50 protein-coding genes and 2 pseudogenes (1 of these 52 cut by a window edge) are annotated in these 57671 nt (G+C 60.0%); 8 read left to right on the top strand and 44 right to left on the bottom strand.

From position 1 onward, the window contains the following. Positions 1-669: the final stretch of a sigma-54-dependent transcriptional regulator gene (locus BG841_RS09495; RefSeq protein WP_070057432.1), read on the top strand. It extends 705 nt beyond the left edge of the window; the window shows 669 of its 1374 coding nt (coding positions 706-1374); its start codon lies beyond the left edge, outside the window; the stop codon is at positions 667-669. Positions 670-801: 132 nt separating this feature from the next. Next, a complete protein-coding gene (locus BG841_RS09490; protein WP_070057431.1) occupies positions 802-1365 on the top strand; it encodes a GspH/FimT family pseudopilin in 564 nt (187 codons plus the stop codon). A gap of 20 nt (positions 1366-1385) precedes the next feature. Here BG841_RS09490 and BG841_RS09485 read toward each other — a convergent pair whose 3' ends face one another. From BG841_RS09485 to murJ, 19 genes and pseudogenes are all read right to left on the bottom strand, one after another. Next, positions 1386-1823, bottom strand: coding sequence for a type IV pilin protein (locus BG841_RS09485; RefSeq protein WP_322853368.1), 438 nt, complete (start codon positions 1821-1823; stop codon positions 1386-1388). A gap of 56 nt (positions 1824-1879) precedes the next feature. Further along, a complete protein-coding gene (locus tag BG841_RS09480) occupies positions 1880-5488 on the bottom strand; it encodes a pilus assembly protein (RefSeq protein ID WP_158007603.1) in 3609 nt (1202 codons plus the stop codon). A gap of 43 nt (positions 5489-5531) precedes the next feature. Continuing rightward, entirely contained in the window at positions 5532-6005 is a 474-nt protein-coding gene (locus tag BG841_RS09475) for a pilus assembly PilX family protein (protein WP_070058770.1), read from the bottom strand. Between the two features lie 5 nt (positions 6006-6010). Further along, positions 6011-7120, bottom strand: a complete 1110-nt coding sequence (locus BG841_RS09470) for a PilW family protein (RefSeq protein ID WP_083260233.1) — start codon at positions 7118-7120, stop codon at positions 6011-6013. Between the two features lie 2 nt (positions 7121-7122). After that, entirely contained in the window at positions 7123-7584 is a 462-nt protein-coding gene (gene pilV, locus BG841_RS09465; protein WP_070057429.1) for a type IV pilus modification protein PilV, read from the bottom strand. 10 nt (positions 7585-7594) lie between these two features. Next, positions 7595-8098 carry a GspH/FimT family pseudopilin gene (locus BG841_RS09460; protein ID WP_158007627.1) on the bottom strand — a complete coding sequence of 168 codons (504 nt, stop codon included), beginning with the start codon at positions 8096-8098 and terminating at the stop codon, positions 7595-7597. 330 nt (positions 8099-8428) lie between these two features. Continuing rightward, positions 8429-8914, bottom strand: a complete 486-nt coding sequence (locus tag BG841_RS09455) for a type IV pilin protein (RefSeq protein WP_158007602.1) — start codon at positions 8912-8914, stop codon at positions 8429-8431. A 17-nt stretch (positions 8915-8931) separates the two neighbouring features. Next, positions 8932-12489, bottom strand: coding sequence for a pilus assembly protein (locus tag BG841_RS09450; RefSeq protein ID WP_141737076.1), 3558 nt, complete (start codon positions 12487-12489; stop codon positions 8932-8934). Next, positions 12461-13027 carry a pilus assembly PilX family protein gene (locus BG841_RS09445; protein WP_083260230.1) on the bottom strand — a complete coding sequence of 189 codons (567 nt, stop codon included), beginning with the start codon at positions 13025-13027 and terminating at the stop codon, positions 12461-12463. The genes BG841_RS09450 and BG841_RS09445 overlap by 29 nt, the downstream gene beginning before the upstream one ends. Further along, the gene (locus tag BG841_RS17705; RefSeq protein ID WP_074454328.1) at positions 13017-13529 is read right to left on the bottom strand and encodes a PilW family protein; all 513 of its coding nucleotides are present in this window, start codon (positions 13527-13529) and stop codon (positions 13017-13019) included. The genes BG841_RS09445 and BG841_RS17705 overlap by 11 nt, the downstream gene beginning before the upstream one ends. A gap of 535 nt (positions 13530-14064) precedes the next feature. Beyond that, positions 14065-14145 (bottom strand): annotated as a pseudogene (locus tag BG841_RS17700) (prepilin-type N-terminal cleavage/methylation domain-containing protein); the annotation flags it as partial. Continuing rightward, the gene (gene pilV, locus BG841_RS09435) at positions 14142-14588 is read right to left on the bottom strand and encodes a type IV pilus modification protein PilV (protein WP_141737074.1); all 447 of its coding nucleotides are present in this window, start codon (positions 14586-14588) and stop codon (positions 14142-14144) included. The pseudogene BG841_RS17700 and the gene pilV (BG841_RS09435), both read right to left, overlap by 4 nt. After that, positions 14579-15076, bottom strand: coding sequence for a GspH/FimT family pseudopilin (locus BG841_RS09430; RefSeq protein ID WP_070057423.1), 498 nt, complete (start codon positions 15074-15076; stop codon positions 14579-14581). Before BG841_RS09430 ends, pilV (BG841_RS09435) begins: the two co-directional genes overlap by 10 nt. Before the next feature lie 170 nt (positions 15077-15246). After that, on the bottom strand, positions 15247-16197 hold the full coding sequence (gene ispH / locus BG841_RS09425; RefSeq protein WP_070057422.1) for a 4-hydroxy-3-methylbut-2-enyl diphosphate reductase: 951 nt from the start codon (positions 16195-16197) through the stop codon (positions 15247-15249). A 24-nt stretch (positions 16198-16221) separates the two neighbouring features. Then, positions 16222-16674: an FKBP-type peptidyl-prolyl cis-trans isomerase gene (gene fkpB, locus BG841_RS09420; protein ID WP_070057421.1), complete on the bottom strand. Its 453-nt coding sequence runs from the start codon at positions 16672-16674 to the stop codon at positions 16222-16224. A 9-nt stretch (positions 16675-16683) separates the two neighbouring features. Next, positions 16684-17199: a signal peptidase II gene (lspA, locus tag BG841_RS09415; RefSeq protein ID WP_070057420.1), complete on the bottom strand. Its 516-nt coding sequence runs from the start codon at positions 17197-17199 to the stop codon at positions 16684-16686. Further along, on the bottom strand, positions 17199-20018 hold the full coding sequence (ileS, locus tag BG841_RS09410) for an isoleucine--tRNA ligase (RefSeq protein ID WP_070057419.1): 2820 nt from the start codon (positions 20016-20018) through the stop codon (positions 17199-17201). The genes lspA and ileS overlap by 1 nt, the downstream gene beginning before the upstream one ends. An 87-nt stretch (positions 20019-20105) precedes the next feature. Then, positions 20106-21056, bottom strand: coding sequence for a bifunctional riboflavin kinase/FAD synthetase (gene ribF / locus BG841_RS09405; RefSeq protein WP_070057418.1), 951 nt, complete (start codon positions 21054-21056; stop codon positions 20106-20108). A gap of 59 nt (positions 21057-21115) precedes the next feature. After that, positions 21116-22705 (bottom strand): murein biosynthesis integral membrane protein MurJ, encoded by a 1590-nt coding sequence (murJ, locus tag BG841_RS09400; protein ID WP_074454326.1) that lies wholly within the window; start codon positions 22703-22705, stop codon positions 21116-21118. A 254-nt stretch (positions 22706-22959) separates the two neighbouring features. On the opposite strand from murJ, the gene rpsT reads away from it, so the two are divergent. Next, positions 22960-23229: a 30S ribosomal protein S20 gene (gene rpsT, locus BG841_RS09395; protein ID WP_070057417.1), complete on the top strand. Its 270-nt coding sequence runs from the start codon at positions 22960-22962 to the stop codon at positions 23227-23229. 69 nt (positions 23230-23298) lie between these two features. Here rpsT and proB read toward each other — a convergent pair whose 3' ends face one another. The 4 genes from proB to rplU form a co-directional block, all read right to left on the bottom strand. After that, positions 23299-24423, bottom strand: coding sequence for a glutamate 5-kinase (gene proB / locus BG841_RS09390; protein ID WP_070057416.1), 1125 nt, complete (start codon positions 24421-24423; stop codon positions 23299-23301). Between the two features lie 11 nt (positions 24424-24434). Then, entirely contained in the window at positions 24435-25634 is a 1200-nt protein-coding gene (cgtA, locus tag BG841_RS09385) for an Obg family GTPase CgtA (protein WP_070057415.1), read from the bottom strand. A gap of 151 nt (positions 25635-25785) precedes the next feature. Further along, a complete protein-coding gene (rpmA, locus tag BG841_RS09380; RefSeq protein WP_070057414.1) occupies positions 25786-26046 on the bottom strand; it encodes a 50S ribosomal protein L27 in 261 nt (86 codons plus the stop codon). Positions 26047-26078: 32 nt separating this feature from the next. Then, positions 26079-26390 carry a 50S ribosomal protein L21 gene (gene rplU / locus BG841_RS09375; protein ID WP_070057413.1) on the bottom strand — a complete coding sequence of 104 codons (312 nt, stop codon included), beginning with the start codon at positions 26388-26390 and terminating at the stop codon, positions 26079-26081. A gap of 227 nt (positions 26391-26617) precedes the next feature. Between rplU and BG841_RS09370 the strand changes: the two genes are divergently transcribed. Beyond that, positions 26618-27586, top strand: a complete 969-nt coding sequence (locus BG841_RS09370; RefSeq protein WP_070057412.1) for a polyprenyl synthetase family protein — start codon at positions 26618-26620, stop codon at positions 27584-27586. A gap of 14 nt (positions 27587-27600) precedes the next feature. Here BG841_RS09370 and BG841_RS09365 read toward each other — a convergent pair whose 3' ends face one another. Next, the gene (locus BG841_RS09365) at positions 27601-28257 is read right to left on the bottom strand and encodes a DUF2057 family protein (RefSeq protein ID WP_070057411.1); all 657 of its coding nucleotides are present in this window, start codon (positions 28255-28257) and stop codon (positions 27601-27603) included. Between the two features lie 188 nt (positions 28258-28445). On the opposite strand from BG841_RS09365, the gene BG841_RS09360 reads away from it, so the two are divergent. After that, complete coding sequence (locus tag BG841_RS09360) at positions 28446-28661, top strand: DUF6316 family protein (protein WP_070057410.1); 216 nt, start codon at positions 28446-28448, stop codon at positions 28659-28661. Here BG841_RS09360 and BG841_RS09355 read toward each other — a convergent pair. From BG841_RS09355 to glyA, 8 genes are all read right to left on the bottom strand, one after another. Next, positions 28658-29197 carry a phosphatidylglycerophosphatase A gene (locus BG841_RS09355; protein ID WP_070057409.1) on the bottom strand — a complete coding sequence of 180 codons (540 nt, stop codon included), beginning with the start codon at positions 29195-29197 and terminating at the stop codon, positions 28658-28660. The genes BG841_RS09360 and BG841_RS09355 overlap by 4 nt on opposite strands. Further along, entirely contained in the window at positions 29194-30144 is a 951-nt protein-coding gene (thiL, locus tag BG841_RS09350) for a thiamine-phosphate kinase (protein ID WP_070057408.1), read from the bottom strand. Before thiL ends, BG841_RS09355 begins: the two co-directional genes overlap by 4 nt. A gap of 14 nt (positions 30145-30158) precedes the next feature. Beyond that, positions 30159-30641, bottom strand: a complete 483-nt coding sequence (gene nusB, locus BG841_RS09345) for a transcription antitermination factor NusB (RefSeq protein WP_070057407.1) — start codon at positions 30639-30641, stop codon at positions 30159-30161. Next, a complete protein-coding gene (gene ribE / locus BG841_RS09340; protein WP_070057406.1) occupies positions 30641-31117 on the bottom strand; it encodes a 6,7-dimethyl-8-ribityllumazine synthase in 477 nt (158 codons plus the stop codon). Before ribE ends, nusB begins: the two co-directional genes overlap by 1 nt. A gap of 58 nt (positions 31118-31175) precedes the next feature. After that, entirely contained in the window at positions 31176-32291 is a 1116-nt protein-coding gene (gene ribBA / locus BG841_RS09335; protein ID WP_070058766.1) for a bifunctional 3,4-dihydroxy-2-butanone-4-phosphate synthase/GTP cyclohydrolase II, read from the bottom strand. A gap of 70 nt (positions 32292-32361) precedes the next feature. Then, positions 32362-33477: a bifunctional diaminohydroxyphosphoribosylaminopyrimidine deaminase/5-amino-6-(5-phosphoribosylamino)uracil reductase RibD gene (ribD, locus tag BG841_RS09330; protein WP_070057405.1), complete on the bottom strand. Its 1116-nt coding sequence runs from the start codon at positions 33475-33477 to the stop codon at positions 32362-32364. Continuing rightward, a complete protein-coding gene (nrdR, locus tag BG841_RS09325) occupies positions 33474-33959 on the bottom strand; it encodes a transcriptional regulator NrdR (RefSeq protein WP_070057404.1) in 486 nt (161 codons plus the stop codon). The genes ribD and nrdR overlap by 4 nt, the downstream gene beginning before the upstream one ends. Before the next feature lie 60 nt (positions 33960-34019). After that, the gene (glyA, locus tag BG841_RS09320; RefSeq protein ID WP_070057403.1) at positions 34020-35276 is read right to left on the bottom strand and encodes a serine hydroxymethyltransferase; all 1257 of its coding nucleotides are present in this window, start codon (positions 35274-35276) and stop codon (positions 34020-34022) included. Positions 35277-35579: 303 nt separating this feature from the next. On the opposite strand from glyA, the gene ettA reads away from it, so the two are divergent. Further along, complete coding sequence (gene ettA, locus BG841_RS09315; protein ID WP_070057402.1) at positions 35580-37241, top strand: energy-dependent translational throttle protein EttA; 1662 nt, start codon at positions 35580-35582, stop codon at positions 37239-37241. Positions 37242-37519: 278 nt separating this feature from the next. Beyond that, positions 37520-38896: a DNA repair protein RadA gene (gene radA / locus BG841_RS09310; protein ID WP_070057401.1), complete on the top strand. Its 1377-nt coding sequence runs from the start codon at positions 37520-37522 to the stop codon at positions 38894-38896. A gap of 12 nt (positions 38897-38908) precedes the next feature. Here the strand turns inward: radA and BG841_RS09305 are convergent, their stop codons facing one another. From BG841_RS09305 to BG841_RS09250, 12 genes and pseudogenes are all read right to left on the bottom strand, one after another. Next, positions 38909-39280, bottom strand: a complete 372-nt coding sequence (locus BG841_RS09305) for a PilZ domain-containing protein (protein ID WP_070057400.1) — start codon at positions 39278-39280, stop codon at positions 38909-38911. Positions 39281-39440: 160 nt separating this feature from the next. Next, positions 39441-40505 (bottom strand): uroporphyrinogen decarboxylase, encoded by a 1065-nt coding sequence (hemE, locus tag BG841_RS09300; RefSeq protein ID WP_070057399.1) that lies wholly within the window; start codon positions 40503-40505, stop codon positions 39441-39443. A 72-nt stretch (positions 40506-40577) separates the two neighbouring features. Beyond that, positions 40578-41995: pseudogene (locus BG841_RS09295) on the bottom strand (FAD-dependent oxidoreductase). 28 nt (positions 41996-42023) lie between these two features. Next, positions 42024-46472 (bottom strand): glutamate synthase large subunit, encoded by a 4449-nt coding sequence (gene gltB, locus BG841_RS09290; protein WP_070057398.1) that lies wholly within the window; start codon positions 46470-46472, stop codon positions 42024-42026. A gap of 176 nt (positions 46473-46648) precedes the next feature. After that, positions 46649-48235, bottom strand: coding sequence for an AAA family ATPase (locus tag BG841_RS17050; protein ID WP_070057397.1), 1587 nt, complete (start codon positions 48233-48235; stop codon positions 46649-46651). Between the two features lie 27 nt (positions 48236-48262). Continuing rightward, a complete protein-coding gene (aroB, locus tag BG841_RS09280; protein WP_070057396.1) occupies positions 48263-49354 on the bottom strand; it encodes a 3-dehydroquinate synthase in 1092 nt (363 codons plus the stop codon). Then, the gene (gene aroK, locus BG841_RS09275; protein WP_070057395.1) at positions 49347-49913 is read right to left on the bottom strand and encodes a shikimate kinase AroK; all 567 of its coding nucleotides are present in this window, start codon (positions 49911-49913) and stop codon (positions 49347-49349) included. Before aroK ends, aroB begins: the two co-directional genes overlap by 8 nt. Positions 49914-50037: 124 nt before the next feature. After that, complete coding sequence (gene pilQ / locus BG841_RS09270) at positions 50038-52107, bottom strand: type IV pilus secretin PilQ (protein WP_228141635.1); 2070 nt, start codon at positions 52105-52107, stop codon at positions 50038-50040. Between the two features lie 63 nt (positions 52108-52170). After that, positions 52171-52713 (bottom strand): pilus assembly protein PilP, encoded by a 543-nt coding sequence (locus tag BG841_RS09265; protein ID WP_070057394.1) that lies wholly within the window; start codon positions 52711-52713, stop codon positions 52171-52173. Between the two features lie 2 nt (positions 52714-52715). Beyond that, the gene (locus tag BG841_RS09260; protein ID WP_070057393.1) at positions 52716-53327 is read right to left on the bottom strand and encodes a type 4a pilus biogenesis protein PilO; all 612 of its coding nucleotides are present in this window, start codon (positions 53325-53327) and stop codon (positions 52716-52718) included. Then, positions 53324-53896, bottom strand: coding sequence for a PilN domain-containing protein (locus BG841_RS09255; RefSeq protein WP_070057392.1), 573 nt, complete (start codon positions 53894-53896; stop codon positions 53324-53326). The genes BG841_RS09260 and BG841_RS09255 overlap by 4 nt, the downstream gene beginning before the upstream one ends. Continuing rightward, the gene (locus BG841_RS09250; protein WP_070057391.1) at positions 53896-54960 is read right to left on the bottom strand and encodes a pilus assembly protein PilM; all 1065 of its coding nucleotides are present in this window, start codon (positions 54958-54960) and stop codon (positions 53896-53898) included. Before BG841_RS09250 ends, BG841_RS09255 begins: the two co-directional genes overlap by 1 nt. 181 nt (positions 54961-55141) lie before the next feature. Between BG841_RS09250 and BG841_RS09245 the strand changes: the two genes are divergently transcribed. Beyond that, a complete protein-coding gene (locus BG841_RS09245) occupies positions 55142-57625 on the top strand; it encodes a penicillin-binding protein 1A (RefSeq protein ID WP_070057390.1) in 2484 nt (827 codons plus the stop codon). The last annotated feature ends 46 nt before the right edge of the window (positions 57626-57671 follow it).

The following is a 57671-nucleotide window of genomic DNA, read 5'->3' as shown; positions in this document are numbered from 1 at the left end:
CTGGATGAAATTGCCGACCTGCCGGTGGCCATGCAAGTGAAACTGTTGCGGGGAATACAGGAGAAGGCCGTACGTCCGGTGGGTGATTCGCAGGAGTACCCGGTAGACGTACGTATCCTCAGTGCCACCCACAAAGACCTGTCAGCGCTGGTGGCAGCGGGTGAGTTCCGCCAGGACCTGTACTACCGGGTCAATGTGATCGGCGTACATGTACCGCCGCTGAGGGAACGCACCGATGACATCCCCCTGCTGGCCGAGCACATCCTTGGCCGGATCGCTGCGGAGTACGAGTGTCCTGCAGCCACGCTTTCGGCCGAGGCCATTGACCGACTGAGCCGCTACCACTTTCCGGGCAATATCCGTGAGCTGGAAAACATTCTGGAGCGGGCGTTTACCCTGTGCGACAGCGCTGTCATCAGTGCCGACGATTTGCACCTCAACCATCAGGGCCCGCCAACCGACGCCCCGGCCGGCAACCTCACCGAGGGCCCGGCACAGGCGATTCCGGTCGGTGCAATGGATCTGGAAAACTTTCTGGAAGGCATCGAACGACAAGCCATTGAGCAAGCCCTGGAGGCCACCCGCTGGAATAAAACCGCGGCAGCAAAGCGGCTGGGGATCAGCTTCCGGGCGCTGCGGTACCGGTTAAAGAAACTGGAGATGGAATAGACCACAGCGCGCACTGCGCAAGGAGGAACTCAGCCGGCGAAGGATTTTTGCAGCCGGTTTTTAACTGGATTCAAGCAGTAACATTCACTGCCAGGACAGGAAGTCCGGGCTACCTCACTTCAGGGATTGAAGATGACAACCTTTCGCTTGACCAAGGGGCTGACCCTTATTGAGCTTTGTGTTGCCTTGCTCGTCATGGCCACAATTGCCCTTTCCGTAGCCTCTGTAGCCCCCTCGATGATCCACACCCAGCGAGCCGATGCAGCGATAAAGGAATTACGCCAGCTATTCAGGTTTGCGCGAACCGAAGCCATCACCCGCACCACCATCGTGACCATTTGCCCCCTGGATGCGGCCAACCAGTGCTCCAACGACTGGCACCGGCCCATTTCGGTGTTCCGTGACCCGGACAATAGTCGTGCGCTCTCTCAGGGAGAGGTCATTATCAAACAGCTTGACCGCGCCGCCGGCGGTGTCCTCCGGGCGGCGCCGGCCCAGCGCCGCTACTTCCAGTTTGATGCCCTCGGCGGCTCCAAAGGGACCCTCGGCAACCTGACCTACTGCCCCACTTCCGGTGACCCGCGGTTTATACGCCGGCTCATTGTCAGTTTCCCGGGCAGAACACGGTTGGCGCAGGATACCGATCTGGACGGCCAGGTGGAGGATGCCCAGGGCAAGCCCATCACTTGTGACTGATGGCCCGCCCGGGCGTGCTGCTAGCGCCAGCAATCAGCATCGCCTGATTCGCTGCTCCTGGCGCCGGCCTGGTCAATTCTCAGCCAGCCGCACGCCTCCGTGCTTTGCCCGCCCACCGGCGTGGCCTGCAGGACAAAGGTTTCCCGGGCTACGGCGCCCTCGAACCCGTACTGGTAAAATTGCGGGCCGCCCTGCCTCGGTTGCGCGGTAAACGGCAGCGCCGGGGCGGTGCCGTCCGCGTCGCGGTAGTCGTACCCGTTGGTGTAGCGCCGCTCCATAAACTGAGCCAGTTCCAGCAGATCCCCCTGGGCGGTGGTTCGCCGGGTGGATTCCACATAACGCTGATAACTGGGCACCGCGATGGTCGCGATAATGCCGATGATGGCGACCGCAATCATAAGCTCGATGAGCGTGAAACCGTGATTCGTTGTGGGTGTTTTTCTGGTGATTCGCATCATTATAAGAACCCTTGAGATCGTGGAGGCCCCGGGTGGGCACCTCCACGCATCAGCGGTTAACGAAACTCTTCCCAATTCTGGCGGCCGAAATTGTACCCCTCAGCTTCACCGCACGCGGGCCCCTGACAGGGTGGATCGCCGTCTTCGTCATCGTCGTCATCTGCATCCGGGTCCGGATCCACCGGATCGACCGGGCCCGTATAATCCTCCGGCAAATCGACGATCACGGACTCGATATACAGATCCGTTTTGTTATCGAGCACAACCCTGAGTTCCTCTCCGGACACCACACCTTTGATGCCATTCACCACTTCGGAGCCATGGGCGTCTGCGGTGGTATATTTGCCGTCACGGTTCAGATCAAACACCGCATTGTCGGTCTGCCCGCCGGTCAGCAGATCAATGTCCATCAGATACCCATCCCGGCCACCGCCACAATCGTTGTTGTCGGGGATCAGGGTACTGAAACGTACCCGCTTTACGGGGTAACCCGACGGGAATGACGGTCTGCTGACAACCCGCTCACCGGCTATCTTGCCAAGGTCCAGGTACCAACCCCGGTCGCCTGTCTTCAGACTGTTCGCCGAAACAACCCTGACATCCACGGTCTCGGTGGTCATGACGCCGTTGCGATCAACCTTGTAATCCGTGGCGGCCTGGTCGGTGATGGTTTGCTTGAGCAACTGTCCCCGGGTGAGGTTATTGGCGGCTCCGTTGTCGAAAATACCGTAGAGACTCTGGGTCTGGTTATCGCCGCTGTCGGTCACCCGGAAGTAGGATCCGGTACCAACCACGACCACAAGATCGCCCGGACCGCCCCCGGGGTTGTGGGCAAGCGCCGGAGCCGAGGTGATGGGTTGCCGGGAGTTATCCGTCAGCTCGGCGGTGAACAGGTTGGTGACAGCTTTACCCCCGCCCAGGTTGCTGGCCGCCAGGCTAGCCCGCCATAAATTACCCTGCAGGTCGCCCGCGTAAGCGGCCTTGGCGATGCCGGTGTGCGGGTCTACCAGAATGACGGGCGGCGCCATGCCGTTCGGGTTGGTGGCCGTTCCTTCGCCGGTTTCGAGGCGGGCGATCAGGGAGCCGTCTTTCAGGTCGACAACAAACAGGACCGACTGGTCGGAGGCGCTGTTATAGCCGTTGCCAAACACGGCCACCCAGGTGCCCGAATCCAGACGGGTAATTTGCGCAGCCGTCACCCCCTGCCCCAGTTCAGGGTCGGTAAACTCCCACAGCACGTCACTCCCGGCGAAGTTGGCTGGATCGCTGACATCCAGGGCGAAAACGGTTTTGCCACCGGCGCCCATAGTGCCCACCAGAATCGACTTCCACTGGCCATCGAGATAGGCATCCCCGATGGTGGGTGTGCCGTCAACAAAATACCGGTGGTGGTAGTTGGGCTCCATCAGCGCATTGATGGGTGCAAAATCCTTACCGGACTCCGGTTCGATCAGCTCACCGGGCAAATAGGCAAACAATTCCTCGCCGGTGAGCGAGTGGAAACCGTGTAAATAGCCATCATTGGCGCCGACATAAATCACATCGGGCCGGCTCTGGTACTCGGTACTCGCCCGATAGGCTGCATAGGATTTACCTTCCGCACCCGGCAAGCGGCGATGCCCGAAGTTGGTCTTGCCGGCAAACTGGGGGTTCGAGCCGATGATGTCGCCCAGCAATCGCAGCCGGCTGGTGCCGCCGGTGGATGGCACATACAGACGATCGCGGAAGGACGCGTGGGCAGAGTTGCTGCCACGCAGCCAATCAATGCGGGCCTGCCCCAGATTGTCGGTGGAATTGTCGGTCGCAGTATTCAGCGCCGCCTGCTGTTGCGCCGACAAGCTCCCCAAGGCCTTAAACTCAACCCCTGCCGCGCCGTTGTGGGTGAACAAGGCACGGCCGGCGGCTCCTTTATTTTCGAGACCGTATTCGGCATCCCAGATCAGCCGTCCCCGCGCCCCGCCGGCCAGGATTTCCGCCGCCTGCAGGGCACCACTCCAGTCGGTACTGCGGAAGCCCGCGGAGTAGCTCAGGGCGTCTTTCCTCAGCACCGCAGAACTGGCTGCGGCGGAAGTGGACGACTCCTCTACCCGCGAGACGATGTCGGTCAGCACACCGGTCAACTCCTGGGCAAAGGTATCCGGATCGGCGGCGTTGAAAAAGCCCCCCCGGCCATTGACGGCGGCATGCAGCAGGTCGTCGACTTTGGCGGGGTCGCTGTTCTCGGGATCTGGCCAGTTGATGGTGTCACCGGTGGCAATGGCGCTGAACGCAGTGGCCGGATCAATGCTGCCGGTCACCCCCAGCCCGACGCCAAAGGTCACCATATGCTGCCAGAACGCCGGGTTGATGTTGCCAGCTTTGCTGCTGACGGGGACTTCGTTGGCCAGGTCCGGCCGCAAATCCCGCGCCCAGAAATGCATGGCCACGTCGGCCAGGGTATTGCTGTGGGTATCCTTGAACGGGGACTCCGGCTGGTATTTATATTCACCGATCGCCGCGCCGCTCTTGCCATCCACGTTGCCGACTGTGTTTGCCAGGGACCCGCTCCAGTACCCATCGGTCATCAGGATGGTGAACGACTGGCGGCACTCAAGGTGGTCGGCGGTTTTAGTGCCCCCGGGTTCCGCCGCCCAGGGGCCGGCGTCGTCCTTGCGTTCAAAATACCTGCCCGCCTGATAGAGCGCTTCGCGCAGGGGGGTGCCCTGAGCGGGCACACCATCGGTATACAAGCGGTCGAAAAAACTCTCCCGATCAGCGTCTTTGAACAGGCGCACGCCATTGACGATGACCGAGGTGCTCACGCCGTCAATTTTTTCAGACCCTTTATTGAGGCGACCGTAACCGACGCGCATGCCCTCGCCCTGCTTCGAAAAGGCGTTGCCAATGCCCGCCCTCGACGCCAGAGTGCGCGACCGGTAGTAGGTAAACCAGTTGGCAAAGTTCTGCTTTTCTTCCGCGACCGTGCGGGTAACCCCGTCGTGCTGGAATTCCGACACCTCGTATTCGTCATCGTCATCCAGATCGTCATTCACATAACCTTTATTGCCCCGAATCTGATAACGGGTGTAACTGTCTTCGTCCCACGGATCGTCATCCGGATCTTTGAGCACGTAATAGGTGATGGGCCAAAAATCGCGCTTCGTATTATCGTTATTACCGCTGTTATTCTTCCAGGCACTATGACTGTGCTTGACCGTCAGATTCAGCGTTGCGGACCCGGTACGCCCGGGAAAGTAATACGCCGCTTCAGGATCGGCCTGGGGCCACTGTGAGCGATCCCCCTTGAACCAGGGCTGGTAGGTTTTGGTGGGGTCGTAAAAAAACGGGTTGTTGGCGGCAGAGCGGAAATAGCGGTTGTATTCATTGCCATCCTCAAACGTGAAGATACGATTTGAATAAATACTACTTCCATACATATTACTGACGGGCGGGAACAGATAGCGGGTCCCGTGCACGTCATCGCTTTCAGGCACCTCAAATTGCATGGAGCCCGAATCGTCAATGATGAACATGATATTCGGCGCCACCGAGCCGCCAAGAAACGGCGGTACATCGGCAATCTGCACCGACGCCGCGAGGGCCGAGTTGAGGGTCAGCACACCGAACACACAGGACAGTAACCCGGTGCGCAGGCGCCGCATGAATGAGCTTCGGTCAGGTGTCATTAGTCTTCTCCCTGCCAACGTAAACCCGAGGTCTCTGTGCACATCACAGGGGTTCCGGCATAAACGTTGATTGCAAAATTGATACGGAGGTGGCTGTGCCTCCCTGTCCATGTGATGTCACCGCAAATCGGTCGAAGCAGGCAGCGCCCGCCTGCAGGCCCGGGCAAAACACCGCCACCCAGCCCACGTGGTAGGCCGGGTCGGCGGATAACTGCCCATCCCCGGATACGACGGTCACCGCCCCGGCACCAGTGCCATCCCAAACCTCCGGATTAGCCAGCCGGTCGTTGGTCAGCGCCGACAGGGCGTTGGGCGCCAGCCAGAGCTCGCCGGTCCGCAGCGCCCGCTCACTGGCCTGGAAGGCAATGTTACGGTCGTGGAGGTTTGCGGCCATGCGCTCCTGCAGCAAGGTGCTTTGCATGCTGCCCACCCCGATCAATGAAATGAGCAGCAACATGATCAACGACACGATGAGCACACTGCCCCTTTGGGTCGAACTTGAGTTATCACGAGTCATGGCGGTCACTCCAGGCGGTTCCTGATACCAATGGTGGAGGTTGCAACCAGTCGCGCCCGGCGGTCGGTTGCTGTGGTCACCTCGGTGCCCAGCAAATTGAACACCCGGGTGAGCGCTTCGCTGTTGGCGCCATCTTCACTGCGCACCATAAAGGCGACCCGGATACTGGCGACATTCTCCCAATTGGTGACGTTGTCTGCGGTGGTATACAGATCCGCGCGTTTAAACGGGCCGGTGGCGACCCCGTACAAAACCTGCATGGACTCCACTCCTTCGACTAATTCCTGCGGACCTTCGGGGCCTGTGTCCAGGCGCCTGCGGAACAGCGACGGCGCACCGGAGGTGCCGATACCGACGTAGTAGGCGGTGGTGCTGTAATCGACCACCTTGGCGCCGGCGTTGTAGGTGAGGGTAAACGTGGCGGGTGAGTTGCCCGGACTGAAACTCGCATCGGCGAGGGTGAGGAAATTGTCTGTGGCATTGTTGGCTTTCTGAAACAGTTCGCCGGCGGCACAATCGTCGGTGACCGCCAAAATAATCCGCCCCGAGGGGATGCCATTGGCGCCATCCACATTGATGCTGTTCGCGGAGCTGCCGGTTACCCCAACGGGCAAGGTCTCGGCACTGTTCACAAGCAGCACGTCGGTGCCGGCCACCACCGCGCCCACCAATTCTGCCGGGAACGCACCCGCGCCGCCCCCGGCGGACCAACCGGAAGCATCCGCAGCCAGAGCAGCGGTGACATTATGCGCATCGCCCAGTCCGGTGCCGTCGGCTTCCCAGCCCAGCACGCCCTCGCCAACAGGCACAACCCGCGTGCCCTGGAGCTTGACGATCAGATCGTCGGCATCCCGCAGGCACGCCAACCCGCCAGCCCCGCGGATGTCCCGTTGCATCATCGAGGTGGCAAAACGGATGTTCTCCTGGCTGTGGGCAATCGCATCGGTTAACCGGTAGGTCTGGCTGGTGCCCAGATAAACCTGGGTAACCCCCAGTGTTAAAATGACGCCCAGCAGCAGTGCGATCATCAATTCGATGAGGGACATACCCGCCATCGGCTGCCCTGCCGGGGCCACGCGGTCAGGTACCTTTTTACAACTTGCTTTGGGTGTCATGATTAAATCACCGTTCTCAGGGTCACCGCGACGCCATCCGCGTCGGCCTTTGTCCAGTCAATGGTCACCGTCACCTCTCCGGTTGCGTTATCTACCTCCACAGTTCCGGTACCTTCCGGCAGCAGACACACCACCAGGTTTGACCATTCCGTGATGTCATTGGCGCTCACCGTTGCCCCACCAGCGGGGGCATAGTCGGTGGCACAGTCGGTGGCATCCGGATCGACCGCGACACCGTCGTAGTCCGCGCGATTGCCCCGGTTGGCCCGGATTCTGTCCATCATGTCTGCCGTCAGCAGAATGGCTTGCGTCCGCTGCTCGGCACCGTTGGTCATCTGGCTTGATTGCACCTGCATGGCGGCCATCCCCAGCAACCCGATTCCCAGCACCAGCACCGCAACCAACACCTCTATCAGTGCAATGCCCGATGCCTGGCGCCTGCCCTGCCAATGAATGCTGTTCATGCCACCCCCTTTAGGTGCAATCGTCCAGAATGACCGTTGCGCGACCGGCCGGTGACACGGACACGCGGCGCATGCGGGTACTGCCGGGCGCGCAATCCAGCGGTTCGAACTCAATGCTGACGTCGGTGCCGGGCGCCGCCTGGTAGCCACGTTCGTCAAAGGTCACGCCGGTGAGAGCACCCTGACTGACACTTACACCATTGGTTGCGGGGAACCGTCTGATGACGGCCGCGTCATCACAGTCGACGCCCCCCAGGGCCGCTGCTATAACGCACCAGCCATTACCAAACCCACCGGGTTCATTCAGGATAGAGACGGGGCCACCCCGCCTGACCGCCTCGCTGCGGGCAAGCTGGAATGCAGAAAGTAAGGAGTTGGTTTCGGTGGTGACCTGATTGTTGCGCATCAGGTTTTGAAAGGACGGTGCCACCAGACCGACAAGAATTGCGGCCACCGCCAGGGTGACGATCAACTCAATCAGGGTAAAACCCGAGATCCGACGTATCATTAACATAGGTTCACTTCCGTTATGAACTAGTTGCAGATTAGTCAACGTTTGTAACGTCATAGGTGGAAAAGCGACGAGCGGTTCGATTCTGCTGACAAGCGGTAGCAGCATGGCTGGAAGTGTGATGCAGCGCTCAGTCAGGGGTGCCCGGCGGCGGGGCCGCGGGCTTCAGGCGGTTGAATATAGAGCTGAGAACAGTTGTGCAAAGATGGCCCCCCAGCCACCGGGCACGGGGGTGGAGGTCAGGTTTCGGCCTATGCGGCTGTCAATGAAAAAGAAAAAAAGGGTTATAGTGACTGGATAGCGGGACCACGGGTGAGTCCCGACGGGAAAGCCCTAATTAGACCAGGTTTGTTCCGCCGCCGTGAGATTTCCAGAATTATCCGCATCCCAGCCCCGCGCACCGTTTGAGCGCAATTGAAGAAACCCGTCACCGGCTTGGGGGCCACCTGCTATGGGTACGGCCCTTAACTCATATGCGTTTGCGGTAAGGTTGAAGATACGCAGGTTGTATACCGGATTACCATCGGTGGGCGATACACTGGCGAACACCGATGCGGCCGGGGCGGTCAAGGTATCACTGATGGCAGCAGCGCCTCCATCGGCGCCAATGTAGGAGTTGTTTTGGGTATAAAATCGCTCCATAGCATTGGCAAACGAGACCAATGCGCCTTGCGCATCGGCACGACGGGTGCTTCTTACCTGCTCCTGATAACTCGGATATGCGATGGCTGCAATGATGCCGATGATCGCCACTACAATCATCAACTCAATCAAGGTAAAGCCGGCACTCCGCTGCGGTAGTCGTATTCTGTTAATCATGCTTGAACCTATGCTCCTCATTCCTCGTATATCTCCCGCCAGCCCGAACGCCCCATTGAACTGCTTCCTCCTAAATTTACTTTGGTCTGATCAATCTTCCCATCAGAGGCCTGTCGATAGAGGTTATTGCCTAAAATGTTAGAGTTGAGAATCATCGCATCACCGTACCTCACACCACCGACAATATGATCATCCGAGTCAACCTTGCCGTCGTTATTCAGATCAAATACGGCCTGTAGCGGGGTGGTACCGTCGAATCGCAACGCCATTGTCCAGCTGGTTCCGCCACTCTGACACGGGTTTTGACTTGGCGTAACCGTATTGAAAAGCACGTACTCACCTCTGACCAGTGGGCTTGCGATCACCCGCTCGCCCTCCTCAGTTGTGAAATCCACAACCCAACCTTTCTTGGCTGACGCAGACTTGTCGGTCCAGTCAACGGCCGCCCCGTCGACCGTTCTCACATCCCGGCCTGATACAGTAAATTCAGTGATCGTGCGAGCGGCCAGTTGCGATCGTGTAACCGTCTCTCCTTCGTCCCACACTCCGTAAAAGCTCTGAGTCGCCTTACTGGCCGGGTCAGTATTGGTCAGATAACGCCCCGTACCGAAAAACACAAAGAGATTCGGTTGACCGCCGTAGGTGTTAAAAATATTTCTTCCCATGACGGGGGCAGTCGTAATCGGCTGGGGGTTCCCCGAATCGTCTTTGGCAACGAACAATGGCTTATTGCTGGCGTGTTTGCCATTGCCGGAACGGTGTACACTTCCCCACGTCTTGGTGGACCCGGTTGACAGGTCCACTGCCCACAGGTTGCCATCCAGATCCCCCGCATACACCCGATCCACAATTCCGTCACGGGCAGCGGTACCGTTTTCGTCCTGGTAATCGACGGCGCGAAGTGGAGACAGGCCGGTCCCGCTGGCTTCCAGTTCAATAAAGTGAAAGTCCGAGCCTTCGCTCCAACCATTTTGTCCGCCTTGGATATCAAGTACAAACAAGCCGGTTTTGCCGTTATCGCTGTTATAACCGTTGGGCACCAAGGCACTCCAGCGATAATCATTGTTGCCCCATTTCACCAGGGATATCATCGGTGGTTCGGTAATGTATCCCAAATCCGGATGGGAAAACTCCCACATCACAAGGTCTTCAGCAGCTGTGGAGCTACCGTCGAAGCTGGATGGGTCGGTGATATTCAAAGCAAACAAACCTCGTCCGCCTGAACGCATACCGCCGATCATTACGGTACGCCAGTCTGGGTTGCTGCCATTTGCATCGCCTATATAGACATCCGAGACAGCGGGAGACAGGTCTACATAAAATCGGTGGTTATAGCCGGGATCACTCAGATAATTGAGTCCCGACTTAGCAGCCTCCGAATAAGCAAAGCTCGGAATATAGGCGACGAGTTCTTCTCCCGTCTCCGCATTAAAACCATGCAGCATACCGTCGTTTGCTCCGGCATAAACCATGGGCGTGCGGCCTGTTTTTGCTTGTTTAAACGTCGAATAACGACCGGTGGACGCAACTCCAAAAGGGTCGCGGTCAGGCCAGCCGCTGGCTGGGACGCCGACGTACACGGGCGAGGAGTTCACGACATCCCCTAGCGGCGTTGAACGCTTCCGGAAAAGGCCGCTTTCCCGGGACCGGTCCCCACGAATATAGGCTAGCCGGTCGGGGCCGAGATTGTCGTTGCCAGGGCCGTTGAGATCGCCTTGCTGCGCGGTGGATAACCGGTTCCACACGAAGAGTACGCCACCGTTATTGTGGGTGACGATAAACCGGTCGTCGGGGCTCTTATTCTTCAATTCGACGGCCGCATCCCATAAAGTGCCACCGATACCCCCGGTAACCGGGTTCAGGGACCTTGCGGCAACCGACCCGCTCCAGTCACCGCTGTTAAAGGACGCTGTATACACCTCACTGCCCTGTTCCAGTGTGGCCGTATTGAAGGTAACATTCGTCGCACTGCCGGTCGAACGAACAATATCCCGGATGGCAGCAGAGATGGCGGCTCTCAGTTCATCAACGCTGTTTGCATTGTAAAACTCACCGCGCCCATTGACCGCAGCATGGAGAAGATCGTCGATCTGGTCCTCACTCCAGTCGTCAACCTTACCGAGTTTGCTCCAGTCCGGCGGCGAGGCATATACATCCTGAACGCTGGAATAACCTTTACCAACGAATTCTTTGCCGGTTGCACCAAAGCCCACCGTATACGTATTCATATGCAGATCGCTGTTGCAGTCTACCGAAGGGTCGTAAGAAGGATCGGATTTTTCCACCCGTTTCTGCTCGAGGTTACTGTATCCCGGATCGTTTTCCTGCTTATAACACGCTTCGGGAAGCCGAACCTTACCGGCGGGGAAGTCGCCGCTCCGAAGTTGCCGCTGGTAATAGTGCATGGCAATGTCCGCCAGGGTGTTCGAGGCAGAGTCAGCATAAGGCGAACCCTGGTTACCATCGGCGTTGCCAATGCCAGAGATGCTCGCGTTATTGAACCCATCGGTAAAAAGCAGGGTAAAGTTTTTTTGGCATTCCGCCTGGATCAGTTTTTTGTTGGTATCAAACTGCTTTCCAGCATGCACCAGCGCTGCCCTGAGCGGTGTGCCACCACCACCAAACCCGGGTCCAAACCGCTTGTAGGTGTCTTCGAGGAACACCGCTTTTTCGGTATCAAGATCGGCCATGGGTACGTCGCGACGATTATGGATCCAAAAAGTGCCAACCCTTATGCCCGACAGCCCCTCTAGCGACTCCGCGATTGCGCCACGCGTTGCATGGTGTAGCCGGCGATAATAAGTGAACCAGTTGGCGAAATTCTGCATCTGATCGGTGTCTTCCGGTATCTCCACCTTTTGCAGGCAGGCATCATCCGGACCAAACCCGACCACCCCGTCGGTGAATTTAAAGCGAGCCGGATAGTTCAGCCAGACGATGTATGCATTACCTGCCCCACACTGATAGGTCTTGTCGTTATATTCGAACGACAGGGTGTTGTGCTCTACTCTGGTAAAATAGGTGGCGGGGTAGAACTCCCTGTCGCCCGTATCCTTGGTGTCCTCGGTCAGATCCAGGGTCCTGCTTTTTGAGGAGGTCGGCTCATACGGAGCTTTCTCAGGGTTGGCATTTGTGAAGGCCATGCTGGACGAGTTCGGCCAGGGTTCGTACACCGAATCCGGGTTGTAATACGCCGCGTTGTAATCCGAAGATCGCAAAAAATAGTACCGGCGAGTAAACGGCACCTGGCCATTGGCGCCGGTGTTTGTCAGCCAACCGCCGTGGTTGCTGTCACTGACATTGCCGCTGTTGAACAAATATCGACTGCTGCCTGAGTAGTAGCGGCTCACTATTTCAAAATCCATACTGCCCGAGTCATCGACCGCATAAACGATGTTCGGTTGCACCGACCCGGCTATAAACAGCGGGGTGTCGGAAAAAGGCACACTGCCATAACCCGCGGTCGGCAGGCAGACGCTGAGTCCGATCAGTGCGTGCCAGATTCGACTGTAAATTCCCTTCATCTTCATGCCTCCTGCCAGCACGTTAAAACTCGCGCCGGTAATATTCTTCAAGGATTCGCTGGCCTTCCCCGGTCGCCCCGGTGCTTCTCGCCACGATCCGGAATGCCTTGGCCACTGTCGCGCCGGTCTCGTGGGTGTAGTTGGTCATATTGACATCGGCAGATTCCTTACCGATTTCTAGCTGAGCATCGCCGACAAACTCAACCAGGTACCTTGGCGCCTCGGGAAACAGAGGGTTACCATTAACCAGGGGTACGGGAACAGCGACCGAGTTTCCGCCTGCCCAGACACCGGCGGCGAACACGCCCGTGCCACGGGGCGCGGTCCCGGTTTCGTAAAAGCCATCCATGGCGTCAAACCCGGAGGGGCTAGCGAGCGCATCGATGGCCCTTTCAGCTTCCCGCAAAGCCAGTTCTGCGCCCTCCATTGCCATATAACCTTCGCGCTGGGCAGAAACCATGCGTTCCTGCATGCTGCTGTTCTGCATACTGGACACCGCCAGCAAACTCAGAATTAGCAGGATCAACAGACTGGTAAGCAAAGCGGCACCCCGCTGATGCTCTGGTGTTCTGCTATGTTTAACTTTCATTCTGCTCAACTTTTAATATCCGGTTGCGAATGGTGGCCGTGGTTGTAAATACGCGATAAAGGTGCCTCGAATCGGCCGCTATTTCCGCAGCCACGTCGAAATTCGGACCGCCCGAGCAGTCTGTCCAGGAGGGGTAACACAACTCCATCGGCGCATCGACAGTATTGTTGGCAGGTGATCGCGCAAGGATCGACATCTGAACCGCGACAACGTCGGCCGCCGCCGCCGCAGTGAGAGCCGTTGGCCCATCGATCTCTATCCACTGTGTGACTTCCCCATTGGATAGACCGGAGTCGATACCAACCCGTAGTTGCAAGTCCCAAACCCCGTCCATGACTTCCTGGGGGGCATCCGCGCCACTTTGCCGGAACAGAGCCCGGCGCCCATTCGCATCGGCGCTCAGGAAAAAAACGGTAGTAGTAAGGATTGTAAATTTGAGCGGCTTGGTCGTATTGTTTCGACATGCAGTTGGCAGGGTTACCTGGAGGACAATTGTTATCAACCGTTACGTCGACTCCCCCCCTCGGATGACTATTACCCGGCTTGACCGAGCCTCCGCTATTGGCACCAATACCCGGGTTGGCCCCCGTCTGCAGGTGGGTCACCTGGAATATATCACCGGCAATACAATCACTGATCAGCAAGATGTCCGAAACTGCAATTCCGGCCACGGTATTCACTTTGAGGTTAGCGGACGAGTTCGGCATAACCTCAGTAATCTGCACGTTTCCAGAACCACCGACACCCCGTAGTATAAGGGCGTCCGTGCCCGCCAATCCGGGTGTCGTACCATCGCTTTGATAGGCATAAAAACCATCAGAAAAGCTGAACAGATCCTCCGCAGCCTGGTAGGCCGGATCGGTATCATCGAGTTTATTCGCCACGGCCCCCCTGGGTATACACCCCCAGTAGTCCGCATTGCGCACCGCCTGATTGAGAATTTCAGTAGTCATCCGGCCTGTTTCCTGGACCCGGTTACTCGCCTCACCCACAATAAATGAACGCTGATTTCCAGCGAAAATCTGCACCAGCCCGGCAGTCAATATCAGGCCCAGAGTCAAGGCCACCATAAGCTCTACGATCGACAGTCCTTTTTGACGGGAAATCGGCGATATCATCTCAGCCTCACATACAAGGTATAACTTTGGGCAAGTGCATCATTGCCCATACCCCGTTCTGTCCAATCCACGGTAATTTCCGCAAATGCAAGATTGGCATTGGTGGTTACATCCACTGCTGTCACGGCAGTAGGCACGTCTTCAAGCAAACGGGTTTGCCAGGCACTCAATTTGGGGTGACAATCTTCACAGGTTGCGGATGATGTCTTCTCGAAAACGGTAAGATCATCTGATTCCGCCCGCATCCTTTCTGACAAGTCGTACGCGTGCATGGTTACAAGGGAGCGGATGCCGGAGTTTCCGCCCTGCTTCAATGACCAGGCCTGCATCCCGGCCACGCCAAGCAGCCCGATGGCAAGAATGATCATCGCCACGAGAATTTCAATCATCGTGAAGCCACTTTCACGACGCGCACTCTGGGTATAAGCTGTTGCTATGCGCATGTCAGGGCCTCCGAGCGAATACGCCCACCCAGGGTAATTGTTATAGAGCTGCCCGGCTCGCCACCGCGTCCATCGCATACCTGAATCGTCACAGCCACGGAGCCGGTGGGCAGGAGTCCATTTCCGGTAAACGAAAAACTGGGCGATGAGGAGGTAATGCTCACCGCCCCGGTCCCCCCAGTGGTCCGGCGTAATTCCTCAGACGCCTGCATGGAACCGTTGGCATTGCGATCCACCCAGACGCTCATACCATTGGTCCAATCAACGCCATCCGTCGGACTCACGATCACTTGACGTCCCGACTTTACCGCTTCACTTCGCGCGTAGTTCAATACACCGACAATATCGTTGGAAGCGCTCACCAGACGGTTGTTGGCGATCATTGTCGAAAACGAAGGGACAGCAAATGCTGCGACCACCCCGACCAGGGCCAAGGTGACCATCAATTCGACCAGGGTAAAACCGAAGATTTGCCTTTTTATGGACATACACTCACTTCCGAAAAAGATAGGGAGACGATAACCAGCACCGCTCATCGGATCTATGCCAAGACGATGAGCGGTTCGCGTCTAAAGACAAGTGGCAGGATCACTTGCGGAAACGTGAAACCCATCACAGACTGAAGCTGGATGAAACACGGTTACAAAGGCGAGGGGCATTAAAGATTTACAGTGTTAATCCGCAGTTCCTTCGGCATTGAAAACACGATGTTTTCTTCCCGGCCGGCGATCTCCTCGGGTTCGTCTCCACCCAGCTCACGCAGGCGGTTGATGACGTCGTTGACCAGCACTTCCGGCGCGGAAGCGCCGGCGGTGACGCCGACGGAGGTTTTGCCGTCGAGCCATTGCGGATCAATCTGCGCGGCTTCGTCGATCAGGTAGGCGGGGGTACCCATGCGCTCGGCCAGCTCCCGCAGCCGGTTGGAGTTGGAGCTGTTGGGGGAACCGACCACCAGCATCAGATCGCAGTCGCCGGCCAGTTGTTTGACGGCGTCCTGGCGATTCTGGGTGGCGTAGCAGATGTCGTCTTTGCGGGGGCCTTCGATTTTGGGGAAACGCGCCCGCAAAGCATCGATGACCCGGGCGGTGTCGTCCATGGACAAGGTAGTCTGGGTTACGTACGCCAGTCGGGACGGGTCTTTGACTTCCAGGGTCTCCACATCGCGCTCGTTTTCCACCAGGTAGATGTCGCCACCGGTACTGTGGTCGTACTGGCCCATGGTACCTTCCACTTCAGGGTGGCCGTGGTGACCGATCAGTACGCATTCGCGGCCATCCCGGCTGAAGCGCATCACTTCCATGTGCACCTTGGTGACCAGCGGACAGGTGGCGTCAAACACCTTCAAGCCCCGACGGGCGGCTTCGTTCTGCACCGCCTGGGAAACGCCGTGGGCGCTGAAAATCACCAGATGGTCGTCGGGCACCTCGGTCAGTTCATCGACAAACACCGCCCCGCGGTTGCGCAGATCATCCACCACGTAGCGGTTGTGCACCACTTCGTGACGCACGTAAATGGGGGCACCGAAGACCTCCAGCGCCCGATTGACGATTTCGATGGCGCGGTCTACACCGGCACAGAATCCACGGGGGTTAGCGAGTCGAATCTGCATAATAGCCTGCCTGTGTTATCGGAATCAGTGGGCTGGCTGCGCCAACTCCACCTGAATGATCTTGACTTCAAATACCAGTGTACGTCCGGCCAGCGGATGATTGAAATCCACTTCCACCTCATCGCCTTCCACCCGGCTGACCACTCCGGGCAGCTCGCTTTGACGGGCGTCGGCAAAGGAAATCACCACCCCGGGTTCCAGCACCATATCCGCACTGAATTCCGAACGCTTGAAGGTTTGCACGTTATTGGGGTTGCTCTGTCCGAAGCCTTTCTCGGGCGGCACCTCAAAGCTGGCCTGGTCCCCGGCCTGCAGCCCCATCAGGTAGGCCTCGAAATTTTCCGGCAGGTTGTCATCGCCTATTTCCAGCACCGCTGGCGCCTTGTCAAAGGTCGAATCAACCACCTGACCGTCGGTAAATTTGAGGGCAAAGTGCAAGGTGACGCGGGTGCCCTGATCAATTGAAAGTCCGCTCATGGGTAACTGTTACTCCTTTCCTGCGGCTGCGGAGGGTTTGCGGAATACGTCCAGAATCATCATTGCCGCCCCGACGGTGATGGCCACATCGGCCAGATTGAACGCGGGAAAATGGTGGTTCTGCCAATAAAAGTGCAAAAAATCGACCACGTAACCGTGCATGACCCGGTCGTACAGGTTTCCGAGGGCACCGCCGAGAATCAGCGCAACGGCGACGGCGGTCCAGGTTTCGTGCCGTTGCAGGGTGCGCAGCCAGGCCACCAGACCGATGCTGACTCCCACGGCCAGTGCGATAAAAAACCAGCGCTGCCAACCCGCCGCCCCGGCGAGGAAACTGAACGCCGCCCCGGTGTTGTGCAGCAGGGTCAGGTTGAACGACGGCATCACCGGTACCGGCTGGGCGTACACCAGGGACGCCGTGGCCAGTGCCTTGGTGGTCAGATCGGCGATCACCACCAGGGCCGTCAGCCAGAGCCAGCGCAGCATGGAGCCACCGGCCTTAACGTCGGTCATGGTGGCGTCCATCAGGCAAAGGCACGGGTCTCGCCCGCGCCTTCCACGTTGCTGATGCAGCGCCCACACAGATCCGGATAGGTCTCCACCGCGCCCACATCGCTGCGATGATGCCAGCAGCGCTCACACTTGGTTTTTTCGGTGGCGGTCACCCTTACTTTCAGGCCCGGGTAACCGGTGCTGGCGGCGTCACCGGCCTCGGCCAGCGGCTTGACCCCGGCCTCCGAGGTGATCAGCACAAAGCGCAGTTCTTCGCCCAACCGGGTCAGGTCTGCGGTCAGCTCGTCGTCGCAATACAGGGTGACTTCGGCGCTGAGGGAACCTTTGATTTCGCCCCGGCCGCGGGCGTCTTCCAGGCACTTGTTGACCGCGTCTTTAACGCTCTGCAAACGCCCCCAATACTCCCGTCCCTTGGCTTCATCGTCGGGCAGCGCGGTCAGGCCGGCGTACCAGGTTTCGTAAAATACGGTGTCGCCACGCTCGCCCGGCAGGTGCTGCCAGATTTCGTCGGCGGTAAAGCTCAGAATGGGCGCGATCCAGCGCACCAGCGCTTCTGCCACGTGGTACAGGGCGGTCTGACAGGAACGCCGCGCCAGGCTGTCGGCCTGAGTGGTGTACTGACGGTCTTTGATGATGTCCAGGTAAAAACCACCCAGAGTGGCTTCACAGAAGCTGTACAGCTTCTGATAGATGCGCAGGAAATCGTAATTCTGGTAATCCTGGTGCAGCTCTTCCTGCAGGCGCAGGGCGCGGTCGACCATCCAGCGATCCAGGGACAGCATGTTTTCCGGCGCCACCTGGTGCTCCGCCGGCTCGAAACCGGTGAGGTTGCTCAGCAGGAACCGGGCGGTGTTGCGGATGCGCCGGTAACCGTCGGCCGCCTGTCGCAGGATGTCTTTGGACACCGTCATCTCGCCGCTGTAATCGGTGGCCGAGACCCACAGGCGCAGAATGTCTGCGCCCAGCTCATTCATCACTTCCTGGGGAGCGATGACATTGCCGAGGGACTTGGACATCTTGCGCCCCTGACCGTCCACGGTAAAGCCGTGGGTCAGTACCTGCCTGTAGGGGGCGACGCCGTTCATGGCAATGGAGGTTTTCAGCGACGACTGGAACCAGCCCCGGTGCTGGTCGGAACCCTCCAGATACATGTCGGCCGGGAACTGACCCAGGTCCGGTCGCGGCCGCAACACCGCCTCGTGGGTGACCCCGGAATCAAACCACACGTCGAGGGTGTCGGTCACCTTGTCGTAGTGAGCGGCATCGGCCCCCAACAATTCGGTGGCATCCAGTTCATACCAGGCGTCGATACCATCGACTTCAATCTGCTGCGCCACCTTTTCGATCAGTGCGCTGGTGTCCGGGTGCAGTTCCTGGGTTTCTTTGTGGATAAACAGGGTAATCGGGACGCCCCAGGTGCGCTGGCGGGAAATACACCAGTCGGGAGACTGCTCGATCATCGCCTCGATGCGATTCTTGCCCCAGCCGGGCACCCAGCGCACCCCCTGGATCGCCTCCAGCGCGTCGGCGCGCAGATTTTTCTGGTCCATACTGATGAACCATTGCGGCGTGGCCCGGTAAATCAGCGGGGTTTTGGTGCGCCAGCAATGGGGGTAACTGTGGCTGAATTTTTCAGAGCGCACCAGCTTGCCCGCGCGGGTCAGCGCGGCACACACCGGCTCATCGGCCTTGTACACATGCACACCGGCAAATTCGCCGGCCGCCGAGGTATAGGTGCCGTCGGCCTGCACCAGACTCAGGGTACCGATGCCGTAGGCCTGTCCCACCTCGAAATCTTCCATCCCGTGGTCGGGGGCGGTATGCACCGCTCCGGTACCCGCGTCGGTCGACACATGCTCACCCAGCACCACCGGCACCTGCTTGTCGTACAGTGGGTGGTGAAGCGCCAGATGCTCGAGCGCGGCGCCGCGGCACGTTGCCAACACCTCAAACTCGGTCACCTGCCAACGCGCCATGATGTCGTCGACCATGTCGGCGGCCAAAATCATGCGTTCGGCGCCCTCACCGGCATCCAGTTGCACGAGCGCGTATGCAAGCTCGGCGTGCACGGAGACCGCCTGGTTGGCCGGGATGGTCCAGGGCGTGGTGGTCCAGATAACAATGGACACGTCACCGCGGCCCGACGGGCCATCAAAAGCGGCCAGCGCCTTGTCCGGTTCCACCAGGGTGAAGCGCACGTCGACCTGGGTGGAGACTTTATCCTGATATTCCACTTCGGCCTCGGCCAGCGCCGACTGCCCCACAACGCTCCAGTACACCGGTTTGAAACCGCGCACCAGGTGTCCGGCCTGCACAATTTTACCGAGAGCCCGCACAATTCCCGCTTCCACTTTCGGGTCCATGGTCAGGTAAGGCTTGTCCCATTCGCCCATCACACCCAGCCGGACGAAATCGGCCATCTGCCCGGCAATCTGTTCGCTGGCGTAATCGCGACAGGCCTGGCGGAACGTCTTGTAATCCACCTTGACCCCGGCCTTACCGATTTTCTGCTCGACCTTGTGTTCGATGGGCAGACCATGGCAATCCCAACCCGGGACATAGGGCGCGTCGTAACCCATAAAACTGCGGGACTTGACGATCATGTCCTTGAGAATCTTGTTGACCGCGTGACCAATGTGAATGCTGCCGTTCGCGTACGGAGGGCCGTCGTGCAGAATGAACTTTTCACGGCCTTCGCGCTGCTTGCGCAAATTGCCGTAGACGTCCATATCCTGCCAGCGTTTCAGCATGGCCGGTTCACGCTTGGCCAGATTGCCGCGCATGGGAAAGGCGGTTTCAGGTAGATTCAGGGTATGCTTGTAGTCGCTCATGGGTACCTGTGGGTGCTCTTTGTCGTTCAGTCAACATGGCTTGGCCGGCAGTCGTTAGCCGCTCACCGGCGGTCAATGCGCTGCGCCCTAGCGGCCATTCAGCCATGCTCTGGCGTTTTGAAAATCTTGTGCGATCCGAGTCTTGAGCGCCTCGACGGACTCAAATTTTTGCTCATCGCGCAGCGGGTGTTTAAACGTTACCCGAATTCGCTGGCCGTACAGTCTGCCAGTAAAGTCGAACAGGTGCACTTCCAGCGCGGGTTGGCGGCCATCCACCGTGGGCCGCAGACCTATATTGGCGACGCCGTGGTGCGCATCGCCATGGGCCAGTTCCACTGACACCACGTAGACGCCGCGCAGGGGCGGCATTTTTTTCAGCAGTATGTTGGCCGTTGGTGCGTCCAACTGCCGGCCTAACTGGCGCCCATACACGACTTTGCCTTCAATGGCATAGGGTCGCCCCAGCAGGGCGCGGGCCGCGGCCAGGTCGTTCTCGGCCAACACCCGGCGCACCCGGGTACTGCTCACCCGTTCGCCGTCGACCAACACGGTGCGGGTGTTTTCGACACTGAACCCCATGCTGTCACCGACGGTTTCCAGCAAGGAAAAGTCTCCGGATCGGTCACACCCAAAGCGGAAATCATCGCCGACCACCAGGTGCTTGACCGCCAATCCCTCGATCAACAATTCGTTGATGAATTCCATACCGGTGTAGCTGCGGAAGTGTTCGTCGAACTTCAGACAGACCACGAGATCGATCCCTGCGGCCAGCAAGGCCCGAAACTTCTGCCGAAAGGCGGTCAACCGGGGCGGAGCGTCCGCACCCTGGAAAAATTCACGGGGCTGGGGCTCGAAAATAACCGCAACAGCGGGTAAATTCCTGGCCGCAGCGCGATCCTTGACCTGTTCAATAATGGTTTGGTGACCAACATGAACCCCGTCAAAATTACCGATGGTGGCCACGCACCCCTGAGCTAATGGAGAAACCGCCTGCCGAGACAGCCACCGCAGGTTGGTCAGCCCTCTTATCAGCCGCATGAAGCGCGCACCCTCTTTGTCCTGTAGATAAAATAAACACCAAGGCTCGCGATTGTACCTTACCTGTGGCGGAAATGTCTTATCCGCACACCGGTTACCGCCAACACCAGGAAGTAAACAACCACGCCGGCCACCACCAGCACCGTCATGTCGGCCACCCGCTGCAGCCCGCCCACGGCCAACCAATGGCCCAGCGGTCGCTGCAAATACACCACAACGGCGATCAGTGCCGCATTGGCAGCCAGTAGCTGCAGCAAAAAGCGTCCCCAGCCCGGCTTCGCCCGCCAGGCGCCCTCTTTCGCCAACCCCCGCCACAACAGAAAGGTATTCAGCCAGGCCGACAGGGAGGTCGCTAACGCCAACCCCACGTGGGCCAGCGGCACAATCAGCAGCAAGTTAAACACCATGTTGGCCACCATGGCAATAATGCCGATGCGCACCGGCGTACGGGTGTCCTGACGGGCAAAATACCCGGGGGCCAGCACCTTGATCAGCATGAACGCCAACAAGCCCGCCGAATAGGCCCGCAGGCTGCCCGCGGACATGACCACGTCGTGATCGCTCACCTCGCCATAATGGAACAGAGTGGCGATCAGCGGTCCCGCCAGCAATGCCAGCGCAAGCGCCGCCGGCAGCCCGATCAGCAACACCGCGCGCACCGCCCAGTCGAGCGTCCCGGCAAACTCGTCGACCGACTCCGCTGCATGCTTGCGGGACAGGTGCGGCAGTATCACCGTGGCGATGGCGATGCCGAACACCCCCAGGGGAAGCTCCGACAGACGGTCGGAGTAATACAGCCAGGACACGCTGCCGGTCTCCAACAGAGAAGCGAGCACCGTATCCAGCAACAGGTTGAGCTGACTGACCGACACCCCAAACAAGGCCGGCACCATCAGCGTCATCACCCGCCGGACACCCTCGTGCCGGTAGTCCACCCTGGGCCGGGGCAGCAACCCCAGCCGCATTAAAAACGGCAACTGGAAAAACAGCTGCAAGGCTCCGGCAATAAACACCCCCCAGGCCAGCGCCAGAATCGGCGTGTCCAGCAGCGGCGACAGAAACACTGCGGCACAGATCATGGCCAGATTCAGCAGCACCGGGGTAAACGCTGGCACCGCAAAGCGGTCGTAACTGTTGAGGATCGAGCCGGCAAAGGCGGTCAGCGAAATCAGCAACAAATAAGGAAAGGTGATGCGCAGCATCTCGCTGGTCAGGGTGAACCTGGTGTCATCCCCGATGAACCCGGGGGCGAACAAGCCGGTCAACACCGGCGCCCCCAGCATGGCGACCAGGGTCACCCCCAACAGCACCAGCCCCAGCGTACCGGACACCGCATTGACGAGGCGCCGCACGTCATCCACAGAACCCCGCTCACGATAGGAGGAAAGCACGGGTATAAAGGCCTGGGAAAAGGCGCCTTCGGCGAACAGCCGCCGCAGAAAATTGGGAATCTTGAAGGCCACAAAAAACGCATCGGCGCTGGCGCCGGCACCGAAATACCGGGCAATCACCATGTCACGGACCAACCCCAGGACCCGGGAAAGCAGCGTCATGATGCCCACCACCCCGGACGAACGGAGCAGACCGGGTGGACGCGGTACCGGGGGTTTTTGCGGCTGCGATTGAGATTGATGGGGTTCCGCTGGCATACTGGGTCGGGCAATCCGTCATGAAGGTGGTTGTGCCGTATTTGCAGTGCGTGATCGCACCGGAAGACACGGAGTCGCGGCGAGTTTAGCACAAGGCTGTTAATTAGCAGGAGTCATAGCGCCTGCGTCTTGACATTTTCGTGCATTGGCGGCATAGTTCCGCGTCATTTATTGAGACGCGTTGGTTTTTTGGGCGCGCACGCGATTGCACAAATCGTTTCAGCAACGAATTCAGATTTTTCAGGAGTTACACGGTGGCAAATACCCCGCAAGCCAAAAAACGCGCACGCCAGAACGAGAAGAACCGCAAGCATAACGCCAGCCTGCGCTCAATGGCCCGCACGTACATGAAAAAAGTCAGCGCACAGATCGACGCTGGAAACTACGAAGGCGCGCAAGCGGCCTTCAAAACCGCTCAGCCTATCGTTGACAGCATGGTCAACAAAGGCATCTTCCCCAAGAACAAGGTCGCTCGCTACAAGAGCCGCACCAACAGCAAAATCAAGGCCCTGCAAAGCGCCTGATTGCCGCTGACTGTTCTTGCACAAAAAAACCCGGCTCATGGAGCCGGGATTTTTTTGTGTCCGGAAATCTTACAACACCACCAGGTTATCCCGGTGAATCATCTCCTCATCGGAGATGTAACCCAGCACATCGGCAATCCGGTCGCTTGAGCGTCCCGCGATGGCGCGCGCCTCATCCGCACTGTAGTTGACCAGCCCCCTGGCCACCTCCTTGCCGTCGGCATCCACACAGGAAACCATCTCGCCCCGCTGAAACTGTCCCGACACCGACTGGACCCCCACCGGGAGCAGACTGCGACCACCCTGACACAACACCCGCACCGCTCCGTCATCCAGCACCACCCGTCCCCGGGTTTTCAGATGACTGGCCAACCATTGCTTGCGGGCCGCCATCCGGCCTTGCTCGGGCAATAACAGGGTGCCCAGCGACTCGCCTTGCTTCAGGCGGGTAACCACCCCTTCAATGCGCCCACCCACGATCACCGTAAACGCACCCGAGCGGGCGGCCAGTCGCGCCGCCCGCACCTTGGTCTGCATGCCACCACGACCCAGGACGCCCGACCCACCCGAGGCCATCACATCCAACTCGCCGTCGCTGGCCTTGCGCTGATCGATCAGTACTGCATCGGCGTGTTTTCGGGGGTCCTTATCAAACAATCCGAGCTGATCGGTAAGAATGATCAGCCCATCGGCCTCCACCAGATTGGCCACCAGCGCGCCCAGGGTGTCGTTGTCACCAAAGCGGATTTCATCCGTGGCCACGGTGTCGTTTTCGTTGACGATGGGCACCACCCCAAAATCCAGCAACGCCCGCAGGGTGCCACGCGCATTGAGGTAGCGCTTGCGATCCGACAGATCGTCGTGGGTCAACAGAATTTGCGCGGTGTGGCGGCCGTGACGCCGAAACGCCTGCTCCCAGGTTTGCACCAGGCCCATCTGCCCCACGGCTGCGGCCGCCTGCAATTCGTGCAACTGCTCCGGCCGAACCGCCCAGCCCAACCGGCTCATGCCTTCGGCAACGGAGCCGGATGACACCACCACCACCTCCACACCGTCGGCGATGAGCGCTGCAATCTGGTCGACCCAGCCACCCAGAGCACGGACATCCAGCCCCTGCCCATCATTGGTTAACAAGGCACTGCCAATCTTGACGACCAGCCGCCGCGCCTGTGACAACTGCGAGCGTTTACTCATGTCAGGTCTCATTACTCCGGTGCATACACCACTTCAACGTCGTAGTCATCGTCGTCAAAGTCGTCATCGTCATCGTCGTCACTGGCGCGGGCCTGGCGGCGGGCCTGACGTTCGGCCTCGATACGCTGACGCGCCTCCTCATCCATCCGCTCACGGCGCTCCTGCTCGCGCCTGGCCGCCTCTGGATCCTGGGCCTCTTGTTCAGCCTGCTGCTCAATCCAGCGCATAATGGCTTGCGTCAGTGGTTTGGTGCCTTCGCCACTCAACGCGGAAATCACAAACACCGGCCCGGTCCAGTTCAACTCATCGATGATGGCCTGGCAGTGGGCGGCGCGGTCGGCTTCGGCCACCATGTCGACCTTGTTCAACACCAGCCAGCGCTCCCGGCCGGCCAGGGTTGCGCTGAATTTTTCCAGTTCGTTGGCAATGGTACGCACGCTGTCCGCCGGCGAAGAACCGTCGTAAGGCGCCACATCCACCAGATGCAGCAGCAGTCGGGTGCGCACCAGATGTTTGAGGAAGCGGATACCCAGCCCCGCCCCTTCCGCAGCCCCTTCGATCAACCCGGGAATATCGGCGATCACAAAGCTCTGATGACTCTGCACGCTGACCACTCCCAGATTGGGCACCAACGTGGTGAACGGGTAGTCGGCCACCTTGGGCCGCGCGGCGGACACCGCACGGATAAAGGTGGACTTGCCCGCATTGGGCAAGCCCAGCAGACCGACGTCTGCCAGCACTTTGAGCTCCAGGCGCAGGTTGCGCAACTCGCCTTCCGACCCCTTACTGGTCTGCCGCGGTGCGCGGTTGACCGACGATTTGAAGCGGGTGTTACCCAGACCGTGGAAACCGCCCTGCGCGACTTTCAGACGCGCCCCCGGCTCGGTCAGATCACCCAGCACTTCGTGGGTATCCATATCCACCACCGTGGTGCCAACCGGCACCGGCAAGGTCAGATCTTCCCCCTTGGCGCCGGCACAGTTACGCCCCGAGCCCGGCTCACCATTCTTGGCCCGGTGTTTGCGCTGGAAGCGATAATCGATCAGCGTATTCAGGTTGCTGTCTGCCACCAGGTAGACCGAGCCACCGTCCCCGCCATCGCCCCCGTCGGGGCCACCTCTGGGTATATATTTTTCACGCCGGAAGCTGAGGCAGCCATGCCCCCCGTTACCGGCCTCTACAATGATGGTGGCTTCATCTACAAATTTCATCGGACAACCCTTTTGCGCACCGGGCGCATAAACTAAAAAGCCCCGTAGCCTCTGAGAAGCAATACGGGGCTCGGGATAGCAGTACGTGCTACAGAGTAGTCATCATACCAGCTCTATCCGCGGCTCTGCAGAACCTGTGGACCGTCACTGCTTAGGCAGCGGGAACGATGCTCACATACTTACGGTTCTTGGGGCCTCTGGTCTCGAACTTGACCTGGCCGTTCGCGGTCGCGAACAGGGTATGGTCCTTACCCAGACCAACGTTAGTGCCGGCGTGAAAACGTGTGCCGCGCTGACGTACGATGATGCTACCTGCAGAAACGGTCTCGCCACCGTAGCGCTTGACGCCAAGGCGTTTCGCTTCGGAATCGCGACCGTTACGGGTACTACCTGCTGCCTTCTTGTGAGCCATGATTAGCCTCCTGTTACAGGGTTAAAGAGCTGTCAGCCCTTGATACCCGTGATCTTGACTTCAGTAAACCACTGACGGTGGCCCTGACGCTTCATCGAGTGCTTACGACGACGGAACTTGATGATCTGAACCTTGTCATGACGGCCGTGGCTGACCACTTCCGCAGTAACCTTGGCACCCTCTACAACCGGAGCACCAACCTGAACATTATCACCGTCAGCAATCAATAATACACGATCAAAATCGACGCTGCCGCCTGTTTCCACCTCAAGCTTTTCCAGCTTCAGGGTCTCGCCTTCTTTTACACGGTGCTGTTTGCCACCGCTAACAATTACTGCGTACATGGAGTTTCTCCGCTAGTGACCCATCCCTGCTCTTATCCACCTGGTTCTAAGGGAAGCTCTCTGGCAACCCTATAACAGGGAGCGCAGGTTGGGATGAGTTGGGCGCGTGATTGTACGAAATGGCACCCGCTATTACAAGCCAAGTTGACACTAAGGTACGCAAAACCTAGCATGGCCGCTTCCCAGCCACACTTTGTTATCAACTTAACCGACCGGAACACGCCCGCATGACCGCCCAGCGTATATATGACACCGTCGCGGATGACTTTAACCGCGTCAATGATTTGATCACCACCCGGCTTGCGTCGGATGTGCCTCTGGTTGAAAAAATTGCCCAGCACATCATCGACAGCGGTGGCAAACGCCTGCGGCCACTGGTGGTGATGCTGTCGGCCCGGGCTCTGGCCTACCCGGGGGACGAGCACCTCAAACTGGCGGCAGTCATTGAGTTTCTGCACACCGCCACGCTGCTGCACGACGACGTGGTGGACACCTCTGACATGCGCCGCGGGCGCTCCACCGCCAATGCCCGCTGGGGCAACGCACCCAGTGTCCTGGTCGGTGATTTTCTCTACGCCCGGGCGTTCGAAATGATGGTCGAACTGAAAAGTTTGCCCATCATGGAGGTGCTGTCCCACGCCACTGCGGTCATTGCCCAGGGTGAAGTCATGCAACTGATGAACGTGAAGAACCCGGACATCAGTGAAGCCCGCTATATGGAGGTCATCCACAACAAGACCGCCATGCTGTTTGAAGCCTCGGCCCACACCGGCGCGCTGCTGTGCAACGCACCTGAGCCGCAGGCGCGGGCGCTGAAAGAGTACGGCCAGCATCTGGGCATGGCCTTTCAGCTGGTCGACGACGTGCTCGACTACCGGGGCGATGCAGAGTCCATGGGCAAAAATGTCGGCGACGACCTTGCCGAAGGCAAGGCCACCCTGCCGCTGATCTACGCCATGGCCAGCAGCGACGAGGCCCCCCGCAAACTTATCCGTCAGGCGATCCGCAAAGGCGGTCTGGACAATCTGGCCGAGGTACTGGCCATCGTCGAGCAGTCCGGTGCCATCGACTACACCATGGCGAAAGCCAGGGAGCAGGCCGCGCGGGCCCACGCCAGCCTGAACAACCTGCCCGACTCCGAGTTCAAGGAAGCACTGGCACTGCTGACCGAAGTAGCGGTGGCCCGGGTCAGCTGAACCGGGTCAGCGTGTTATTCGAACGCCCAGGTCAAAAACTCACGCTTTTCTTCGGCACTGGCTTTCTGCCAGAGAACCTTCAAACCCTCCAGCGTATCCAGTGCGTTATCCGCTGACTGCGCCGGAGTGACGCGACCTTGATCGCGCGCTACTTCGGTTCGCGCCTCATGGGGTTGCGCAGTGGCCACGGTGGCACCGGACTGATCGACCACCCGGCCGCTGAAGTCCGCTATTACGGCTTCGGCGGCTTGACGGTTTTTCGGACTGGGTACCTCGAAGCGATACATTGCACCGGGTTGCGCGACCAGGGTCACCTGCTGGGGCGCCGTTTCGACCACATGCACCTTGGACTCACCGTTTTTCACCACCCCGCCCTTGGCCCAGATGGTTTTGTAGGTAAATACAATCTGGTTGTCGCCGGGTAACAGCTCGTAGTCAAGCACCAGATCGTCCATCAGGAAATTGCCAACCCGCTTGCCGTTCACCTCTTTGACCTTGATTTCGGCAGGGGCCTTGAGCACCGCAACCCGGGCCGGGTCCACTGCCGCGCCATCCCAGGTCTGAACCCGACTTAACTGGCTGCTGCAACCTGCCACCACCAACGCCACCCACGTCAATGCGGCTGCGCGCACCATGGTTGAGATACGCCCCGTCATTCTGAATCCTCTCATCAGTCGCCCCTGTACTTTGAAATGAATCCGCCATTCTGACGACTGCCCGGGGCATGCGCAACCACAGGCTTGCCGGCGCCGGTGACGGCAAAGCCGGGCCGACCACGCAATTACGGGGTGGATTCATTGCATTTGCAACAAGATGGGTTAACTTAAAACAGACAATCGTCAACCACAGGGGAGACTTTATGAACAACCAGCACCGTGCCGGCGAAGCATGCGCCCTTCCCTTTCGCAGCGAGCGGATTTTCTGTGTGGACAATAAATGGTACTTCACCACCCGGGAAGGCTTTGACAGCGGCCCTTTTTACTCCCGCCAGCGGGCTGAAATCGGGGTACAGCGGTTTTTACATGTGGTTCAGCTGCTCCCCAAGACGCGCACCACGGAGCGGGGCCGCGGCTAAGCGAGCCCCGGAATAATGTAAGTTTCAATCAGCCAGAAACTCAGCAACGCCATCAAACCGGCCAGCAAGTCGTCAAACATGATGCCTAACCCGCCCGGCATCCGCCGGTCAAACCAGCTGATGGGCCACGGCTTGAGCACGTCGAAGAACCGGAACAGCAGAAACGCCATCAGCACCCCCACCAGCGTATCGGGAATCAACGCCAGCGCCACCCACATGCCCACAAACTCGTCCCACACGATGCCGCCGTGATCGTGCACCTTGAGGTGTCTGGCGGTCACACCGCACAACCAGATGCCCACCAGGAACGTCAGCGCCACGACCCCCCAGTACGCCAGGGGCGGCAGCCAGAAAAACAGCAGCCAGACCGGAATCGCCGCCAGGCTCCCCCAGGTGCCCGGTGCCCGCGCAAATGCGCCGCTACCGAAGCCGAAGGCCAGCAGGTGCACCGGGTTTTTCAGAAACCCGGGGGGCAAAATGGCATGGGCAAACTCAGGCTCTTCGACCGGCGGTTCCTCGGGATCCACAATACTCATCCGTGCTCTCCAAAGTGGTCATAACCCGCTGTGCGGGCGTGCGCATCGGCGTTCACCAGCTGCAACCCCGTCTCTGCGGTAATCTCGCCGATGACTGTCAAGTGCGCCTGCACCGCCGCGGGCAATTGCTGCCATCGTGCCGGGCTTATGGTGACGCACAACTCGTAATCGTCGCCACCACTCAACGCCAGACTCTGCGCCCGCTCCCCTTCCAGCCTGGCGACCGCCGGCAACACCGGCACGACAGCCGCATCGATGCGCGCGCCCACCCCGGAGGCGTCGAGAATGTGGGTCAGATCCGCGAGCAAACCGTCGGACACGTCAATGGCGGCGCTGGCCAGTCCTCGCAAAGCCTGGCCCAGCGCCAACCGGGGCATGGGGCGATGGTAGCGGGCCAACACCTCGGCGGCGTCGGCGGGGGGCCCGGCAACCGCCAGCCAACGCAAGGCGGCCGCGGCGGCCCCCAGCGTCCCCGACACACACACCTGATCGCCGGGACGGGCGCCGGAGCGCCGCAGAGCTTCACCGGCGGGTACCTCGCCGTGCACCTGCAAGGTCAGGGTGAGCGGGCCGCGGGTGGTATCGCCTCCCGCCAGCACCAGCCCGAAGGCCTGCGCTGCTTCGCCCAGACCGTGGGCGTAGCCGGCCACCCACTCCGGGGCGGCCACCGGTAACGTCAACGCCAGGGTGAAACAGACCGGTCTGGCACCCATGGCGGCCAGATCGCTGGCGGCCACCGCCAGACTGCGCCACCCCAGTTGTCGGGGATTATAACCGGAAGGAAAGTGAACCCCCTCCACCAGGGTGTCGGTGGAAAACACCAGATCGGTGCCGGGGGACAGTCGCTGCAGGGCGCAGTCGTCACCGGGGCCCAGCAGCAGCCCCTCGGATCCCGCTCCCTGTGCCAGTGGCACAAAGTACCGACGGATCAGCTCAAACTCACCCATAGCGGTGCTCGCGTTTACCGCGAACGGGTTTCTGCAAGGCGGGTACGGCGGCTCAACTTATCCAGAAGACCGTTGACGAACTTGTGCCCCTCTGTGCCACCAAATCGTTTAGCCATTTCGATGCCTTCGTTGATCACCACTTTGTAAGGCACGTCGATGCGGTGTTTCAACTCGTAGGCTCCGATACGCACGATGGCCAGTTCGATGGCATCCACTTCCTCCAGGGGGCGATCCAGAAAGGGCTCAATGATCCGATCCAGCTCCGCCTGCGCGCGGCTCACACCGCGCAGCAGGTCACGAAAATACGCAACGTCCACCTTGGACATGTCATTATCGACGATGAACTCCGCTTCAATATCCGCGATCGGGCTCTTGCTGAAGTGTCGCTGGTACAGGGCCTGCATGGCCAGCGCCCGCGCGCGGCGGCGCTCACCGGCTTTCGGCTGGCCACCCGGGCGGGCTGAAGGTGATTGCGGTGTGTCGTCGGTGTCTGTCATCACTCACCCAATTTCCGGAACAGGCTGACCATTTCCAGCGCAGTCGTTGCGGCTTCCGCGCCCTTGTTGCCGGCCTTGGTGCCGGAACGCTCAATGGCCTGTTCAATGGAATCCACGGTCAGAACGCCAAAGGCGACGGGCACATCGGTGTCGAGACTGACCGCACCCAGACCGCTGGCGGCTTCGCCGGCCACGTATTCAAAATGCGGGGTACCCCCACGGATGACCGCGCCCAGCGCGATAATGGCGTCGAAGCGCCCGGTTTCGGCGACCCGCTTGACCGCCAACGGCATTTCATAGGCCCCGGGAACGCGCACCACGGTAATGTCGTCTTCATCGATACCGTGACGCACCAGCGTATCGATTGCTCCGTCTACCAGACTCTCGACCACGAATCCGTTAAACCGGCCCACCACCAGCGCATACTGCCCGGCGCACTGCGTAAAATCGCCTTCCAGAACTTCAATACCTGCCATGTTCGGCTCCTGTCAGGGTCCGCACGGTTGAGCGGACCGATAAAATTAATATAGACACTCAGTTTTGTGTGTAAGGTACATACTCCACCACTTCGAGATCAAACCCCGAGATCGCGGAAAACTTGATCGGCGCACTCAGCAAGCGCATCTTGCTCACACCGATATCGCGCAGAATCTGGGAGCCGGTACCCACGGTGAAATAAACCCCGGAGCTGCCGGTTGAAGCGGAGGCCTGCCCTTCGTCAAAAAACTCGTGAATCCGGTCTTCAAGGTTGTAGCTGTCGCGGCCGCTGTTCAGCATGACCACCACCCCTTTGCCGGCCTCTGCGACCTTGCGCAGTGCGTGGTGCAGTGGCCAGCTGCTGGAGCCTTCGCGCCGCGCCCCGAGCAGATCGCGCAGGGTATCGGTGATGTGCACCCGCACCAGCACCGGCTCGCTGGCATCAACGTCACCCATCACCAGGGCAAGGTGAGTCACGCCGTGAATGGTGTCCCGGTAAGTGCGCAAATTGAACACGCCGTATTCGGTGTCCAGATCGTACTGCTCCACACACTCGACGGTACGCTCGTTCAGGGTGCGGTAATGAATCAGATCAGCAATGGTGCCGATTTTCAGATCATGCACCCGGGCAAACTCTTCGAGATCTTCCCGTCGCGCCATGGAGCCGTCGTCGTTCATGATTTCACAGATCACCCCGGCGGGCTCGCACCCGGCCAGCGAGGCCAGGTCGCAGGACGCTTCGGTATGCCCGGCGCGACTCAACACACCGCCCGGATCCGACATCAGCGGGAAAATGTGTCCCGGTTGCACCAGGTCGGCAGGCTTGGCATGCCGGGCCACCGCGGCCTGCACGGTGCGGGCCCGGTCGGCCGCGGAAATACCGGTGGTCACGCCTTCGGCGGCCTCGATGGACAGGGTGAATTTGGTGCCGAACCCGGAGGCGTTCTTTTGCACCATCAGCGGCAGCTCCAGCTGCTCACACCGCTCCCGGGTCATGGGCATGCAGATCAGCCCACGACCAAACCGCGCCATGAAATTGATGTCTTCGGCGGTGCAGTGCTCGGCGGCCATCACCAGGTCGCCCTCATTTTCCCGGTCTTCATCGTCCATCAGAATCACCATTTTACCCTGACGGATGTCTTCGATGATTTCTTCAATACTGTTCAGTGCCATATCGGTGTTGCACCCTCTGCAGCCCTGCTGATCCACGTTGGTGGGTCCAGGCTGTCCATGTAAGAATTCGTTATTGCGGGATCAGGATCAGACGCTGATCCACTCCCACCTGACGGCGGTCCTGCACGTGCCATTGCACCTTGTCGGCCATGGAGTCCAGCGGCAGGTGCGCAGTCGGACGGCCGGTGCTGCCCAGAAACACGGGGGCCTGATACAACCACAACTCATCCACCAGTCGCTCACTGATAAACGTGCCCGCCAGGGTGGGCCCGGCCTCGACCAGCAATTCGTTGATCCCCAGAGCGCCCAGCTCATCCAGCAGCTCACCCACGTCCACACCGACATTTTTCCAGGATACGCCCCGCACGCCGACGCCCAATGCGGCCAGGTCCTGTGCGGCCGCCGAGGTCAGTGCGCTGGACGAGCAGTATAACTGTACTTTGCCGCCCTGGAGGATGCGGGCCCCCGGAGGGGTGCGCGCATCCCGGTCGGCAATGACCCGCAGCGGCTGCCGGGACGGCGTGGTGCAGGGACCGAGATCACCCAGCTCCGCCAGACGCACGGTCAGCGAGGGGTCGTCTGCCAGCACCGTGCCCACCCCGGTCAGGATGGCATCACTGGTCGCGCGCAGACGCTGCACATCACGCCGGGCTTCAGGGCCGGTGATCCACTGGCTTTCCCCGGACGCCATGGCGGTGCGCCCGTCCAGGCTCGCCGCCATTTTCACCCGGACATAGGGCCGCCCGGTGGTCATGCGCGTCATGAACCCCGGGTTCAGCTTCGCCGCAGACTCCGCCAGCAAGCCTTCGGTAACCCGCAGCCCGGCGGCACGCAATTGCTCAAGCCCGCGCCCGGCCACAGACGGGTTGGGGTCTTGCGTGGCGGCCACCACCCGCGCAATGCCCGCATTGATCAGCGCCCGGGCACAGGGCGGGGTGCGCCCGAAATGGCCGCAAGGTTCAAGGGTCACGTAAGCCGTAGCGCCACGGGCCAACGCACCGGCCTGGCTCAATGCACGCACTTCTGCGTGCGCCTCCCCGGCGCGCTCGTGCCAGCCTTCGCCCACAATCTCGTTGCCCCGGGCAATCACGCACCCCACCCGCGGGTTCGGATGCGTCGAATAACGCCCCCGCCAGGCCAGCTGTATGGCCCGGGCCATCATGGCAACGTCCCGATTATCGATCATGAATCACCCTGGGTTGACGGGCCTTCCGCCGCCGGTCCTGACAGCCGCTCAATTTCTTCTTTGAATTCATTGACGTCCTGAAAGCTGCGGTACACCGAGGCAAAGCGGACGTAGGCCACCTTGTCGAGCTGGCGCAACTCGGTCATGACCTCTTCGCCCAGCTTCAAGGATTTGACTTCCCGCTCGCCAGCCGCCCGCAGGCGGAACCGGATACGGTTGACCGCAGCATCGATGGCTTCGATGCTGACCGGCCGTTTTTCCAGCGCAATCATGAAACCCGCGCGCAGTTTGCTTTCGTCAAACGGCTGCCGGGTGCCATCCTGCTTGACCACACGGGGCATCAACAACTCAGCGGTCTCAAAGGTGGTGAACCGCTCATGACAGGACAAACACTCCCTTCTGCGGCGCACCTGATCGCCCTCGACCACGAGGCGCGAGTCGATCACTTTGGTATCCGCTTCACCACAGAATGGGCAATGCATTCTTTTATACTCCCGCAAAGCACCGGTGCCACCCGCAGGCCGCACCGGCAAGTTGAGGAATCAGCCGGCGTAGACAGGGAACCGGGCACACAAAGCACCCACCTGTTCACGCACCCGCTCATTCACGCTTTCGTCTTCCAGGTTAGCCAGGATGTCGCACATCCAGCCGGCCAGCTCACGACACTCGGCCTCCCCGAAACCCCGGGTGGTGACCGCGGGTGTGCCGATGCGCAACCCGGAGGTCACGAACGGGGACCGCGGGTCGTTGGGCACGGCGTTTTTGTTGACGGTGATGTGGGCACGCTCCAGCGCCGCATCGGCGTCTTTGCCGGTGATGTCCTGCTTGATCAGGCTTACCAGGAACAGGTGGTTGCAGGTGCCTTCTGAGACCACATCGTAACCGCGATCGACGAATACCTGCGCCATGGCCTGGGCATTTTTGATGACCTGCTTCTGGTACGTCTTGAACTCGTCTTCCATGGCTTCTTTGAAGCAAATCGCCTTGGCCGCGATGACGTGCATCAGGGGACCACCCTGACCACCCGGGAAGACCGCTGAGTTCAGCTTCTTGTGCAGTGCTTCGTCGTCACACGCCAGAATCAGACCGCCACGGGGGCCGCGCAGGGTTTTGTGGGTGGTGGTGGTGACCACGTGGGCGTGGGGCATGGGGTCCGGGTAGACACCCGCCGCCACCAGGCCGGCCACATGGGCCATGTCGACAAACAGGTAGGCACCGACTTTGTCGGCAATGTCACGGAAACGGGCAAAATCCAGTTCCTGCGAATAGGCGGAAAAGCCCGCGATGATCATCTTCGGCTTGTGCTCAAGCGCCATGCGTTCGACGTCGTCGTAATCGATCAGTCCGGTGTTCAGGTCGATGCCGTACTGAACAGCGTTATAGATTTTGCCGGAAAAGTTGACACTGGCGCCGTGGGTCAGGTGTCCGCCGTGGGCCAGACTCATTCCCAACACAGTATCGCCGGGGTTGAGCAGGGCCATGAACACCGCCGAGTTGGCCTGGGAGCCGGAGTGCGGCTGGACGTTGGCGTAGGCCGCACCGAACAGTTGCTTGGCGCGATCGATGGCCAGTTGCTCAATCACATCCACGTGTTCGCAACCACCGTAATAGCGTTTGCCGGGATAGCCTTCTGCATATTTGTTGGTCAGCTCGGTGCCCTGGGCTTCCATGACCCGCGGGCTGGCGTAGTTTTCCGATGCGATCAGCTCAATATGCGCTTCCTGACGCTTTCTTTCTGCCTGGATCATGTTCCAGACATCATCGTCGTACCCGGCAATTTTCATATCACGATTAAACATGGACTCACGCCTCTGTGTGCTGTGCCTGCGACGCAGGCATTTAATATGCATGACCGGAAACCGCTAACGGCGGACAGTCCTGCCAGCCTCGTTTTCGATTTCGTGGAAAAGGGCCGCTATTCTAGCGTAATACGCCCCCTGAAATCATCTTTTCAGCCAGGGGACAAATAATCCCTGCGCCCATGCCCGTCGATTGCCATAACCGGACTCTTTCGCTACCGTACGGGGCTCTCTCACCACACCCGCACACCTGGCGCGCAATCCGCCGTTGCGGCCTTCAGACTGCAGAGGTAAAAACTGCTTATGGCTCAATACGTTTACACCATGAACCGCGTGGGCAAAATTGTGCCCCCGAAACGGGAAATTCTCAAAGACATCTCCCTCAGTTTCTTCCCTGGTGCCAAAATCGGTGTGCTGGGTCTGAACGGTGCGGGTAAATCGACCTTGTTGCGGATTATGGCCGGCGTCGATCAGGACTACATCGGTGAAGCCCGCCCCCAGCCCGGCATCAACGTGGGCTACCTGCCACAGGAACCCGAGCTGGACGACAGTAAAACCGTCAAAGAAATTGTCGACGAGGCGGTCGCCGGGGTCCACAACGCACTGGCCGAGCTCGACCAGGTGTACGCTGCCTACGCCGAACCCGATGCCGACTTTGACGCCCTGGCCAAAAAACAGGGGGAACTGGAAGCCTTCATTCAGGCCAGCGACGGTCACGACATCGAGCGCAAACTGGAAGTGGCCGCCGACGCCCTGCGGCTGCCGGCCTGGGACGCTCAGGTCGCCAATCTGTCCGGTGGTGAGCGCCGCCGGGTGGCGCTTTGCCGGTTGCTGCTGGCCAGCCCGGACATGCTGCTGCTGGACGAGCCCACCAACCACCTCGACGCCGAATCCGTCGCCTGGCTGGAGCGCTTTCTGCACGACTACACCGGCACCGTAGTGGCCATTACCCACGACCGTTACTTCCTCGACAACGTCGCTGGCTGGATTCTCGAGCTGGACCGGGGCCAGGGCATTCCGTTTGAGGGCAACTACAGCCAGTGGCTGGAAAACAAGGAACAGCGCCTGGCCACCGAAGCCAAACAGGAAGCGTCCCGCCAGAAAACCATCCGGCAGGAACTGGAATGGGTGCGCAGCAACGCCAAGGGCCGTCAGTCCAAGAGCAAGGCCCGTCTGGCCCGCTTTGAGGAAATGAGTTCGCAGGAATTCCAGAAACGTAACGAAACCAACGAGCTGTATATCCCACCCGGTCCCCGTCTGGGCGACAAGGTGATCGAAGTGAACGGCATCAGCAAAGCCTTCGGCGACCGCCTGCTTTACGAAGACGTGTCCCTGCGGGTGCCGCCGGGTGCCATTGTCGGCATCATTGGTGGTAACGGCGCCGGTAAATCCACCCTGTTCCGCATGATTGCCGGACACGAACAGCCGGACTCGGGCTCGATCGACATCGGTGAAACCGTGCAACTGGCGTATGTCGACCAGAGTCGTGATCTGGACGGCGACAAAACCGTGTGGGAGCTGCTCAGCGACGGCAACGACATCATCCGGGTGGGTAACTACGAAACACCGTCGCGGGCGTATGCGGGCCGGTTCAATTTCAAAGGCTCCGACCAGCAGAAACGGGTCGGCGACCTGTCCGGCGGGGAGCGCAACCGCCTCCATCTGGCCAAACTGCTGAAAGAGGGCGGCAACGTGTTGCTGCTGGACGAACCCACCAACGACCTGGACGTGGAAACCCTGCGCGCCCTGGAAGAAGCCCTGCTGAACTTCCCCGGCGCCGCCATGGTGATCTCTCACGACCGCTGGTTCCTGGACCGGGTCGCCACCCACATTCTGGCGTTTGAAGACGACGGTGAAGTGGTGTATTTCGAGGGTAACTTCAGCGAGTACGATGAAGACCACAAGCAACGCAAGGGCGATTCCGCACTGGTGCCCCAGCGCATGAAGTACAAGAAGCTGGCGTAAGGGGGAGCCCACTCCGATAGGCTGGACCGCCCCCTCTCCCCTGCCCTCTCCCGCCAGGGGAGAGGGGGCACACACTCTAAGGCTTGACATGGTGCATTAGCCCTCGCCCCCCGCGGGAGGGGAGCAAAACGCCCAGGCCTCAGGTGGTGCATCAGCCCCTCGCCCCTCAAGGGAGAGGAGCAAAACGCCCAGGCCTGAATTGGTGCATCAGCCCCTCGCCCCTGGCGGGAGAGGGGTTGGGGAGAGGGGGCACTTATTAAATCAATCAGGATCATCCAATGGCCAAAGCAAAAACCGCCTACGTCTGTACCGACTGCGGCGCCGATTACTCCAAGTGGCAAGGTCAGTGCGGCGAATGCCGGGCCTGGAACACGGTCAGCGAGGTGCGCGGCGTCAGTGGCGGCGGCCGCGGCAATCGGGGGGCTCGCTTTGAGGGCTTCTCCGGCAGCCTGTCGTCGGTACAGTCGCTGGAAACCGTCAGTCTCTCGGAGCAGCCACGCACCAGTACCGGCATGCAGGAGCTGGACCGGGTGCTGGGCGGCGGTTTGGTCGAGGGTTCGGCGATTCTGATGGGCGGCCACCCGGGCGCGGGCAAGAGCACCTTGCTGCTGCAAACCGTGTGCAACCTGGCCGGCCAGGTGCCCGCGCTCTACGTCACCGGTGAGGAATCCCTGCAGCAGGTAGCCATGCGTGCCAAACGGCTGGGGCTGGCCACCCGCAATGTGAACATGCTGTCGGAGACCAGTGTGGAGCGCATCATTCAGGTGGTGGAAGCCGAACAACCGAAAGTATTGGTCGTGGACAGTATTCAGGTGATGCACGTCAGCGACGTGGAGTCCGCGCCCGGCAGCGTCTCCCAGGTTCGGGAAAGCGCCGCTTACCTCACCCGCATGGCCAAGCAGACCGGCACCATCCTGTTCCTCATCGGCCATGTGACCAAGGACGGCAGCCTGGCTGGTCCGAAAGTACTGGAACACATGATCGACTGCTCGATCCTGCTGGAAGGCTCCAGCGACAGCCGTTACCGGACCTTGCGCGGCATTAAGAACCGCTTCGGAGCGGTGAACGAGCTGGGGGTGTTTGCCATGCTGGAACAGGGGCTGAAAGAGGTCAAAAACCCCAGCGCCATATTCCTCAACCGGGGCGAAGAACCCGCACCCGGCAGTGTGGTGATGGTGGTCTGGGAAGGCACCCGTCCCATGCTGGTGGAGATTCAGGCGCTGGTAGATATGGCCCAGGGCAGCTACCCGCGCCGGGTTGCGGTGGGTCTGGACCAGAACCGGCTCGCCATGCTACTGGCGGTGCTGCACCGCCACGGCGGGCTGCACATCAGTGATCAGGACGTGTTCGTCAACGTGGTCGGCGGCGTCAAAGTCAATGAAACCAGTGGCGATCTGGCGTTACTGGCAGCGATCGTGTCTTCCTTCCGTGACCGGGCCCTGCCGCAGGACCTGGTCATTTTTGGTGAGGTCGGTTTGTCGGGCGAAATCCGCCCGGTCCCCAATGGCCAGGAACGCATCCATGAAGCGGCCAAACACGGCTTTACCCGGGCGCTGGTGCCCAAAGCCAATGTGCCCCGCAAGGTGCCGGACACCATGAAGGTGGTGCCGGTTACCAAGCTCGGGGATGTCATCAGCGCCCTGGAAGACCTGTAACAGCGCGCTGACTCAGGAACCCAGCAACTGGCCGAGTTCCCGCTCCAGCAAAGCCGGGTCACCGAGATTGAGCTCTACCAGCCGTTTCAGGTGAGCGGCACTTGCCAGATCCAGGAGCTGGCACTGAAAACCCAGCCGGTGCGCCTCGATATGCTTGAGGCTCACTGCCATCACAATGCCCGCGTCCTGATCATTCAGACACACCACCACCTCACAGGGCTGCCCCAAGGGCTTGTCCCAACCGGCGGGCCGGGCCAGCAGCACCCCGTTGAAGGAGATATCGACCACCTCCGTCGGCCACACCTCATGCTCGCAGTGCAGCGTGCAGGCGGCGTCGAAGGGTATGCGCTGAAAGCGTCTCAGGTCCGGTGAGCGGTCGGTCAAGGGCGGACTCCGGTTACAGTGAAAGCGGGTAACGTTACCGGATGACTATAGTCCGTGGGGGTGGCACAAGCCAGCAGGAAAGGACAGTCTGCGGGGCGATTCTGGCGTGAACCACCCCGCAGTTGACCGGCTGACAGCCAGCCGGCCAGCGGATCACCGCTTACTGATGGTACTGAGGGCTCAGCTCCACCACCGCCTCGATAAAGGCTTTGGCGTGCTCGGGATCCACATCCGGGGTAATTCCATGGCCCAGATTGAAGATGTGGCCCGGGTTCGAGCCGAAGCGGGCCAGTATATCCGCCACTTCCTGACGAATGCGGGCGGGCGGTGCGTACAGCATGGAGGGATCCATATTGCCCTGCAACGCGACCCGGTCGCCGACCCGTTCTCTGGCGACGTTGATGTCGGTGGTCCAGTCCAGGCCCAACGCGTCGGCGCCGGTGTCGGCCATGGATTCCAGCCACTGGCCACCGTTCTTGGTGAACAGGATCACCGGCACCCGGCGACCGTCGTGTTCACGGATCAGACCGTCGACAATCTTGCGCATATAGGCCAGCGAAAACTCTTCATAGGCCCAGGTGCTAAGCAAGCCCCCCCAGGTATCAAAGATCTGTACAGCCTGGGCACCGGCGCGGATTTGACAGTTCAGGTAATCAATGATGGTAGTGGCCAGGTGATCCAGTAACCGGTGCATCACCTCGGGCTGCGCGTAGGCCAGTTTTTTAGGTTCACGGAAATCTTTCGACGATCCGCCTTCCACCATGTAAGTGGCCAGAGTCCACGGGCTGCCCGAGAAACCGATCAGCGGTACCCGGCCATTGAGGGCGCCGCGAATGGTGCTCACGGCGTTCATCACGTAGTCCAGGTCCACACTGGAATCCAGCGTTGGCAGGGCGTCGACATCGGCCGCGGTGCGAATGGTGTTGCGGAATTTCGGGCCTTCCCCGGTTTCAAAGTACAGCCCCAAGCCCATCGCATCCGGAATGGTCAGAATGTCCGAAAACAGGATAGCGGCATCCAGTGGAAAGCGCTCCAACGGCTGCAAGGTCACCTCACAAGCCAGCGGAGTGTTCTTGCACAGACTGAGAAAGTCGCCAGCTTTGGTGCGGGCTGCCCGGTATTCCGGCAAGTAACGCCCGGCCTGTCGCATCATCCACACCGGGGTGCGGTCAACGGGCTGGCGCATCAATGCGCGCAGAAAGCGGTCATTTTTCAGCTCAGACATAGACGTTTTCGATCTCTTAAAGGGAGTGTGGGCCGCTATGATACCGTTTCCGGCGCAATAAAAAAAACAAACTCAGATTTCCAGGTAATCCAGAATGCCTTCCGCCGCCTGCCGGCCCTCCCAGATAGCGGTGACCACCAGATCCGAGCCGCGCACCATATCCCCCCCGCAAACACTTTGGGATTGCTGGTCTGAAACGCATAGGCCCCCTGCTCAGGTGCCTTGACCCGGCCCGAGTCATCCATGGCGATCCCCTGGGTGCCGAACCAGTCGGCCGGACTGGGGCGGAAACCGAACGCCACCAGCACCACGTCTGCGGGAATGTCCTCTTCGCTGCCGGGCACCACTTCCGGGCGCTGGCGGCCGTGCTCGTCCGGTTCACCCAGGCGGGTCTGCACCACCCTCACCCCCTGAACGTGATCGTCGCCGATTATGCCCACGGGCTGACGGTTGAACATGAATTTCACGCCCTCTTCCCGGGCATTGACCACTTCCCGGTGGGACCCGGGCATGTTGTTTTCGTTGCGGCGGTACACACACATGACACTCCGGGCCTGCTGGCGAATGGCGGTGCGATTGCAGTCCATCGCCGTGTCGCCACCACCCAGCACCACCACCCGCTTGCCTTTCAGGTCGATCGCCCGGTCAATACTGCGGGCAAAGCCCAACCGCTGGTTTACGTTGGAGACCAGATAGGGCAGCGCATCGTGCACCCCCGGCAAGTCCTCACCGGGAAACCCGCCCTTCATATAGGTGTAAGTGCCCATGCCCAGGAACACGGCGTCGTAATCGTTGAGGAGATCCTCGATGCTGACGTCGCGCCCCACCTCGACCGACAACCGGAATTCCACCCCCATTTCTTCAAATACCTGACGGCGACGGCTCATCACCGTCTTTTCCAGCTTGAACTCGGGGATGCCGAATGTGAGCAGGCCGCCAATCTCGGGGTAGCGGTCAAAGACCACCGGTTTGACCCCATTGCGGGCCAGAATATCCGCGCAACCCAGACCCGCCGGGCCGGCGCCGATGATGGCCACTTTCTTGTCGGTCCAGCGGACGTGGGACACGTCCGGTTTCCAGCCCAGCGCAAAGGCGGTATCGGTGATGTATTTTTCGATCGAACCGATGGTGACTGCACCGAAGCCGTCGTGCAGGGTACAGGCCCCCTCGCACAAGCGATCCTGCGGGCACACCCGGCCGCAGACCTCCGGCAGGGAGTTGGTCTGGTGGCAAAGTTCCGCCGCTTTCAGCACATTGCCCTCGGCCACCAGTTTCAGCCAGTTGGGAATGTAGTTGTGCACCGGGCATTTCCATTCACAGTAAGGATTGCCGCACTCGATGCACCGGTGCGCCTGCGCGGCCGCGTGGTCGGGTTTAAACGGCCGGTAAATCTCGGCAAATTCCTTTTTCCGCTTTTTGGCGGGTACTTTGGCGGGATCGACCCGCCCCACTTCGACAAACTGAAAATCGTTACTCAGGCGTTCTTTCATATTGCTGCTCTCATTCGATCAATTTTGATTACTCTGGACGGGCCCGGGTACTGGCCAACAGGCGCCGCAAATCGGCAGCCTTGGGTTTGACCAACCAGAACTGGCCGACGTAGTCATCAAAATTGTCAAGAATCTGCCCTGCCCACTCGCTTTGCGTTTCCGCCGCGTGTTCGCGAATCACCTTGCGCAGATGGTTTCGATAAGGCTCCATGTCTTCACTGCTGATGCGATGGATTTCCACCAGATCGTGGTTGTACTGGTCCACGAAGATGTTGCGCTCATCCAGCACGTAGGCGAACCCGCCGGTCATCCCTGCGCCGAAGTTGTTGCCGGTGGGTCCCAACACGGTAACCATCCCGCCGGTCATGTACTCGCAACAGTGGTCCCCCGCGCCTTCGACGACCGCCTGCGCACCGGAGTTGCGCACCCCGAAGCGCTCGCCGGCGGTGCCCGCGGCGAACAGCTTGCCGCCGGTGGCGCCATAGAGGCAGGTATTACCCATAATGGCTGAGTCCCGTGCCACAAAGGCACTGGCAGCGGGCGGACGGATGACCAGCTTGCCGCCGGTCATGCCTTTGCCGACATAGTCGTTGGCCTCGCCCTCCAGACTCAGGTGGAGTCCGCTGACGTTCCACACCCCGAAGCTTTGCCCGGCGGTGCCGCTGAGCTCCAGAGTGATCGGCGCATCCGCCATGCCGTGGTCACCGTGCAGCGCGGCAATCTCACCGCTCAGGCGGGCGCCGATGGAACGGTCGCAGTTGGTGACCTGGTAGCTCCAGGTGCCGCCGGTTTTTGCTTTGATGGCGGGCGCAATGTCGGCCACCATCCGGGTGGCCAGGGTGGCCTGATCGAAGGGCAGATTACGCTCCACCTGACAGGTGTGAGGCTTGTCGGCGGCGATGTGATCATTGGTCAGCAAACGGCGCAGATCGAGCTTGTGCTGCCGGGGCGTATCACCCGGCAGGCGCTGCAACAGATCCACGCGCCCCACCAGCTCTTCCAGACTGCGAACCCCCAGTCTGGCCAGCCATTCACGGGTCTCCTCAGCCACGAAGCGGAAGAAGTTCTTGGCCATTTCCACGGTGCCGCGGAAATGCTCATCCCGCAGAAAGTCGTCCTGGGTTGCCACCCCGGTGGCACAGTTGTTGAGGTGGCAAATCCGCAGGTATTTGCACCCCAGCGCCACCATGGGGGTGGTGCCAAACCCGAAACTTTCCGCCCCGAGAATGGCCGCTTTAACCACATCCAGGCCGGTTTTCAGGCCGCCGTCGGTTTGCAGCCGGATTTTGCCCCGGAGGTCGTTAACACGCAAAGCCTGCTGCGCTTCGCTCAAGCCCAGCTCCCAGGGTGAGCCGGCGTAGTGGATGGAAGACAGCGGGCTGGCCGCGGTGCCGCCATCGTAGCCGGACACGGTGATCAAATCGGCGTAGGCCTTGGCCACCCCGGCGGCGATGGTGCCCACGCCGGGTTCCGACACCAGCTTGACCGACACCAGCGCCTGCGGATTGACCTCTTTCAGATCAAAAATCAGCTGCGCCAGATCTTCGATCGAGTAAATATCGTGGTGCGGCGGCGGCGAAATCAGGGTCACCCCCGGCACCGAGTAGCGCAACCGGGCGATCAACGCGTTCACCTTGCTGCCTGGCAGCTGCCCCCCTTCACCGGGTTTGGCCCCCTGGGCAACCTTGATCTGCATGACCTCGGCGCTGCGCAGGTATTCGGCGGTGACCCCGAAACGACCCGAAGCCACCTGCTTTATTTTGGAGCGGCGCTCGGTGCCATGGCGGGCCGGATCTTCGCCCCCCTCCCCCGAATTGGACCGACCGCCGAGGGCGTTCATGGCTATGGCCAGGGCTTCGTGCGCCTCGGGCGACAAGGCCCCTAACGACATGGCCGCCGAATCAAAGCGGGGGTATATCGCCTCCACCGGCTCCACTTCCGCCAGCGGAACCGGTTCGATATTTCCACGGAAGGTGAGCAGGTCACGCAAGGTGGCCACCGGGCGCGCATTCACCTGGGCGGCGTATTCCTGATAATCGCCGTAGCGCCCGGTGGTCACCGCTTTGCGCAAGGTGTTCACCACGCCGGGGTTGAACGCATGGTATTCCTGACCATGCATGTACTTGATCAGCCCCCCGGGCGACAGAGGCTTGCGCGGATTCCAGGCTTCGCTGGCCAGGCGCTCCTGATCCTGCTGGAAATCATAGAAATCAGCGCCCTTGATCCGGCTGGGCACGCCGGTAAAGCACAGATCAACCACCTCGTCCGCCAGGCCAATGGCCTCGAACAACTGCGCGCCGCGATAGGACGCGATGGTGGAAATCCCCATTTTGGAGAGGATTTTCATCAACCCCTTGTTGATCCCTTTGCGGTAATTATTCTTGGCCTCGATCGGGTCCATGCGCATTTCTTCGGTACGAATCAGGTCGTTCAGCACCTGATACGCCAAATGGGGGTAGACCGCGGTCGCGCCAAAACCCAGCAATACCGCAAAATGGTGCGGATCCCGGGCCCACGCGGTCTCCACAATCAGGTTGCAATCGCACCGCAACCCCTCTTTTGACAGGTGATGGTGAATGGCGGCGGTGGCCATGAGGGCATTGACCGGCAATTCACCTCGGGTCAATTGTCGGTCACTCAGCACCAGCAACACCTTGCCAGTGCGCACCGCCGCGGCAGCCGTTTCGCACAAATGGCGGATGGCGGCCTCCAGCCCCATTTCCGGCGCATAACTCAGATTCAGGTGGGCCGTTTCAAACCCCGGCTGCCCCGAATTGATGACTTGCTGAAACTTGGCGGGGGACAACACCGGCGTCGACAGAATGATGCGGTTGGCATGCTCCGGTTTCTCTTCGAACACATTCTGTTCGGCGCCCAGGCAGGTTTCCAGCGACATCACGATGGCTTCACGCAGCGGATCAATCGGGGGGTTGGTGACCTGGGCAAACTTTTGTCGGAAATAATCCGCCAGATGCCGCACCCGGCTGGACAACACCGCCATGGGGGTGTCATCCCCCATGGAGCCGACCGCTTCCTGACCGGTTTCCGCCAGCGGCCGGAGGATCTGATCCCGCTCTTCGCCGGTCACCAGGAACATTTTTTGCTGGACCAGCAGCTCGGCCGGATCCAGCAGTTTGAAATCGGGAAACGCCTGATTGAGCGTGGCCTCGATGCGCAACCCGTTGTCCTGCAACCAGCGCCGGTAGGGCTGGGCGTTCTTGAGCCGGTCATCAATGTCATCGGTATGCAGCAAGCTGCCGGTTTCGGTATCGACCACCAGCATTTGCCCCGGACCGACCCGGCCCTTGGCGATCACCTCTTCCGGTGGGTAGTTGATGGTACCGGCTTCCGAGGCCACGGTGATAAACCCGTTGCGGGTGGTGACCCAGCGGGCCGGGCGCAAGCCGTTGCGATCCAGCATACACACCGCGTGGCGCCCGTCGGTCAGCACCAGACCGGCCGGGCCATCCCAGGGTTCCATATGCATGGAGTTGTATTCATAGAACGCCCGCAGCCGGGAACTCATATTGGTGACATTCTGCCAGGCCGGCGGAACCATCATCCGCGCGGCACGGAACAAATCGACCCCACCCGCCAGCAACAGCTCCAGCATGTTGTCCATGCTGGACGAATCGGACCCGGACAGGTTCACCAGCGGCTGCAGGGTCTTCATGTCCGGCAAGTCGGGCGAACTGAATTTGGTCACTCGCGCCAGCGCCCAGTTGCGGTTGGCATCAATGGTATTGATCTCACCGTTGTGGGCGAGATACCGGAACGGCTGGGCCAGCGGCCAGCGCGGCATGGTGTTGGTGGAGAAGCGTTGGTGAAACACGCAAATCGCCGTGTGCAGATCCGGATCCCCCAGATCTTTGTAAAAGCTGGCCAGATCCGCAGGCATCATCAGCCCCTTGTAGGACAGGGTATGCTGAGACAGGCTGCACACATAAAACTCGGGGTCGTCGGCCATGGCCTGTGCCGCTTTGCGACGGCTGACAAACAGGCTGATCTGGAATTCCCGGTCGCTTTTGCCGGCTGCGGTGACAAAGACCTGCTCAATCTGCGGCATAACCGCAAGTGCCATGGGCCCCAGACACTGACTGTCGACCGGCACGGTGCGCCAGCCCAGCACCTCCAGCCCCTGCTGGGTCAGACTGGACTCCAGGGCAGCGCGGCCCCGGGCGGCCAGCTCTCCATCAGGGTTGAGGAAAACCTGACCCACGGCAAACTCCGTTCCCGGGTCGCAGCCAAAAGCCGCTTTGGCAACTTTGCGCAGAAACGCCTTCGGGCTCTGAATCAGCAGCCCGCAACCATCGCCGGTTTTTCCATCGGCGGCGATACCGCCACGGTGGGTCATACAGGTCAGAGAGGTGATGGCGGTTTGTAGTAATTCGTGGCTGGCCTCGCCTTGCATGTGGGCAATCAGGCCAAAACCACAGTTGTCCCGGAATTCTCCCGGATGATACAAACCAGTCATCATAAGCGTTCTCTCTTGTTACGCCTTTGCATTCAAAGGCTAAATTCCAGCTATCGTTTCAGGCACCTTGCGATACATAAAAAATGGGGGGAACAATCTTACACACGTACAAATACTGACACAAATACCAATGCAAAAAAAATCCCGCCATGTTAGCGGGATTTTAGTCGGTGATTCATTCAAAAGCTCGTATAGGCCCGCAACCAGGGCTCGGTGTCACGTAAACTGGCCGGCCCCGTGGCGAGAGCGGCACGGGCACTGTCGCGGTCCGGGTATTCCCCCAGAAACACGACAAACCAGGGTCGGCCACGGCGCTCACTGCGGGTGTAGCGCAACTCGGTGGCGTCCGGATGCCGCGCCATGAAGCGCAACGCGGTACGTTCCTCGTGACCGGCAATGTATTGCGCCGTAAACCCGCGTCTGTTGCGCACTTCTGCCAGGGGCGTAAAGCGCTCGGCCAACGCTGGCTCAAACACCGATGGGGAGTCTGGCTCTGGCTCTGGCTCTGGCTCTGGCTCTGGCTCTGGCTCTGGCTCTGGCTCTGGCTCTGGCTCTGGCTCTGGCTCTGGCTCTGGCTCTGGCTCTGGCTCTGGCTCTGGCTCTGGCTCTGGCTCTGGCTCTGGCTCTGGCTCTGGCTCTGGCTCTGGCTCTGGCTCTGGCTCTGGCTCTGGAACAGCATCTGCGCTGGCCAGTCCGATTTCAACAAGGGGCGTCGATATCGAAGCGGGTTCGGAGGGCGACTGCAGCGCAAGGGCGGGCGGCGCCAGGGTTTCGTTTTCTGGCAACGTCGGATGGCCCGGCCCGATGGTGATGCTTTTGCGCTCGACTACCGCAGGAATCTGCTCGCTGTCCGCCACCGTCAGGGTCCTGTCGTATTGCTGCGCCACCAACCACCAGGAAGCGGCCAGCAATACCAGGGTCAGGGCGACCCAGTGCAATCCCGATCTGCGCCTGCCGGAGCGCAAAGCGCCAGTATTGCTGCCCCGGGGCGCCATACCCAGCCAGACAGCCGGCGCCACCCGCCGCAATCGACTGAAGCTGCCCTGACTCATGTCATGAATCTGCGCCAGTTGCGGCGCTGACAACAACGCCGCCACCTGCCCGCCGGCTTTTTGAATGCGCGCCTGCAGATAGGCACGCACATCTTCCCGGGCCAGAGGCGGCAGTGGCAGGTGCAAGACCCCGTCAGCGTCTGCGGGTGCCGCGGCTACCCCCAGGGTGTTGAGCAGTGCGTCGGTGCCGGTCAGTACCGGTATGGCGGCCGCCGACCGGTCTGACGCCCGAAAAGCGGCCAATAACTGGTGCAGCACCTCGGGTGCGGCCTGCTCTGCATCATCAATCAGCAACACCAGCCGTTCCCCTTTGCGGGTGGCCGCTGCGCTCCAGCGAAAAAACTCCAACGGGGTGTGGGCGGCGGCCACACCCGGTGCCGGGCCCCGAACTGGCAGCGCATGCAGCGCGCTCATCAGTGCGTCCGCACCGGTCAGCGCGGCAGCCTTGAGGGCATGGAATCTGAGCCGCTGTGATTCGCTGCGCACCAGTTCGGTCAGCAGCCGGGTGCGCCCCGACCCGAGGCTGCCGGTCAGCACCAGCGCCGTATCGCCAAAGCTGCACAGATGCCGCAGGGTTTCCAGGACCTGGCCGCGCTGGGCGGCGGTGTAAAACGGTTCCGCCATCGCCAGCGGGTTCTCCCGCAACCCATAGCGCTCCTGCAGCCTCAGAAACAAACTATCGCTGTCGTTGCTGCTCAGATATTTATCCGTCACGCGGTCGACCTGGGGGTGAAGCGCAAATCAGGGTTTGCAAAACGCATGCAAGGTGGCCAGCAATTGCTCGGCGGGGGCTTCGGCGGTCACCACCGCGTCCCCGAGTGCACGCATGAGTACCAGTCGCAAGCGCCCGTCGATGTTTTTCTTGTCCACCGCCATCAACCGCAAAAAATCGTCGGGGGTCATGCCTTCGGGGGCGCCCTCCGGCAGACCGGCACGGCGCAGCAACCTCACTGCACGCAAACGGTCAGCGTCGGTCAGCCATCCCAACCGAACCGACAGGTCCGCCGCCATCAGCATACCGCTGGCCACCGCTTCACCATGCAGCCAGGTGCCATAGCCGGTGTAGGTTTCAATGGCGTGCCCAAAGGTGTGCCCGAGATTCAAAATGGCGCGCAACCCTCCTTCGCGCTCATCCTCCGCCACCACCTCCGCTTTGCACGCGCAGGAACGGTAGATGGCCTCCACCAGCGCTTCCGGCTGCAGCGCCATCAGATCATCGATAGCGGATTCGAGCCACGCGAAGAAACCGGCGTCTCGAATCAGCCCGTACTTGATGACCTCCGCCATGCCCGCAGCCACCTCCCGGGGTGGCAGGCTCTCCAGGGTCGCGGTATCGATCAGCACCACCTCCGGCTGATGAAACGCACCGACCATATTCTTGCCCAGCGGATGATTGATCCCGGTTTTGCCCCCTACCGACGAGTCCACCTGAGACAACAGGGTTGTCGGTATCTGGATGAAGGCGACACCACGCTGGTAACACGCCGCAGCGAACCCGGTCATATCCCCGACTACGCCGCCGCCCAGCGCCACCAGGGTGGTTTTGCGGGTATGCTGTTTTTCCAACAGGGCATCAAAGACAAGGTTCAGGGTTTCCCAGTTTTTAAATTGCTCCCCGTCTGGCAGGACAACGGTATCCACCGTTTTGCCGGGAAAACGCTCCACGGTTTGCTGCAAATACAGCGGCGCGATCGACTCATTGGTGACGATCATCACCTGCTGGCCGGACACATAGGGTGACAGGTCCTGCTGCGTCAACAGCCCCGGACCAATCAGAATGGGGTAACTTCTCTCGCCCAGCTCAACCTGAAGCTGACGGGATAACTCATGCATGATTCCGACCTTCTTTTCGCAATTGACGTCTGTGACGGGGGGTTTTCGGATTGAACCGGTTGACCAGCTGACGCACCACCAGACGCGGGCTCTTCCGGTCGGTGTGCATCACAACATCCGCCAGCCCGGTATATATCGGATCCCGCACCACAAACAGACTGCGCAACACCGCTTCCGGATCGTCGTTTTGCAACAGGGGCCGGTTACGATCCCGTCGCGTACGCTCCACCTGCTGTTCGATCGACGTTTTCAGATAAACCACCTGGGCGGCACGCTGCAAGTACTCATGGTTTTCCGGCTTCATAACCGCGCCACCACCCGTGGCGATAACCATGCCTTCCGCCGAGGCCAGCTCCGCCAGCATGGCGGTTTCCCGCTGCCGGAATCCGGCCTCGCCCTCGACATCAAAAATCCAGGGAATATTGGCACCGCAACGCTCTTCGATCAGGCGATCGATGTCCACGAATTCGTAGCCCAGATCTCTGGCGAGCATCCGTCCGATGGTGGTTTTGCCCGCGCCCATGGGGCCAATCAGCACAATTCGTTTTGGCAACGACATGATTTCCGCTCTTACTGGTTCCGGCGCATGAGAATATCACAGGGTGCCGGTTTCCATAAGTTGGTAATCCCGCCATACAAAAAAACCGCCGGATCAGCGGCGGTTTTTCTGGGTTCGGTACTGATCAGCGGATCAGGTCTGTCTTGATGATTTTCGGAGTGATGAAAATCAGCAATTCACTACGTTCGTCTATGTTATCGGTGCGGCGGAACAAGGCGCCCAGGTAAGGGATATCCCCAAGGAAGGGCGTTTTGGTAACCGTGGTCGCTACTTCGGAGCGGAAGATACCGCCCAGCACCACGGTCTCTCCGTTGCCCACCAGCAATTGCGTGGTGACTTCGTTGGTGGTGATGGACGGCACTCCGGCCGTTTCCTGACCACGGGAGTCCTGATTGACCACCAGATCCATGATGACCTTATCGTCCGGGGTGATCTGCGGGGTCACTTCCAGAGACAAGGCCGCCTCTTTGAACGATACCGAGGTGGCACCGGAAGACGAGGCCTCCTGATAAGGAATTTCTTCACCGGACTTGATCTTGGCAGTCTGGCGGTCAGCCGTGACCACCCGTGGCTGCGACACCACTTCCGCCCGGCCGTCGGTTTCCAGCGCAGACAGCTCCAGATCCACCAGGAAATTATCCCGCCCCCAGCCGATGGCAAAGGACGAGGTACCCTCACCGGTTACCCCCAGATCAACGGCCAGCGCACCGGGCATGGAAATGGTGCCACCACCGAATGCGGCGGCATCGCGGGCCTCGCCCACACTCGCCAGGGAGCCGCCAGCGGCGAACACATTGCTGCCGTTAACCTTGTAACCCGCGCCACCCCAGCGGATCCCGAGGCTTTCGGCCACGTTGGTCTGCGCCCGAACGATGCGCGCTTCGATGGACACCTGGCGCACCGGGATATCCCAGGTGCCCACCAGGCGACGGATTTCTTCAAGCTTGTCGCTGGTCTCGCGCACACTGATGGTGTTGGTGCGCACGTCGGAAGAAATAAAGCCGCGCTCGGAAATCAGCTCGACGTCCTCACGGATGAGCGCGACAATGTCGGCCGCTTTGGCGTAGTTGACCTGAATAATGTCCAGGCGCACCGGTGCCAGCTCGGCGATCTGTTTATTGGTTTCCAGCTCCAGCTTCTCCCGGGCGGCAATTTCTTCGGCGGGCGCCACCAACAGGACATTACCGATCTGGCGCTTGTCGAGACCCTTGGTTTTCAGAATCAGGTCCAGCGCCTGATCCCAGGGCACACTTTGCAAACGGAGGGTGATACTGCCGCCCACCGTATCACTGGCTACCAGATTCAGGCCGGTGAAATCGGCGATCAACTGCAGCACCGAGCGTACTTCGATGTCCTGGAAGTTAAGGGACAGTTTTTCACCGGTGTACGGGAACTTCTGCTCGCGACGGGTTTCCGCCTCCTCTTCGCTCAGGCGTTCCACGCTTACCGTGAACTGGGTGCCCGACTGGTAGGCGATGTAGTCGTAATTGCCTTCGGGACGGATTTCGACAATGGCGTCACCGCCTTCAGTGAAGGTGTCGATCCGCGACACCGGGGTGGCAAAATCGGTCACGTCCAGCCGGCGGCGCAACTCAGCCGGCACATTGGCGCCTTCCATGGTAAGGCGAATCTTGCCACCGGTTTCGGACAAATCGACCGGTATTCTGGAACTGCTCAGATCGACCACTATGCGGCCTTCGCCATCCTTGCCCCGCCGGAAATCTACGCCGGTAAGCCCGCTTGCAGTGGTTGCCCGGCTTGGGGTGCCAGCGGCTGCCGGTGCTGCCACCGCCGCCGTTTGCAATTCTCCGTCACCACCGGATCCCACGGTCAGGATCAGCGAGTTTCCGGAACGGACTGTTTCATAGGGCTGAAGCTGAACCAGATTGAAGATCAGACGGGTGCGGTCTTTGGTCTCCACCACGGTCATACTCTGGGTGTTGCCGCCACCCAGAGATATGTTGCGTGAATCCAGCGCGCTGCGGGTGTCCCGCAAATCGACCGCAATACGGGCGGGACGCTCAATGGTGTAGCCGGTTGGTTCCGGCGGCGGTCCATCAAAATTCAGGGTTACTTCCGTGCGGTCACCCGGCAACGTCGAGAACGAGACATTTTCCAGCGTAACGGCACAAGCCAGGCCCGACCACATTCCGAAAGCAATCACGCCGGCATAAACTTTGAGTTTTCTTAACATCGCGAGCCTCGACCCAAAACGGTTTTTATAATGCATGTTTGTGTGTGTCATCATGTTTTCGCCTCAGCCCTCATCCATTGAAAGGGATCTGGGTCGCTCAATCCAGCCTCCCCGGCCATTGGGCACAATCTCAATCAGCTCAACGCGAGATTCCCCCACTCCGACAATCCGGCCATAACTTGTACCCATATAATTGCCAGCCCGGACCCGGTGAATACCGCCGGTGCTGTCAGCAATCAACGCGTACAGGTCGCTGTCCTTACCACTCAGGGTGCCTACCATCTGCAGCTCGTTCAGGCTGAAATTTTCCAGCACTTCCTTGGGTCGATCAAAGTCAGGCTCGATGTTGCTTTCCGGTTCCCGGTCGACGGTTGCCAACTGCACGTCCACGGGGGGCTCAAACGGGGACCGCCGGTCAACGGCGGAGTATACAAACGACTCGTAGGCCTTGAACTCCGGCAGGGGCTCGACGTACCCCCGGGGCTTGGCCCGTGTTTCTGCCATGAACTGATCCAGGTCCGCAAAGCCATTGCCCTGGCTGCAGGCCGTCAGCAGAGACGCCACACTAATCATCAGCCAGGCTCTTACCGCATGCTTCGGTTTCATGCTCACTCTCCAGCCCGGTAGCGATAGGTGCGGGCAAGCACGTGCATGTCGAGGCCCTCACCGTCAGCGCTGGTTGGTTTTATGGTCAAGTCATGCAGCGTCACGATACGCGGCAGACTCGCCACACTACTGATAAACGAGGCCAGCTCATGATAGGAGCCGGACACGCGGATATTGATGGGCAGTTCGGCATAGAAATCACGGCGGATCTCCGGCTGCAGCTTCACCTCTTGCAACGACAAACTGTTGCCCAGCGCCGTGTTGGTAATGTCCTCCAGCAACCCGGGCACTTCAGTGTCACTGGGCAGCTGTTTCACCAGGGCACCAAAGGTTTCTTCCATTTCCGCCATTTGCTGCTTGAACACCGCCAGGTTGGCCACCTGATAGGCTTTGGATTCGTACTGCTGGCGCAGTTCCTGCTCTTTGGCTACCACCCGATCCAGCTGGCTGACCTGGTCTTTCACGATGAACCAATAACAGCCACCCAGAATCAGGCCAAAGATGATCAACACCACTATGGCCTTGACCGGAGCGGGCCAGATACCGGCATTGCTGACGTCCAGGTCGTTGAGGTCAATTTCATTCAGGCTTCTGAGGGAGTCTGCGAGGCTCATTTCTGGTTCTCCCCTGCTATCTCTGTCGCCGGGGTTTGCTGTTCCACCGACAGGTTGAATTGGCTGTAGCCGGCGCGCCGGCTGTCTGCCGCGGCCACGTTGGTCAGATTGGGCGCGGTGAACCAGTCGGATTCCTCGAAGTGCCTCATCAACCCGGAAATGCGGCTGTTGGATTCAGCCATGCCCACCACCGCGATGCTGTCACCGACCTTCTTCAGGTCGGTGTAGTACACCCCATCCGGCAGGGTCTTCACCAGCTCATCAAATACCCGCACGATGACCGGACGTTTGCCCTGCAAGTCCTGGATGACCCGCATCCGGGCCAGCAGTTCGTCACGCTTGCGTCTCAGGTCTTCGATTTCCTTGATCTGCGCATCCAGCTGTCTGGCCGCTGTCTGGATGTAGGCATTGCGGGATTCCTGATAGGCAATTTTGCTTTCCATGTGGTTCTTCCACAGGAACCCCAGGCCGGCGGCGATCACCACGGTACCCACCAGCATGACCACAAACTGCTGTTGTTTTTCGGCCCGCAGTTCTTCCCGCCAGGGTCTTAAATTGATTTTTGCCATCAGTCAAAACTCCTCATGGCCAACCCACACGCAATCATCAGGGACGGGGCATCGTTGGCTAGTGCCGATGCGTTTACCCGTGACCCCACCGCCATATCCGCAAATGGATTGGCGACCAGTGTGGGGGTGGCCGTCTTCTCTTCGACCATTTCGGCCAGCCCTGCTATGGAGGCGGTGCCCCCGGCAAGAACCACATAATCAACGGCGTTGTACTGACTGGCACCGAAAAAGAATTGCAGGGCGCGGGTGACCTGTTGCACCACCGCCTCGCGGAAGGGGGTCAGCACCTCGGCCTCGTAATCGTCGGGCAAGCCGCCCTGCTTCTTGGCGAGCCCGGCCTCTTCCAGAGACAAACCGTAACGGCGCTGAATTTCTTCGGTCAGCTGTTTACCGCCAAAAATCTGTTCACGGGTGTACACCGTCTGGCCTTCTGCCAACACACTGAGCGTGGTCATGGTGGCGCCAACGTCAACGATGGCCACGATCAGGTCTTCTCCCTGGGATTCCAGCTGGGGTTCGACCAGGGTGAAGGCCCGTTCCAGCGCGTAAGCTTCCACATCCACGATCCTGGCCGACAAGGAAGCGATTTCCAGGGCGTCTTCGCGGATATCGACGTTTTCTTTGCGGCAAGCGGCCAGCAACACGTCGTGTTGGTCAGGGTTGTGTTCTGACGGGCCCTGCACTTCGAAGTCTATGGCGACTTCATCAAGCGGGTATGGAATGTACTGATCGGCCTCGAGCGCAATCTGATCTTCCATTTCAAATTCGTTCAGGTTGCCGTTCATCTGAATGACTTTGGTGATCACCGCTGCACCGGAAACCGCAACCGCGACCTGCTTCAAACTGCTGCGGGATTTAGTCGCAACCTTTTTCAGTGCTTCGCCAACGGCTTCCACGTCGGTGATGTTTTTCTCAACGACAGAGTTAGCCGGCAATGGCTCGACGGCATAACTTTCGACCTTGTAGCGGTCACCCTGTTTTGAGAGCTCTATCAGCTTGACTGAGCTGGAACTTATATCCACACCCAGAACTGCACTGGATTTTTTTCCAAACAATCCAAACACGCGCCCACCCTGTCCCGGTTATATATCCGGGTATGTGTTTTTTATGTAAGAGAATTTCTCTAGCTTTCCGTTTACAATAACCGCAATAATCCATGACGGCGTTGCTACTGGTGAAGTGAGTTAATCCTTCCTAAAGTAACTTCTCAAATGATAGACCTAAATCCAACAGTTGTCCGATAAAATGATTCAAATCTTTAGACTGTCCCGCATTTTCGCCTGGTTATTTTTAACCGGATTAAGTCTCGCGGCCATCGTCACATCGAGCTTTTATCTTTACCTCAGACCCACCTTGCCCGCGGTGGACCAACTGCTGGATATCAAACTGCAAACCCCGTTGAGGGTCTACAGCGCGGACAACAGATTAATAGCAGAATTCGGTGAAAAGAGAAGGACACCAGTCACAATAGAGCAGATCCCCACAATTCAGTTACAAGCGTTTCTGGCCGCTGAAGACGCGGGCTTTTACGACCACATGGGGGTCGATTTCAAAGGTTTGCTGCGGGCCGCGGTGGAACTGGCCACCACCGGAAGCATTCAGTCCGGGGGCAGCACCATCACGATGCAGGTTGCAAAAAATTACTTTTTGACACGGGACCGAACCTTTCTTCGCAAATTCAACGAAATACTGCTGGCCATCCAGATTGAGCGTGAACTGGAGAAGAATACCATTCTGGAGCTCTATCTGAACAAGATTTACCTGGGTAAACGTGCCTATGGTATCCAGGCTGCGGCACAGGTGTATTACAACAAAAACGTGGACGAACTCAACCTGGCGCAGATGGCGATGCTTGCGGGCCTGCCCAAAGCCCCCTCCGCGTACAACCCGCTCGCCAATCCCCGGCGCGCCATGATTCGCCGGAACTGGATCCTTGGGCGCATGCGGGACCTCCACATGATCAGTCCCGACGACTACGAGCGGGCGGTCAATGCCCCGCTGACCGCCAAATACAATGCCCCCGCCTCCGAAGTTGACGCAGATTATGTGGCCGAGATGGCGCGCATGGAAATGGTCAGCCGGTTTGGCGAGGCCGCCTACACCGATGGTTTCGATGTCATCCTGACGGTCAGGGGAGATCGCCAGCAGGCGGCCACTACCGCTTTGCGAGACGGCATTGCCAACTACGACAGCCGCCATGGCTACCGCGGTCCGATCGGGACGATCGATCTTGCCGGCGACCTCAGCGCCGCCGACATCGTCGGTGAACTGCGCAACTACCCGCGCATCGAATCCCTGTACCCGGCGGCCGTCACGGCCATCGACGACGAAGCCGGCACCGTAACGCTCCTGGCTCGCCGGCTCGGTCCTGCGGTGCTCGCCATGGAGGACCTCGTCTGGGCCAGACCCTACCGGAGCGTCAATGCGACGGGGCCCGAGCCCAAACGACCCTCGGACGTGCTCAGCGCGGGTGACGTTGTCTACGTTACCCCGAAACAGCAGCGGGACGACCGGCCCGTCCATGACGAAGCAGAAGGCGAGCCGGCAACCCCCCGGGACGCAGCACAACCACCGGTGGCGGTGGCGCTGTCGCAACTGCCCGAGGTCCAGGGTGCGCTGATTTCACTGAACGCACAGACCGGTGCCATCGAAGCTCTGACCGGGGGATACAGCTTCAGCCAGTCCAATTACAACCGGGCGACCCAGGCCAATCGTCAGCCCGGCTCAACCTTCAAACCGTTTCTGTACCTTGCCGCGCTTGAGCAAGGCATGACACCGGCGACCATCTACAACGACGCCCCCATCGTGTTCGACGATCCCAATCTGGAATCCACCTGGCGCCCACAGAACTCATCCGGCCAGTTCTACGGCCCGACCCGCCTGCGGGAGGCCCTGACCCGCTCCCGCAACCTGGTGTCGATCCGTCTGCTCAGGGACGTGGGCATCCAGCACACCCTCGACTATCTCGATCAGCTGGGCATCCCCACCGCCAACATGCAAAAGGATTTGTCGCTGGCCCTGGGGAGCGGACTGCTCACCCCCATGGAACTGGCGCGCGGCTTTGCGGTGATCGCCAATGGCGGTTACGACGTGCAGCCCTACCTGATCAGCGCCATCTACGACAGCAGCGGCAAAGAAGTGTATCGCGCGCCCACGGTGGAGCTCTGCGACGACCAGTGTGAGCATAAACAAGAGGCGGCCGAACTCACTGAGGACGGCGCGCCTGCCGTCCGTTATGCGCCCCGCCTGGCGGACGCGCGCTCGGTCTATATTCTGCACTCCATCCTGCGTGACGTGGTGCGTCGCGGCACCGGACGCCGCGCCCTCGCGCTGGGCCGGGACGACATTGGCGGCAAGACCGGCACCACCAATCAACAACGGGACACCTGGTTCGCCGGCTTCAATCACCACATGGCAACAACCGTGTGGCTGGGCTTTGACCAGCCAGCGCCTCTGGGACGCAGGGAATACGGTGCGTCCACCGCCCTGCCCCCGTGGCTGGAGTATATGAAAGTCGCGCTGGCCGATGAGCCCGCCGCCTTTATGCCCCAACCGAACGGGATCGTCAGCGTGCGGATTGACCCCAATACCGGGCATCGAGCCCGTCCGGGACAAGACGGCGCACTGTTTGAACTGTTCCGCGAAGAACAGGCGCCGGCGCCTCTTGAGCCCGACTTCAACGCCATTGGCAGCGAATCGCCGCAAAGCCTGCCGCAGAATATATTCTGAGTGCGTGCTGTATAGAAAACCCAGACACAAAAAAATCGCGCGCGTG

This window comes from Marinobacter sp. X15-166B (assembly GCF_001752365.1).
Taxonomy (GTDB): domain Bacteria; phylum Pseudomonadota; class Gammaproteobacteria; order Pseudomonadales; family Oleiphilaceae; genus Marinobacter.
The sequence above is the reverse complement of the archived record's forward strand: the minus strand, read 5'-3'. Positions and strand labels throughout refer to the sequence as shown.

What these genes read in the sequence shown, in the direction of transcription:
- BG841_RS09490 (WP_070057431.1), top strand. Translation starts at nt 802, where the DNA reads ATGACAACCTTTCGCTTGACCAAGGGGCTGACCCTTATTGAGCTTTGT.
- BG841_RS09485 (WP_322853368.1), bottom strand. Translation starts at nt 1,823, where the DNA reads ATGATGCGAATCACCAGAAAAACACCCACAACGAATCACGGTTTCACG.
- BG841_RS09480 (WP_158007603.1), bottom strand. Translation starts at nt 5,488, where the DNA reads ATGACACCTGACCGAAGCTCATTCATGCGGCGCCTGCGCACCGGGTTA.
- BG841_RS09475 (WP_070058770.1), bottom strand. Translation starts at nt 6,005, where the DNA reads ATGACTCGTGATAACTCAAGTTCGACCCAAAGGGGCAGTGTGCTCATC.
- BG841_RS09470 (WP_083260233.1), bottom strand. Translation starts at nt 7,120, where the DNA reads ATGACACCCAAAGCAAGTTGTAAAAAGGTACCTGACCGCGTGGCCCCG.
- pilV (WP_070057429.1), bottom strand. Translation starts at nt 7,584, where the DNA reads ATGAACAGCATTCATTGGCAGGGCAGGCGCCAGGCATCGGGCATTGCA.
- BG841_RS09460 (WP_158007627.1), bottom strand. Translation starts at nt 8,098, where the DNA reads ATGTTAATGATACGTCGGATCTCGGGTTTTACCCTGATTGAGTTGATC.
- BG841_RS09455 (WP_158007602.1), bottom strand. Translation starts at nt 8,914, where the DNA reads ATGATTAACAGAATACGACTACCGCAGCGGAGTGCCGGCTTTACCTTG.
- BG841_RS09445 (WP_083260230.1), bottom strand. Translation starts at nt 13,027, where the DNA reads ATGAAAGTTAAACATAGCAGAACACCAGAGCATCAGCGGGGTGCCGCT.
- pilV (WP_141737074.1), bottom strand. Translation starts at nt 14,588, where the DNA reads ATGCGCATAGCAACAGCTTATACCCAGAGTGCGCGTCGTGAAAGTGGC.
- BG841_RS09430 (WP_070057423.1), bottom strand. Translation starts at nt 15,076, where the DNA reads ATGTCCATAAAAAGGCAAATCTTCGGTTTTACCCTGGTCGAATTGATG.
- ispH (WP_070057422.1), bottom strand. Translation starts at nt 16,197, where the DNA reads ATGCAGATTCGACTCGCTAACCCCCGTGGATTCTGTGCCGGTGTAGAC.
- fkpB (WP_070057421.1), bottom strand. Translation starts at nt 16,674, where the DNA reads ATGAGCGGACTTTCAATTGATCAGGGCACCCGCGTCACCTTGCACTTT.
- lspA (WP_070057420.1), bottom strand. Translation starts at nt 17,199, where the DNA reads ATGGACGCCACCATGACCGACGTTAAGGCCGGTGGCTCCATGCTGCGC.
- ileS (WP_070057419.1), bottom strand. Translation starts at nt 20,018, where the DNA reads ATGAGCGACTACAAGCATACCCTGAATCTACCTGAAACCGCCTTTCCC.
- ribF (WP_070057418.1), bottom strand. Translation starts at nt 21,056, where the DNA reads ATGCGGCTGATAAGAGGGCTGACCAACCTGCGGTGGCTGTCTCGGCAG.
- murJ (WP_074454326.1), bottom strand. Translation starts at nt 22,705, where the DNA reads ATGCCAGCGGAACCCCATCAATCTCAATCGCAGCCGCAAAAACCCCCG.
- proB (WP_070057416.1), bottom strand. Translation starts at nt 24,423, where the DNA reads ATGAGTAAACGCTCGCAGTTGTCACAGGCGCGGCGGCTGGTCGTCAAG.
- cgtA (WP_070057415.1), bottom strand. Translation starts at nt 25,634, where the DNA reads ATGAAATTTGTAGATGAAGCCACCATCATTGTAGAGGCCGGTAACGGG.
- rpmA (WP_070057414.1), bottom strand. Translation starts at nt 26,046, where the DNA reads ATGGCTCACAAGAAGGCAGCAGGTAGTACCCGTAACGGTCGCGATTCC.
- rplU (WP_070057413.1), bottom strand. Translation starts at nt 26,390, where the DNA reads ATGTACGCAGTAATTGTTAGCGGTGGCAAACAGCACCGTGTAAAAGAA.
- BG841_RS09370 (WP_070057412.1), top strand. Translation starts at nt 26,618, where the DNA reads ATGACCGCCCAGCGTATATATGACACCGTCGCGGATGACTTTAACCGC.
- BG841_RS09365 (WP_070057411.1), bottom strand. Translation starts at nt 28,257, where the DNA reads ATGAGAGGATTCAGAATGACGGGGCGTATCTCAACCATGGTGCGCGCA.
- BG841_RS09360 (WP_070057410.1), top strand. Translation starts at nt 28,446, where the DNA reads ATGAACAACCAGCACCGTGCCGGCGAAGCATGCGCCCTTCCCTTTCGC.
- BG841_RS09355 (WP_070057409.1), bottom strand. Translation starts at nt 29,197, where the DNA reads ATGAGTATTGTGGATCCCGAGGAACCGCCGGTCGAAGAGCCTGAGTTT.
- thiL (WP_070057408.1), bottom strand. Translation starts at nt 30,144, where the DNA reads ATGGGTGAGTTTGAGCTGATCCGTCGGTACTTTGTGCCACTGGCACAG.
- nusB (WP_070057407.1), bottom strand. Translation starts at nt 30,641, where the DNA reads ATGACAGACACCGACGACACACCGCAATCACCTTCAGCCCGCCCGGGT.
- ribE (WP_070057406.1), bottom strand. Translation starts at nt 31,117, where the DNA reads ATGGCAGGTATTGAAGTTCTGGAAGGCGATTTTACGCAGTGCGCCGGG.
- ribBA (WP_070058766.1), bottom strand. Translation starts at nt 32,291, where the DNA reads ATGGCACTGAACAGTATTGAAGAAATCATCGAAGACATCCGTCAGGGT.
- ribD (WP_070057405.1), bottom strand. Translation starts at nt 33,477, where the DNA reads ATGATCGATAATCGGGACGTTGCCATGATGGCCCGGGCCATACAGCTG.
- nrdR (WP_070057404.1), bottom strand. Translation starts at nt 33,959, where the DNA reads ATGCATTGCCCATTCTGTGGTGAAGCGGATACCAAAGTGATCGACTCG.
- glyA (WP_070057403.1), bottom strand. Translation starts at nt 35,276, where the DNA reads ATGTTTAATCGTGATATGAAAATTGCCGGGTACGACGATGATGTCTGG.
- ettA (WP_070057402.1), top strand. Translation starts at nt 35,580, where the DNA reads ATGGCTCAATACGTTTACACCATGAACCGCGTGGGCAAAATTGTGCCC.
- radA (WP_070057401.1), top strand. Translation starts at nt 37,520, where the DNA reads ATGGCCAAAGCAAAAACCGCCTACGTCTGTACCGACTGCGGCGCCGAT.
- hemE (WP_070057399.1), bottom strand. Translation starts at nt 40,505, where the DNA reads ATGTCTGAGCTGAAAAATGACCGCTTTCTGCGCGCATTGATGCGCCAG.
- gltB (WP_070057398.1), bottom strand. Translation starts at nt 46,472, where the DNA reads ATGATGACTGGTTTGTATCATCCGGGAGAATTCCGGGACAACTGTGGT.
- aroB (WP_070057396.1), bottom strand. Translation starts at nt 49,354, where the DNA reads ATGCATGAGTTATCCCGTCAGCTTCAGGTTGAGCTGGGCGAGAGAAGT.
- aroK (WP_070057395.1), bottom strand. Translation starts at nt 49,913, where the DNA reads ATGTCGTTGCCAAAACGAATTGTGCTGATTGGCCCCATGGGCGCGGGC.
- pilQ (WP_228141635.1), bottom strand. Translation starts at nt 52,107, where the DNA reads ATGTTAAGAAAACTCAAAGTTTATGCCGGCGTGATTGCTTTCGGAATG.
- BG841_RS09265 (WP_070057394.1), bottom strand. Translation starts at nt 52,713, where the DNA reads ATGAAACCGAAGCATGCGGTAAGAGCCTGGCTGATGATTAGTGTGGCG.
- BG841_RS09260 (WP_070057393.1), bottom strand. Translation starts at nt 53,327, where the DNA reads ATGAGCCTCGCAGACTCCCTCAGAAGCCTGAATGAAATTGACCTCAAC.
- BG841_RS09255 (WP_070057392.1), bottom strand. Translation starts at nt 53,896, where the DNA reads ATGGCAAAAATCAATTTAAGACCCTGGCGGGAAGAACTGCGGGCCGAA.
- BG841_RS09245 (WP_070057390.1), top strand. Translation starts at nt 55,142, where the DNA reads ATGATTCAAATCTTTAGACTGTCCCGCATTTTCGCCTGGTTATTTTTA.